Raw genomic sequence first — 56,470 nt, 5'->3', positions numbered from 1 at the left:
CTGGGGCCGCGGCTGCGGTCCCGCAACCAGTCCCGCAACCTGCCCCGCAACCGGTGCCCGCGCCAACGCGGCAGGCTCCCGTCGCGCCGCCACCGACGCAGCGGCGGCCAACACCGGCGGCACCGCCAGCCGCGCGCGGACCGCGCCCCAAGGTGCGGCGCGTGTCCAACCGATCAGGCCTGGGGGTTGTGGTGTACGTGCTGTTCGCGATTGCAGTCACCGCAGCCGTCGCCGTCGGCGGTTGGTGGTTCGGGTCGGGCCTCTACGGCGAAATCCCTCCCCTGCTCAGTTCCGCGCTGGGTGGCTGAGGAAGGGAGGGATCGCGGGGGCGTCGAGAAGCGAATGGCGCTTAGTAGCGCAACATCTCCGCGACGAGGAAGGCCAGCTCGAGGGCCTGCTCGGTGTTCAGGCGAGGGTCGCATGCCGACTCGTAGCGGCCCGGCAAGTCCACGTCGCTGATGTCCTGCGCGCCGCCGAGGCACTCGGTGACGTTCTCCCCGGTGAGCTCGATGTGCACGCCGCCCGGGTGCGTGCCCAGCTCGCGGTGGACCTCGAAGAAGCCCTGGACCTCATCAATAATCTTGTCAAAGTGGCGCGTCTTGTAGCCGTTGGACGAGGTGAACGTGTTGCCGTGCATCGGGTCCGACTGCCAGACGACCTTGTGGCCGGACGCCTCGACCGCCTTGACAATGCCGGGCAGGACCGTGCGGACGTTGTCGTGACCCATGCGGATCACCATGGTCAGGCGGCCCGGCTCGCGGTTCGGGTCGAGCTTGTCCGCGTAGGCAACAGCCTCCTCCGGGGTCACCTTCGGGCCGAGCTTGATGCCGATCGGGTTATCAATGAGCGCCGCGAAGTTGACGTGGAAGTCATCCATCCCGCGGGTGCGCTCGCCGATCCACAGCTGGTGCGCGGACAGATCGTAGAGGTGCTGCTTGCCGTCCTCGCCATCAGCCAGGCGCAACATCGCGCGCTCGTAATCAACCAGCAGCGCCTCGTGGGACGCGAAAATCTCGGAGGTGCGCAGGTTGTAGTCGTTGACACCGCAGGCGTCCATGAACGCGAGCGAGCGAGAGATCTCGCGGCCGAGCGCCTCGTAGCGCGCACCCGCCGGCGAGTTGGTCACGAACTCGCGGTTCCAGTCATTGATGTTGTGCAGGTCAGCGGTGCCCGAAGCAACCAGGGCGCGCACCAGGTTCATCGCTGCGGACGAGTTTGCGTACGCGCGGACCATGCGGGCCGGGTCGTGGCGGCGGGACTCCTCGGCCGGCTCCACGCCGTTGACAATGTCGCCACGGTAGTTCGGCAGACCGTTCGCGTCCAGATCGGACGAGCGCGGCTTGGCGTACTGCCCCGCGATGCGGCCGAGCTTGACCACCGGCATCGACGCGCCGTACGTCAGCACCGCCGCCATCTGCAGCAGCGTGCGCACGTTCGCCCGGATGTGCGGCTCCGTGTTGGACTCAAAGGTCTCGGCGCAATCGCCGCCCTGCAGCAGAAACGCCTTGCCCAGCGCGACGTTCTTGAGGTGCGACTTCAGCTGGTGCACCTCCGGCGCGAGGACCACAGGCGGAACGGACTCGAGGATCTTGCGCACGGCGCGGGCCTGATCCGGGTCCCAGCTCGGCTGCTGCTTCGCGTCGCGCGAAACCGCGTCCTGAAATTGCTCGTTCAGGTCCCCCGGCAGCGGCGGAAGATCGGGCAAAACGTCTTTAGGGATGTCAATAGTCCAACTCACGTTCTCATTCTTAGCACACCGGTGAGGGGCACAAAATGAATTTGCGGACTTTTATGCGTGCCCAAGAGAGGGGTCACGGAACGCGGTGACCCGGCCTTTTGCATCCAGCGGCAGCACTTCCGCGCAGGCGCGGTACTTCTTGACGTTATGACGGGCGTCGACAAGCGCATCGTGGCTCCCCTTCGGAACCCGCGGAAGCTTCGGCCGGCCGGCCATCTCCCAATACTGCTTCAGCTCGTGGGTGAAGTGCGGCAGCTCGCGCGGGTACGCGCTCATGTCGCCCCACATCTGCGCGAACAGCACGTGGTCATAGCCGCCAACCCACGCCCAGAGGTGCGGCGTGGAGGAGTCGGCGGTGAGGAAGGCGAAGACCTCGTCGCGGATCGTGCGCAGCGGCTTCCAGCGAGGGTCACTCTCCGGTGGCAGCTTACGCAGCACATTGCGGACGACCCAGTCGCTGGCGCGGGTGGCGTCGAAGTCGCGAGAAACCGCGTAGTACTCGCGGCCGTCCTCGGCGACGATGCCGATGGACACCAGCTCGATCGTCGAGCCGTCCTCAATGAACTCCGTATCGTAGAAGTACTTCACCTGCGCACACAGGCCTTCCTAGTTCCAGGGTGTAAACATTTGCTACTCGCTCGGGCGATCATCCAAGCGGATCGGCAGGCGCTCCTCACGCCGAGCGCGACTGCGCGGCCAGAACATCACAACCGCGACGATGACGACGGCGATCGGTGCGGCAATTGTCGTGTGAAAGCCGGTTTGCGACGCAACAATGTAGAGCGCCACCGTGACAACCACCAGCACGATGCGGGTGAGGAGATCCTTGTCCATGCTCTTCATGCTCACCTACTTTCCCTCCGACGTTGCTTCCGGCTCGGCCCCCGGCGGGTACGACCCCGTCGCGGCGAGGGATTCCTTGACCTCGCTGGCGTAGACGTCAACGTAGTCGTAGCCCGTCAGCTCGGCGAGCCGGCGCATGAGGTAGTCCGTGAACGGACGGGCTACCTCGCGCGACGCGGGGTCGAACCCGTGCTCCGCGGCCCACGCGTGCGGGTCGATCTGCTCACTGATCTCAATGTGCACCTTCGCCGGGCGCGGGAAGTTGGTGCCGATCGGGTTGGCGTTGCGGGTGCCCACCATGCCGGTCAGCACGACGGGCGCTCCCGTTTCCATCGCGATGCGCGCAACGCCCGTGCGCCCCTTGTACACCCGGCCGTCCGGCGAGCGGGTGCCCTCCGGGTAAATACCAAAGAGCTCGCCGCTGTCCAGCACTCGCGTCGCGGCGTTGAGCAGGGCATCGCCTGCATCCGCGCTCTGGCGGTCCAGCGGGACCTGCCCCACCGAGGAGAAGAACCACTTCTGCACCGCGCCTTTCACGCCGGGCGTGGTGAAGTACTCGCTCTTCGCCGGGAACGTGAGCTGCCGGCGCACCATCAGCGGCAGGTAAAACGAGTCCATGACGGCCTGGTGGTTGGACACCATGATCGCCGGGCCGCGCTCCGGGATGTTGTCCGCGCCGTTGATCGTCGGGCGATTCCACACAATGAGGAACGGGCCGAGCACGGCCTTAAACAGTGAATACCACCGGTTTGTCATTGCGTTTGCTCCCTCATCAAGATGCTGATCAAGATTTCAGTGCTCGCCGCGCAGCATCTCGCGCGCGAGGTCAGCCACTCCGATCATACCGGCCTGGGGGCCGAGTTCCGCGCACTGGATGTCTGCTACCGGGCGGTACCCGGACCCGACCATCGTGTTCGCCATCGTTTCCCGAGCAGTGTCAATGAACAGGTCGGCGTCCTCCGACACCCCGCCGCCCAACACGATGAGGGCGGGGTCGAGCACGTCAGCGACGATTGACAGTCCGCGCCCCAGCCACGTGGCAAAGCTGTCCACGGCGGCCTGCCCCAGCTCGTCGCCGGCGCGCGCCGCGGCCATCACGTCGCGCCCAGTCGCGCGCTTGTCCACCACCTTGCGGTACAGGCCACAGCGCTTGTAGGAGCCCTTCGCCGCGCTCTCTATCGCGCAGTCCACCAGCGAGGTCCCCGACGCGTAGCGCTCGAGGCACCCTTGCTTGCCGCAGGAGCAGACCCGCCCGTCCGGGACGACGGTAATGTGGCCGAACTCCGGGGCGGTGCCAAAGGACCCGCGGTAGATCTCCCCGTGGTGCATCAGTGTCGCGCCGATTCCCGTGCCCACGGCGAACAGCACCCACGTGTCGGCCGACTTCGCGGCGCCGAAGCGGTACTCGCCCCAGGCCGCCGAGTTCGCGTCGTGCTCCAAGCGCACCGGCAGGCCAAGGGCGTCACTGAGCTCGCGGCGCAGCGGGTGGTCGTCGCGCCACGGCAGGTGCGGGGCGAACCGCACGATCTCGCAGTCAGGGTCGAGGAAGCCGGCGATCGCCAGGCCGACAGCACCGATGTCGTACGTCTCGCGCAACTGGTTGACCAGCTGCACGATCCCCTGCGTCATTTCCGGGCCGGTTTGCGGCGTCTGCGTCTGCGCCGAGTCAAGAATCCGCCCCGCCGAATCCACGACGGCGGCGCGCAAGTTCGTTCCGCCGATGTCAAAACCGAGCGTGAGCGTTTCGTCCGTTGCCATAGCCCATCATCGTAGTTACTTCAGCTGTGCAGCCAACCTGCGGGTCAGCACGTCCCAGGCAAAGTGCTTCTCGACGCGCACCCGCCCCGCCTCACCCATTCGCTTGGACGCGGCGGGATCGCTGAGGAGTGTGATGGTGGCGTCGGCAAGCATGCTCACGCTCGTGCCGTCAACGACGACGCCGGTTGCCGGCGTGACGGTTTCGGGCGCGCCGCCGGAGTCGCCGGCGATGACGGGGACGCCGCAGGCTTGCGCCTCGAGGTAGACGATGCCAAGGCCCTCCACGTCGAGGCCGCCGCCGCGGGTGCGCGCGGGCATGGCAAAGACGTCGGCTGAGGCGATGGTGTCGCGCAGCGTTGCTCGGTCGACTGCGCCGGTGAAAGTGACGCCTGCGGTGCCGCGGGCGAGGGTGCGGAGTCGGCGCTCGTCTGGACCGGACCCGACGATCACAAGCTGCGTGCCAGGCACGGCTGCGCGGATCGCGGGCAGCGCGCGGATGAGCTGGTCCTGCCCTTTTCTGGGGACGAGCCGGGACGCGCACACGATGCGGGGCGCGGGCTCGGCGTGGGCGGGCTCGGCCGGCCGGAAAAAGTCCGTGTCTACCCCAGACGGCAGCGCCACGTACTCGGGGTGTGTGCCGAATGCGGGAGCGATGCGGCGGCGCGTGTAGCCGGAAATGTAGGTGAGCACGTCGGCGTTGCGGCCGATGTTGCGCAGGACCTGGCGCGCGCCCGGGAGCATCGACCAGCCGACCTCGTGCCCGTGGGTCGTGGCCACGACGCGGTGCGCACCAGCCCGCTTGGCGGCGCCGCCAAGGACGGCCAGTGGGGCGGCCGCGCCGAACCACACCGTGGTCGCGCCGTGGCGGCGGATCAGCTGCGCCATTGCCGCCCGGACGCGCGGGGTGGGCAGCATGACCCGGTGCGGCCACCGCACGATGGTGTAGGGCTGCGCGGCGTCCCACTCGCGCGCAGCCGCCGCGTCCTGCGTGGAGGCAAACACCACCACCGAGTCGGGCCCGTTCAGCGCAACGAGGTGGGAGACGAAATCCCGCAGATACGACTGAATCCCGCCGAGGGTCGGCGGGAAGTCGTTGGTGACAAGCAGCGTCGGGGCCATGGCCTGCCAGCGTACGCGGTTAGTAGCGCACTGCGCCCTGGGCCGGCATGGAGTTGACCGGCACCACCTGGACCGGGATGCCGTAGTCGGACGCGTGGACCACCATGCCGTCGCCGATGTACATGGCCACGTGGGTCACGCCCGGGTAGTAGCCGATGATGTCGCCCGGCTGCAGCTGGTCCATAGAGACGGGCGTACCGCCGGCTAGCTGGGCCTGCGACGTACGCGGGATGCCCTTACCGTTCTGGCCGTAGGCCCACACCATGAGGCCCGAGCAGTCGAATGCGTCCGGGCCGGTCGCGCCCCACCCGTAGGGCTTGCCAATCTGCGCGAGCGCTGCGGCGACCACGCCAGAATCCGCGGCCGGCACGTTGGCACCGAGGTCGATCGGTCCGTCCTTGGCAATCCAGCGCTGGCGATCTTCCTCGTTCAGACTGTCAACCTGGTCTTCGATGTCACGGATCTGGCCGTCCAGCTCGTCGCGCTCGCGGTGGAGCGCGTCCAGCTGCGCGGCGAGCTGGTTGCGGTTGTACTCCGCTTCCGCCTTCGCAATGTTCGCGCTCCGGGCGCGCGACGCTGCCTCTTCGTTGGCGGTGTTCAAGCCATCAATGGTCATCTGCGCGTTGCGGGACAGCGAGTTGAGGTATGCGGCTCGGTCGATCGCCACCTGCGGGCTGCCCGACTCGAGCGTAGTGAGCAGCACCTCCGACTCCGAATTGCGGTACTTCGACTGCGCAATGTCGTTGACGTTGCGCTGGTAGCTCGCCTTTGCGCCGTTGGCCTCCGCAGCGGCGGTGCGCGCCGCGGCAGCCTTCTCGTCCGCCTCCGCGATCTTGCGTTCGGACTCGGCGACCTGGTCCTCGAGGGCCTTGATCTCCTCCGACTTTGCCGTGGCCTGGTGCGAGACGTCCTCGAGCCTGTCGATCAACTCATCAACGTCGTCCGCACCAGCCGGCACCTGCAGCGCGGCGACCGCCGCCGAAGAGAGCGCACCGACCGCGATGACCATTGCGCCTCGACGTCCTGAACGGCGCGCACCGCGCGCGTGGAGAGAGTGTTTGCCCACGACAAATCCCCTTGAGCTTTCAAGCCGAGTACGCCACTCGGAAAACCAATATCGGCCGTGGTCCAACTGACCGCAAGCCTTTACAAAACTGTAACTACTATAGCCAGATCAGCCGTCCAACAAAAGCACACCCGGCCAATCAGCAACGATTGACACGGGTGTGAAAGTTGGTGCGCAACGAGCACGCGAATCCGGGAGTTAGAAGCGGACCACGGAGTGGACCGGCATCATGCTCAGCGGGCGCTCGCCGACCGGGACGCCGTCGTTGAGGGCGTCGATGATCATGCCATTGCCAGCGTAGATAGCAACGTGGGAGGCGCCGCTGTAGTAGACGACGATGTCGCCCGGCTGGATGTTGTCCAGGGAGACCGGAGTACCCGCGGAGGCCTGCGCCTGCGAGGTACGCGGGATGGACTTACCAGCCTGGGCGTAGACCCAGGAGGTGAAGCCGGAGCAGTCGAACGCGTTCGGGCCCGCTGCGCCGTAGACGTACGGCGAACCGATCTTGGTGCGGGCGATGTCGACGATGCGCTCGCCCTGGGTCTTCTCCTGCACCACCGGCGCCGGCGCAGACACCGGAGCGGAGTACTGCTGAGCGACGGCCGGTGCCGGGGTCTCCGGCAGGACCTGTGCTTCGACGTTGGCGATGAACTGGTTGAAGCCCGGGACGTTGGCAATCCCCGGCAGCGCCTTCACCTGAGACAGGGCCTGACGGTACTGGCCGCCATCGGCCTTGCCCGCCAGGGACGGGACCCAAGCCTCGATGCCCGGGATGTTTGCAACACCCGGAATGTTCTCAATGCCCGGGATCTGCGCAGCAACCGGGGTGTTCGGGACGCGGACCTCAGCGGCGGAAGCCTGGGTCGGGACCATCAGAGTCGCGCCTGCGACGACGGCCGTGGCAGCTGCGACGGTGCGCACTGCGGAATTGTTCTGGCGACGGTGCTTAGCCATTGTAAGTTTCTCCATATCTTCTCTTCGCCTACCGGGTTGCCTGTCGGGCTGGGCCCTGAGAATGCGCCCTGACGTACCTCTGCACGCCATCCGCCCTTGTAGGAAAGTGCGGTTTCCCGGTTCCACATCGCTCGTGCATCTCACTCGGTCCGCGGAAATCGGCTCATATGTTCTGTTTTCGTACCTTGCAAGCAACGGCTGTTGTCGCAATGTCTCGATCAGATTACGAAACGGCAACAAGTTTGTCCAATACTGAGAGTGTTACTAATCCGTTATTGAATCTTTGCAAAGACTTTGCCCGCTTATCGACGCCACCACGCCCCTCAATTCGCGCCGCCCTTGCCCCGATTTGCGCCCATTGACCTGCACTAAACCGACAATCGCGGAAATTCCACTGATTGACTACAGCTGTACGCTGCGCCACCCCATGAGATACTGTGACGTTAGACACAGGGGTATTGTTGGCGGGTGTAACGGGCGCAGAAGGGCGTCGGCAAGCATGCTCCCCGCCGTAAAATTGGGTCTATACCGATACCCCCTACTGGAAGGACCGCCCGATGAAAGCGCTGACTTATTACGGTGCGAACGACGTACGCATCGAAGACCGCCCCAAACCCACGATTCTCGAGCCAACCGACGCCATCATCCGCGTGGACACCACGACGATCTGTGGCACCGACCTCGGCATCTTCCACGGCAAGAACCCGGAGATTGAGGCCACCGAGCGCGAGCGCACAGGCGAATGGAACGGGCGCATCCTTGGACACGAAGGTATCGGCACGGTCGAGGCCGTCGGCGACTCCGTGAAGAACTTTAGGCCAGGCGACAAGGTCCTCATCTCTTGCGTGTCGCGCTGCGGCACGTGCGAGAACTGCCAGAAGCAGCTGTACAGCCACTGCCGCAATGGCGGGTCCTGGATCCTGGGCTACATGATTGACGGCACGCTCGCCGAATACGTGCGCACCCCGTTCGCGGATAACTCGCTCTACCACCTGCCGGAGACACTGGACAAGGAGGTAGCGGTCTTCCTGTCTGATGCGCTGCCCACGGGCCACGAGATCGGCGTGCAAAATGGTGCCGTCGCGCCCGGCAAGGACGTGCTCATTGTCGGTGCGGGACCGGTAGGGATGGGCGTGCTGCTCACGTCGCAGTTCTACTCCCCCGCATCAATCACTGTGGTGGATATGGACGACAATCGTTTGGCCAAGGCCAAGGAGATGGGTGCGACGTACACGGTGAACCCGGCTAAGGAGGACGTCGCGGCCCACGTCGCTTCCATCACGGACGGTTACGGCGTGGACACTGCCATCGAGGCGGTCGGGCTGCCGGCTACGTGGGCAACGTGCGCCGAAAACGTCAAGGAGGGCGGCCACATTGCCGTCGTCGGTGTGCACGGAAAGCCGGTCGACTTTGAGCTGCAGAAGATGTGGATCAAGAACCTTACCGTCACCACCGGACTCGTGAACGCGAACACAACGGGCATGCTGCTCAAGGCGGTCCAGAACTCGGACCTGCCGATCAACTCGCTGGCCACCCACCACTTCACGTTTACAGAGCTGGATGAGGCGTGGGAGACGTTCGCGCACGCCGAGGAGCACCAGGCGATGAAGGTCATCATCGACAACGCGTAGCAGCGCACGACGAAGGCCCCTTTCCCATTCTGGGAAAGGGGCCTTCCAGCGACCGCGAATTACTGTGGCGCAGCCTAGTGGCTCGGCTCGTCGGTGGCGTTGCGGTCGGAGAGGTGCTTCGTCTCTTCGAGCTTGCGCAACGTCTCGATCTCCTCGTGGTGCTTCTGCGCCTCCGCGTCGCGAACGCGCTCGGTGACACCAAGCTCGGAGGACTTGAAAGTACCAACCGTCTCGGAGTCAGCGAAGCCAAGCTGGTTGAGCTGCTTCGGAACCGGGGCACCGGCGTACTCGAGCGGGACCGGGTGGCCGTGCTCGTCCACCGGACCGAGCGGCTGGTGGATCTCCACGAACGCGCCGTTCGGCAGCTTCTTGATCACGCCGGTCTCGATGCCGTGCTCCAGGACCTCTCGGTCGGAGCGCTGCAGGCCGATGCACAGGCGGTAGGTGATGAAGTAAGCCAGCGGCGGCAGGATGATCAGACCGATGCGGCCGAACCAGGTCATCGCGTTCAGCGAGATCTGGAAGAAGTGGGCCACGTGGTCGTTACCACCGGAGATGGTCAGCAGCAGGAAGAACACGAGCGCCATGACACCGATGGAGGTGCGCACTGGAACGTCGCGCGGACGCTGCAGCAGGTTGTGGTGCGCGTCGTCGCCGGTGATCTTCTTCTCGATGAAGGGGTAGGTGATCAGCAGGACGACCATCAGACCACAGAGCAGGGCGACCCAGAAGGCACCCGGGATCGTGTAGTTACCCAGGTAAAGCTCCCATGCCGGCATGACACGGGCGGCACCATCGGTCCACAGCATGTAGACGTCAGGCTGCGAACCTGCGGAGACCTGCGACGGGTTGTAGGGGCCAAGCATCCAGATGCTGTTGATGGTGGTCAGACCGGCCATCGCTGCGAGGACGCCAAAGACGAACATCATGAAGCCGATTGCCTTGACGGCGAAGACCGGCATGATGCGGATACCAATGACGTTGTTCTCGGTACGGCCCGGGCCCGGGAACTGGGTGTGCTTCTGGAACCAGACGAGCAGCAGGTGAGCTGCGATCAGCGCCAGGATGATGCCCGGCACGATCAGCACGTGCAGAATGTAGAAGCGATCCAGCATGAGGTCCGACGGGAAGTCGCCACCGAAGATGGCCCAGTGCATCCAGGTACCGATGATCGGAATACCGACGATGATGGCGGACATAATGCGCAGACCGACGCCGGAGAGCAGGTCGTCCGGCAGGGAGTACCCCATGAAGCCCTCGATCATGCCCAGGAGCACCAGGGTGACACCGATAATCCAGTTCGCCTCACGCGGGCGACGGAACGCGCCGGTGAAGAAGATGCGCATCATGTGGGCGAACATCGACATCATGAACATCAGCGCTGCCCAGTGGTGCATCTGGCGGACGAACAGGCCGCCGCGGACCTCGAACGAGATGTTCAGTGCAGTTGCGTATGCGCGCGACATCTCCACACCGTTAAGCGGGAGGTACGCGCCGTCGTAGATGACCTTGGTAATAGACGGGTCGAAGAACAGCGCCAGGTAGACACCGGTCAACAACAGAATGATGAAGCTGTACAGGGCCATCTCGCCGAGCATGAACGACCAGTGGCTCGGGAAGACCTTGTTCAGCTGGGGGCGAAGCACCCCAGCGATTGTGTACCGCGAATCAACATTGTCCGCGACTTGTGCAGGTTTAGTACTCATTAGGACTTACGCTCCCAGAATGCCGGGCCGACGGGCTCGATGAAGTTGCCGTTGGCGATGAGGTAACCTTCTTCGTCAACAGTCACAGGAAGCTGCGGCAGCGCACGGGCGGCCGGGCCGAAGACCGGCTTGCCGTAGTGCAGTGCGTCGAACTGCGACTGGTGGCACGGACACAGGATGCGGTTCGTCTGGGCCTCGTACAGCGAGGTCGGGCAACCTATGTGCGTGCAAATCTTCGAGTATGCGTAGTAGTCGCCGTAGTGGAAGTCCTCCTGGCCTTCGCGCTCAACGGCGCGCTGTGCGTCCTGCGAACGCAGGCGAATCAGCATGACGGAGTTACGCGGACCGTGCAGCGAGTGCATGTGGTGCTCGTACACGTCGCGGTTCGGGTCGTACTCCTTGCCGTCGTTGACGTCCTCCTCGTAGAGGGGGAAGACAGTCTCCATGGACGCGGCAGCCAAGTCCTCCGGGCGCATGCGCACCAGGCGGGAGACGCCGGCGGTGCTGTAGTGCGAACCGGTTTCGCCCTCGTGCAGCTCGGCGATTGCACCGGTGTCGCGGCCGAGGTAGACCTTGACGCCCTGGTCCTGAATGGTCCAACCGTGGGTCCACAGCGTGCCGTCGCCCATGTAGCCGAGCTCGGTGCGCGGGCGCCACGGGTTCTTGATCAGACCGCCCAGCGGGGCGATGACCATGAGACCGGCCAGCACGCCAGCGCCGCCAAGGAGGCCCTGCATGGCCTTACGACGGCCAAAGGTCGAGGTCTCCCAAGCGTCGTTCAGCAGCGCCGTCGTCGTGCGGCGATCCAGCTCGCTGGAACGGCCGTCGTGGCGGCGCTGTACCGAGATCTCCTCGGGGATGAACTTCTTCACGTACTGGATGATTGCAATGCCCAGCGTGACAAAGCCAAGACCGGAGGTCAGGCCCAACAGCGGGGTGTACAGGGTGTAGACCCACAGATCCTCGTCGCCGTGGAACTTCGGCTCCCAGGGCCAGAAGAGGTAGACGCCGAGGAACGCGATGCCGCACAGGACCGAAACCAGCAGCCAGGCGTTGATACCTGCGGCTGCGGACTTCTCGCGCGGGTCGCCCTCGACCGGGAAACGCTCCTTGCGGTAGGCAACGGTGACGTCGTCAAGCTCGGTGCCCAGCGCGGCCAGCTCCGCATTGCTCATGCGGTCCAGCTCTTCGTTTGTGTAGTTCTTCTTTACATCACTCATGAACGCGATCCAATCCAGATAGCAGCGGCGGCGACCAAGGTCACGCCAATCATCCACATAGCCATACCCTCAGAAACCGGGCCGAGGCCGCCCAGGGCGTAGCCGCCGGGGCTCGGGGTCTCCTTAGCCGACTTGATGTAGGCGATGATGTCTCGCTTCTCATCAGCAGAGAGCTGACGGTCAGAGAACTTCGGCATGTTCTGCGGGCCGGTGAGCATCGCCTGGTAGATCTCCTGCTCGTTGGCGGGATCCAGGGCCGGTGCGTACTTACCGGACGACAGCGAACCGCCGCGGCCGGTGAAGTTGTGGCAAGACGCGCAGTTCAGGCGGAAGAGCTCGGAACCGCGGGCAACGTCGGCGGCCTGAATCTTGCCGTCGTAGTCCTTACCGCGCAGCGACTCCATCGCGACGCTGCCGTCCTTGTCGTACACGAGCTCGGGGCCGCCACCGTTCGCCGCGACGTACGCAGCGAGGGCGAGTGCCTGGGACTCGGTGTAGCGCGGGCGCTTGCGCTCAGCCTGCGCGTCGTTGGACATCATCGGCATGCGGCCGGAGTGCACCTGGAAGTACACGGCGCCTTCGCCGGTACCGATCAGGGACGGGCCGCGGTCCTCAACGCCCTGCAGGTTGGCGCCATGGCAGGTGATACACGCGACGTCGTAGATGTCCTTGCCTTCTTGGATCATCGCCTGCTCGTCTCGCTCGGCGTTAGCAACCTGAGCGTTCGGGGCCAGTGCGGATGCCAAGAGGCCGGCGCCGGAGAGGCCGAGCGTGAGCGCGGCAGCACCAGCGACCGTGCGCCTGGTCTTGCGACCAATGCGCTTCTTCTTTGGTGTGTTTTCCATCTTGTTTCCTTTTAGCGACTATTCAAACGGTTACTAGGCCGGTTACTGGACCAGGTAGATCGTGGTGAACACGCCGATCCACACGACGTCCACGAAGTGCCAGTAGTAGGAGGTCACCATTGCGGCCGTAGCTTGCGCCGGGGTGAACTTCGACTTGGAAACGCGGAGCAGCACCACGATGAACGCGAGGATGCCCGCGGTCACGTGCGCCATGTGGAAGCCGGTGATGATGTAGAACACCGAGCCGTAGACGCTCGCCTGCGGCGTCACGCCCTCGTGGACCATCTCAGTCCACTCAAACGCGACGAGGCCCAGGAAGACCACGCCGAGCAGAATGGTTACGGAGAACCACTTGCGAAGCCCGAATACGTCACCCCTTTCTGCAGCAAACACGCCAACCTGGGACGTCACCGAGGAAGCCAGCAGAACGATAGTAATGATGAGGCCAAAAATAACGTTCAGGTTTTCCGTCTGGTGCGCCCAGTCTCCGGCGGCCAGGCCGTTTGCGCGCGACGTGAAGTACATCGCGAACAAGCCGGCAAAGAACATCAACTCTTGGGCGAGGAACGCCATCGTGCCAACGCTGACCATGTTGGGTCGGTTCAGCACTGGGACACGATTCTGCGGTGTCGCCATACCTTGATTAGTAATTGCGGTCGTCACGCATGTGATTATGGCGCGTTTCCGCCTTAAAGTCACCTCGAATACCCCCGGACTTTCTCTGACAGGCACGCCCCAACCTGCCGTTTCAGCGCGAACGACAGTTACGGAAAAACTTTTTGGAAAACTCGGGAACTTTTTGCCCGCGCTTTACGACGCCCATCTCCCCTGGTCACACCAACGGCCCGCCAGCACGCATCGCACGACACCGATTTTCACAACGCCGCTCCCCTCCCCGAACGCACGTCCTGCCGTCGCACGGCGAGTTCCCCGAGTTCCCGATTGTGTCGCTTCTCACATTCCCTCCCAGGGGATTTGGCGCGCGGACCTACTTTCGGTTGACCCCTGGGCGGGTGGGCGTCGCTAAGCAAAAAGCCCCGGCACCGAAGTGCCGAGGCTTGCGGACCCGCGAAGGCAGCGGGGCGGAGCAGCTAGTGCTTCTCGCGCGGGATGCCGTACTGCAGGTTCAGCTGGGTGGTGGTCCAGATGAGGAACACTGCACCGAAGGCGATCAGCCACAGCTGGTAGAAGGCGATACCCAGGCCGAGGAAGAGCACGGCGCCGGACATTGCGAACGGCCAGATGGAGTGCGGGGAGAAGAAGCCGAGCACGCCCGCGCCGTCTTCGATCTCCGCCTCTTCCCAGTCCTCGGGGACGACGTCCATGCGTCGCTCGGTGAAGTCGAGGTACACACCCATCATGAAGCACAGGGCCGTTGCCAGGACGAGGGCAACACCGCCGACCCACTCGAGGCCGAACAGGTAAGCATCTTCACCAATCCAGCTCGTGGCGAAGATGTAGATCACCGCCATCAGACCCAAGAAGGTGCCGATTGCGTAGAAAACTTTTGCGCCAGGACCCATAGTTCTACACTTCCTCTTTCTTAGTTGTTGGCAGCGACAACGGCGTTATCGCCGTCGCGGGTTGCGGTGCGGTCAGTGACAAACGGGTGGGTGGTCGTTGCGAACGGCTCCTCGCCGATAGCCTTCAGCGCGTCCGAGTTCGGCGCCTCCGGGTTGGCTTCGCGGAACTCCATGTAGTCCTTGAACTTCTCCGGCGAGACGGCGCGGAGCTCGAAGTTCATCATCGAGTGGTAGGTACCGCACATCTCGGCACAGCGGCCGACGAATGCGCCTTCCTTCTCAATGCGCTCGATCTGGAAGCTGCGCTGCTGCTGGTTCGCCTCCGGGTGTGCGTAGACGTCGCGCTTGAACAGGAACTCCGGAATCCAGAACGCGTGGGAGACGTCGCCGGATGCGAGACGGAACTCGATCGGCGTGTCGGTCGGCAGCACCAGCACCGGGATTTCCTCGGTGGAACCGATGGTCTCGATTTTGTTGAAGTTCAGGTACGACTGGTCGCCCTGGGACATACCGTGAATCGGGTTCGCGTTCGGCATGTCTTCCGGATCGTGCTTGGTCTCCTCGGCGAGCGCCTGGCGCTCCTTGTCCACACCCTCGTACTTCTGGCCGTTGTTGGTGAACTCGCCGTCGAGCTCGGCGTAGCCGAACTTCCAGTTCCACTGGAACGCGGTGACGTCCACGGTCACCTTCGGATCCTTGTCCAGCGCGGTGACCTTGGTCTGCGACTGCACGGTGAAGAAGAACAGGACCATAACGATGACGATCGGCACGATGGTCAGCGCAAGCTCCAGCGGGACGTTGTACTGCAGCTGCTTCGGGAACTCGCCCTCACCCTTCTTTTCCTTGGCCTTGCGGTTCCACTTGAACACAGCGGTGAGGAACAGGCCCCACATGATGATGCCGACAATCCAGGCGGCAACCCAGACCCACACCCAGAAGTTGTACAGCTCAGTACCCTCCGGCGTAATCGGGTCCGGCCAGCCCATGTCCAGCACGTTAGCGAGGGCCTCCGGGGGAGCAACGCTGCAGCCAGCGAGCGCGAAGCCACCGAGCAGGAGCGAGCCTGCTACACCGAGCTTCCGGGCAAAGCTGCGCTTTGTTTCCTTTTCCACGTGTGTCTGCCTTCCTGTCCACACTTCAATTCGTTGAAAACGATGAACGTTCATAGAAATGCCAGAGCATTCCTACCCATTCCTACCCAGTCAGAATAGTTCATCCAGCGGGCAGGCACGGAATTGCAGATTGGAGCCGCAACGCGCCGAGCTTTCGCTTCTCGACGTACACCCGCCACCCTTGGCTTTTCCCCATCACCCACTCGGCGCGTGGTCTGCGTCACCCAAAAAACGGATTTTTCGCCAAAAAGTTCATCCGAAAGTTGGCCCCCAATCGGGGACGGGCTAAAGGTTGAACCACCGCGGCCACGTCTGGTTCGCCGTTCCAGCCCTCGGAACCTTATCCTGGAACACATCATGACGCGCCCCGGCCGATGCTTGCGGCGCACCGTATATATAAGGAGAAGGTTCAACTTACGATGTGTGGCCTGCTTGCAATGCTTACCGCCGGATCCAACGCCAGCACCTTCGTCCCAGCTGTGGACGACGCGCTGCCGTGCATGTACCACCGTGGCCCGGACGCCGCCGGCACCTGGCACGACGACGACGCAGTGTTCGGCTTCAACCGCCTGGCCATCATTGACCTCGAGCACTCCCACCAGCCGCTGCGCTGGGGCCCGGCCGAGAACCCCGAGCGCTACGCCATGACGTTCAACGGGGAGATTTACAACTACATCGAGCTGCGCGAAGAGCTCCAGGCCGCCGGCTACACGTTCAATACTTCCGGCGACGGCGAGCCGATTGTGGTGGGCTACCACCACTGGGGCAAGGATGTGGTCAAGCACCTGCGCGGCATGTTCGGCATCGTGATCTGGGATACCGAGACCAAGACGATGTTTGCCGCCCGCGACCAGTTTGGCATCAAGCCGCTGTTCTACGCCACGACCAAAGCCGGTACCGTCTTCGCCTCCGAGAAGAAGTCCATCCTGAACATGTTCGAGCAGTTGGGCCTTGCCCTCTCCGGTCAAGACAACGGCCTGGACCGTCGCGCCATCGAGCATTACGTGGACCTGCAGTACGTCCCTGAGCCAGAGACGCTGCACGCCGGAATTCGCCGCGTAGAGTCCGGCTGCACCGTCACCCTGACCCCGGGCGGCGAGGTCCACGCGGAGCGTTACTTCAAGCCCGATTTCCGCACCACCCCGGTGACCAAGGACAAGGAGCAAGACCTCTACGACCGCATCGCAGCGGCGCTTGAGGACTCGGTGGCGAAGCACATGCGTGCCGACGTTACCGTCGGCTCCTTCCTCTCCGGCGGTATCGACTCCACCGCAATCGCCGCGCTGGCAAAGCGCCACAACCCGGACCTGCTCACCTTCACCACCGGCTTTGAGCGCGAAGGCTACTCGGAGGTCGACGTGGCGGCCGAGTCCGCCGATGCGATCGGCGTAGAGCACATCGTGAAGATCGTCTCCCCTGAGGAGTACGCCGACGCCATCCCGAAGATCATGTGGTACCTCGACGACCCCGTCGCCGACCCGTCGCTCGTGCCCCTGTTCTTCGTGGCCCAGGAAGCGCGCAAGCACGTCAAGGTCGTGCTGTCCGGCGAGGGCGCCGACGAGCTGTTCGGCGGCTACACCATCTACAAGGAGCCGCTGTCGCTCGCTCCGTTTGAGAAGCTCCCCTCTCCCCTGCTGCGCGGGCTGAACAGGCTCGGACAGGTCCTACCGGAAGGCATGAAGGGCAAGAGCCTGCTCGAGCGCGGCACCACACCGATGGAAGACCGCTATTACGGCAACGCACGGTCCTTCAACTTCCAGCAGCTGGAGCGGGTGCTTCCCTGGGCGAAGCGCGAGTGGGACCACCGCGAGGTCACGGCGCCGATTTACGCGGCGTCGACAAGCATGGACCCGGTGGCACGCATGCAGAACCTTGACCTCTTTACCTGGATGCGTGGCGACATCCTGGTGAAGGCGGACAAGATGAACATGGCGAACTCGCTCGAACTGCGCGTGCCGTTCCTGGACAAGGAAGTGTTCAAGGTGGCGCAGACGATCCCGCATGAGCAGAAGATTGCGAACGGGACGACCAAGTACGCGCTCCGCCGCGCGATGGAGCAAATCGTGCCCGCGCACGTGCTCAACCGACGCAAGCTCGGCTTCCCGGTGCCGATGCGCCACTGGCTCGCCGGCGAGGAACTGTACGGCTGGGCGCAGGACACCATCAATGAGTCGCAGACCGCGCACATCTTTGACAAGAAGGCCGTGCTGGAAATGCTCAAGGAGCACCGCGACGGCATTTCGGATCACTCGCGACGCCTGTGGACCGTGCTGGCTTTTATGGTGTGGCACGGCATCTTCGTCGAGCACCGTATCGACCCGCAGATCGAGCACAAGGAGTACCCGGTCAAGCTGTAACCGGGCGGCCGCGTTTGGGGGTCCTGCGTGGGCTGGCGGCTCCGGTGCGCACGCGGGGGCTGGGTGCACAAAGGGGGCGCTGGGTGCGCAAAGGGGGCTGGGTGCACACGGGGCAAATGGAGCTAGCTCCCTTTGGGCGGCGCCGGGGCCGCGACCAGGCGTTTTACGGGCAGCGTCCGTCTGATGGAGCTAGCTCCGTTTGCACCTGGCAGCACCAGCCGACCGGGCGTTTTACGGGCCACGTGCGTCTAGATGGAGCTAGCTCCGTTTGCACCGGGCGGCCCCAGCCGACCAGGCGATTCCCCGACACACCTATCCACATGGAGCTAGCTCCGTTTGCACCTGGCAGCACCAGCCGACCGGGCGTTTCCCCGACACAGCTATCTACATGGCGTTAGCTCCATTTGCACCGGGCGACCCCAGCCGACCAGGCGTTTTGCAGGCAGCATCCGTCCAGATGGAGCTAGCTCCATTTGCGCCAGGCAGCACCAGCCGCCGGCGAAGTAGCTGCGCGAGCTCAAGGGGTAGCGCTAGCTCTACCCAAAGACTCCGGTTGCCACCATTGTCCGAGCCCCGCCGCCACGGTGGAATGGACACCATGAGTACAGCAAAGAAAATTCTTCTCGTCCTCGGCGGCGTCGTAGTCGCCATCGGCCTGGCCCTCGCGGCCGCCTGCTACGTCTGGGGGCCGACACTTTCCGCGCAGATGACCGGCCAGGCAAAGTTCCTGGGCAAAGATTCTCCGCAGCGCTACGCCCGCACGGTGCTCGACCTGTCTGAGTCCATGGGGGTTTACGGAGACTCGGAGGAGTTCGCCGCCGCTCGAACCAAGGCAGAGGAGGCTGCGAAGGACGCAGAACACCAGGCCGAGCTACAGGACGTGCTCGACCAGGCCGTCCACGCCGCCGGTGGCAAGCACTCCAGGCTCATTCCGGCGGAAACCCAGCAGCCCGACGCCGAAGAAGGCAGCCCTACTGCCCAGGTCGGAGTGACCACGGTGGGAAACGTCGCGGTCGCAACTGTGCCGGGCATCGGCCGGAACGATGAAATCCAGCAGTACGCGGACACCCTCACCAGTGGACTGCTCGAGGCCCGGGACGGCGGGGCGTGCGGCGCGGTCGTCGACCTCCGGGGCAACGACGGCGGCGACATGGGCCCCATGATCGCCGGGCTGTCCCCGCTCCTGCCCGACGGCACTGCGCTCGAGTTCGTCAACCGCGTCAACACGTCCCAGGTCACGGTCGACGGCAACGCGGTCAGCGGCGGCGGCACACCGCTGGAAACTGCAGGCGGTAAGTGGGAGGCGCCCACCGCAGTGCTTGTCGACGCCACCACCGCCTCCTCCGGCGAAGCGACCATGCTCGCTTTCCGCGGCCTGGACGACTCACGCTCGTTCGGCACTCCGACCGCCGGCTTTGCCTCGGCCAACATGGTGTATGACTTCCCCGACGGCAGCGAGCTGATGCTTACCGTCGCAAAGGACAAGGCCCGCACGGGCGAGGAGTTTTCCGAGGATCCGGTCGCGCCGGACACTCCTACGGACTCCGGTGATGCGGCGCTCGACGAGGCGAAGGCGTGGCTGCACGCCGAGCACGGTTGCGAGGCGTAGCCGGCCAGAAAAATACCCCGTCCGCTGCGGAAAGGATTCGCGCAGTGGACGGGGTATCGGAGGCGTTGCGACTTAGTTGAAGGAGTCGCCGCAAGCGCAGGAACCACCGGCGTTCGGGTTGTCGATGGTGAAGCCCTGCTGCTCGATCGTGTCGGCGAAGTCGATGGTGGCGCCCATCAGGTAGGGCACGCTCATCTTGTCCACAACGAGACGGACACCGCCGACCTCGTCGGCCTTGTCGCCGTCCAGGTCGCGGTCGTCGAAGTACAGCTGGTAGCGCAGACCAGCGCAGCCACCCGGCTGCACGGCGATGCGCAGGGACAGGTCGGTGCGGCCTTCCTGGTCCAGCAGCGCCTTGGCCTTCGCCGCGGCGGCCTCGGTCAGGTTCACACCAGTTGCAGAGGTAGGTGCAGTCATTGAAATCTCTCCTTATATATGTGGCCGGAGTTTGCCCCATCATACTGCCCGCGCAGCATCGGTGGGGTAGGTGGGGTTTCCTCACGCCTCGCAACGCGGGGCCGTGGGCGATTATTCCCGGCAGCGCATTGCTCCTTTCCGGGCGGCGCCTTGTAGCCTAGAGTGCGTGAAACTCCCATGGCAGAAATCTGAGCAACAGTCCGAGCAACGGGCCGGGGGCGGCTCGACCGCCATCTCCGCCGCGGAGATCGGTGGGGCGTCCGGTGGGGACGAGGGGGCGTCGACAAGCGATGCACACGACGAGCCCAAGTACCCGAAGGGCTACACGCCGCCGAAGGGGCGGCCGACCCCGAAGCGCCACGACCAGGAGGTCAAGCGCGGCGTCTTGCGCGACCCTGACAACATGACGCAGGCGCAGCGCGCGCAGAAGAACAAGGAGCTCAAGGCCTCCATGTCGAAGGAGGAGTGGAAGGCCTACAAGAAGGAGCAGCGCGCGGAGAACCGCCGCGCGAACAAGGAGATTCAGGCGCGCATCGACGCTGGCGACGAGCGCTACCTCATGGACCGCGACAAGGGCGAGGTGCGCCGCTACGCGCGCGACTGGGTCGACGCGCGCCGCTTCTTCAACAACTACGTGATGCCGGTCGCGCTTGTGCTCGTGGTGGTCCTGTTCATTGGCACGTGGCTGCCCGAAGTGTCCGCGGTGCTCTCCGGGCTGACCATGCTGTTTATCCTGGCCATCTTCATCGAGGCCTTCGTGATTGGCAAGCGCGTGAACAACGCGGTGCGCGCCAAGTTCCCGGGCACCACCGAGACTGGCTTCGGCCTGGGTATGTACGCGTTCTCTCGCGCGTCGCAGCCGCGCAACTGGCGCTCGCCCAAACCGCAGGTGAGCATCGGCGAGAAGGTCTAAGCCATGACCGAGCCCCATCTGGCCGGCGTCGACTTCGCGCCCGTGCAATCCCCCGATCTTGGCCGCGCGCGGAACGTGTTCCGCCTTCTCGCGCGCTCCGTGCCGGGGCGGAACCTGGGCCGGTTGGCCGACATCGGCGCGTGGGTCGCGGGGGTGCAGGGGGCGTCGACGCCCGCGCCGTTCGCCCACCCGCGCGCGGTCATCGTTGCCGCTCGCCACGGCGTAGCCCAGCGCGGCGTGTCCGCGTGGGAGCCGGACGCAGGCGCGACGCTGCTGGAACAGCTTGAGGCCGGCGCGGGTCCGGCGCACATCGCGGCGCGCGCCGCGGGGGCGTCGGTGCGCGTGGTAGACGAGTTCGACGAGGTCACCGGCGCGATCGACGTGGAGCCCGCGATGACCGCGCAGCAGTGCGTCGCCGCCATCGCGCGGGGCATAGAGGTGGCCGACCACGAAGTGGATTCCGGCACCGACCTCATCATCCCCGGCAACGTGGGCGTCGGCGATACCACGGTCGCCGCCGCAGTGTACGGCACGCTCACGCGCACGGAGCCGGTCAAGGCGATCGGCCGCGGCTCCGGGATCAACGACGAGGTGTGGAAGGTCAAGGTTGCCGCGATCCGCGACGCAATGTTCCGCGCCCGCGCCATCGCCGACGACGTCGAGCGCGTGCTCGCGGAGATCTCTGGCCCCGACATGGCCTTCCTCGTGGGCCTCGTCGCCCAGTCCGCGGCGCGCAGGACGCCAGTGCTTATCGACGCCGCGCTCCCCTCCGTCGCCGCCTACACAGCAGAGCGACTCGCCCCCGGCACGAAGCGCTGGTGCATCGCCGGCGGGGTAAGCCCAGAGCCGGCGCACATCGGCTGCCTCCAGGCGCTCGAGCTGACCCCGGTGCTTGCCCTGGACATGACCACGGGCCAGGCGGCGGGCGCGCTGGCCGCGCTGCCGCAGGTCAACATGGCCGCGGAGATGGCAGCCGAGGCGCTCACGCAGCTGCGTGCCACGAGCCGGCCGGAGCCGCGCTAGGCCGGGTGAGGCGCACTACGCCTCAACCAGCGTGACGTTCCACCCGTGGGTGTCCTCCACGCTGCCGTTCTGGATTCCCCGCAGGCGCTCGCGCAGCGACATCGTGATCGGGCCGGCCTCATTGTTGTTGATGGTGAACTCGCCGTCCGCACTACGCACGCGCCCCACCGGGGTGAGCACCGCAGCGGTGCCGCACGCCAGCGTCTCCGTGATCGTGCCGTTTTCCACCCCCTCGCGCCACTGTTCCACGGTGATCTTGCGCTCCTCAGTGCCCAAGCCGGCGTCTTCCGCGACCTGGAGCAGCGACTTGCGGGTGATGCCGGCGAGCAGCGAACCGGACAGCGCCGGGGTGACTAGTGTGGCGTCGTCCCCGGAGCCCTCGACGAACATGAGGTTCATGCCGCCCATCTCCTCGATGTACTTGCGCTCGATGGCGTCGAGCCAGACCACCTGGTCGCAGCCCTTCTCCTGGGCCTCCGCCTGCGCGAGCAGCGAGCCCGCGTAGTTGCCGGCGAACTTTGCGTCGCCAGTGCCGCCCGGCGCGGCGCGGACGTACTCCTTAGACACCCACACGGAGACCGGCTTCACGCCGCCGGAGAAGTACGCGCCCGCGGGCGAGGCAATGACGTAGAACGTGTACGAATGGGAGGGCTTGACGCCCAGGGTCTCCTCGGTGCCGATCATGAAGGGACGCAGGTACAGCGCGGCCTCGCCGCCCGCCTCGGGCACCCACGCCTTATCGATGCTCACCAGCTGGCGCAGCGACTCGATAAACAACTCCTCCGGCAGCTCCGGCATGGCCAGACGGTGGGCGGAGTGCTGCATGCGCTTCGCGTTCTGCTCCGGCCGGAAGGTGCTGATGGAGCCGTCGGCGTGGCGGTACGCCTTCAGGCCCTCAAAAATGGCCTGCCCGTAGTGGAAGACGTTGGTCGCGGGGTCCAGGGAGATGGGCCCATACGGGCGCACCTGCGCGGCGTGCCAGCCCTTGTCCTCGGTCCACTCGATGGAGACCATGTGGTCGGTGAACTCTTGCCCGAACGCCGGGTCGGCCAAAATGGCTTCGCGCTCCGCGTCGGTTGCGGGGTTCGGGTGTTGCGAAATGGAGAAGTCTAGCATTGTCATGCGCCCCACCCTACTCGGGCGGTACCCCGCCGGAGCCCGAGTACGCTGAATAGGGCTGGAATTTATTCAGCAGAGCTTATCGACGATTCCCTGATCGAAAGGTAACCCAACATGACTTTCACTTGCGCACTCCCCGCCCGCGGCACCACCGCGGCGCTGACGTTGGCGGATTCCGCCCCGTTGCAGGCCGCGCGCCTGATCCCGGTCGCTGCGGGCCAGGACGGCGTCGAGCTGCCCGTGACCGCGCTGACTGCGGACGGCGTCCTCGACGCCCTGGCGAAGGTGGGCGCAAAGGGCGCGGCCGGCGAGCTGCACCACGTCGTGGTCGACGGCACCCTGTTTATCGCTTACGGCTTGGGCCCTGCCGACGAGGTTGACGAGGAGTCCGTGCGTCGCGGCGTCGGCACGGCGGCGCGCAGCCTCTCCGGCATCGAGGAGGTCGCGGTGAGCACGGAGTTTGGCATGGGCCCGATAGTGGAAGGCCTGCTGCTGGGCTCCTACTCCTACCAGGGCTTGAAGTCCGCGGAGGAGGACGCCCCCGCCCCGGTCGCGGTGACGGTCGTCGCGGGCGACGAGGAGCGAGCTGCGTTCGACCGCGCGCGCATCATCGCGGAGTCCGTCAACCTGGCGCGCGACCTGGTCAACACGCCGGCGAACTACCTCTACCCCGAGGCGTACGCCGAGATCATGCGCGAGGTCGGCGAGCAGGTCGGGCTGAGCGTCGAGGTCTTTGACGAGCAGTACCTGGAGGACCACGGCTTCGGCGGCATCACCGCTGTGGGCAAGGGCTCGGCCCGCCCGCCGCGCCTGGTGCACCTGTCCTGGTCGCCGAAGGACGCGCAGGACGGCGAGGCAGCGAGCGCCGCGTTGGTTGGCAAGGGCATCACCTTTGATACCGGCGGTATCTCCCTGAAGCCGGGCGCGCACATGGAGGACATGATCAGCGATATGGGCGGCTCCGCGGCCCAGCTGGCCTCCATCGTCGCCGCGGCACGCCTCGAGCTGGCCATGCCTATCGACGCCTGGCTGCCCCTCGCCGAGAACATGCCATCCGGCTCGGCGACCCGCCCGGGCGACGTGATCACCCACTACGGCGGGCTGACCTCGGAGATCCTCAACACCGACGCGGAGGGCCGCCTGGTGCTCGCCGACGCGATGGCGCGCGCAGCGGAGGACAAGCCCACCTACCTCATCGAGACCGCCACGCTCACCGGCGCGCAGATGGTGGCGCTCGGTACCCGCACCGCCGGTGTGATGGGTACGGAGGAGCTGCGCGACCGCATCGCGGAGAACGGACGCACCGTCGGCGAGCCGGCCTGGTCCATGCCGCTGCTCGAGGAGCAGGAGGCGCAGCTGAAGTCCCCGATCGCGGACATCCGCAACACCCACAACGCGCGCACGGGCGGCATGCTGTTCGCCGGGCTGTACCTCTCCAAGTTCTCCGGGGAGGACAACGGCACGCAGTGGGCGCATATCGACGTCGCGGGCCCGGCCTTCAACACCGACTCGCCATTCGGCTACACCCCAAAGAGGGCAACCGGCGCGCCGGTTCGCACCATTGTGGAGACGCTCACGCAGCTTGCGGGTGAGTAGGTGTGGCCGGGGGCGGTGGCGTCGATAAGCGATGAACCCCTAACTGTAGGGGTCCTCGCCGCGCTCGAACTTGGCGCGGCGCTGCCGCTGCTCCTCGCGCTTGCGCAGAATGCGCTCCTGCTCCATCTTCTTGCGCATGCGGTCGGGGTAGCCGGTCTCTTCGACGTCGTAGAGCGAGATGCTCAGCAGTTTGGCCACCTGGTCGATGCCTTTCGGCCCGCCGATGCGGCGGCGGGTGTAGTTGCCCAGCTCATCGACGAGCACGACCGACATTTCGTTGACCATGGTCTCCGGCTCGATGTAGCCCTCGACAAACTTGCGGCCGCGCACCCACTGCTTCAGGTACTCGGCGTCGTCCGGGCGAATTGTTCCGCCTGGCGCGCGCGGGGGTTTGAAGCTGGAGGACTGTTTCCGTTTGCCGAAAAGGTTAAACACGCGCCTTATCTTACGGAACCGGCGCGCGGGCGAGGCGATGCCGCCCGGCTGAGGCCCCCACCGATGGTGCCCCCAAACGCGACGAATACGGGAGAATGCGGGTAGCCTGTTTTCTGTATAGCTTCCGTTACAACCTTGAACTACGAGGAGACTGAGAAAACATGGCGCACTCCGTAGAGATGCCCGAGCTGGGCGAGTCTGTCACCGAAGGCACGATCACCACGTGGCTGAAGGAAGTCGGCGATACCGTCGAGGTAGACGAGCCCCTGCTCGAGGTCTCAACCGATAAGGTCGACACCGAAATTCCGTCTCCAGTCGCCGGCGTCCTCATTGAGGTCAAGGCTGAGGAAGACGACACCGTCGAGGTCGGCGAGGTCATCGCCATCATCGGCGAGGAGGGCGAGGAAGCCGCTGGCTCCGCCGACTCCGCCGACAAGGCCGAGGAAAAGGACGAGGCCGCAGAGGAAAAGCCGGCCGAGAAGCAGGAAGCCAAGTCCGCACCGAAGGCATCCGGCTCCGCGACCGACGTCGAGATGCCGGAGCTTGGCGAGTCCGTCACCGAGGGCACCATCACCACCTGGCTCAAGGAGGTCGGCGACGAGGTCGAGGTCGACGAGCCGCTGCTCGAGGTCTCCACCGACAAGGTCGACACCGAAATCCCGTCCCCGGTCGCCGGCACCCTGGTTGAGGTCCTGGCCGATGAGGACGACACCGTCGAGGTCGGCGAGGTCATCGCCCGCATCGGCGACGCGGACGCCGATGCCGCTGGCGCGGACGACGCAGCCGACGAGACCGAGGCTGAGGAAGAGGCTCCGGCCAAGGCAGAGGAACCGAAGCAGGAAGCTCCGAAGCAGGAGAAGAAGTCCTCCGGCTCGGGCGCTGGCACCAAGATTGAGATGCCGGAGCTCGGCGAATCCGTCACCGAGGGCACCATCACCACCTGGCTCAAGGAGATTGGCGACGAGGTCGAGGTCGACGAGCCGCTGCTCGAGGTCTCCACCGACAAGGTCGACACCGAAATCCCGTCCCCGGTCGCCGGCACCCTGCTGGAGATCCTGGCTGAAGAGGACGACACCGTCGAGGTCGGCGGCGCCATCGCCGTTGTCGGCGACGCAGACGCCGCTGCCGCTGGCGCGGACGACGCAGCCGACGAGGCTGAGGAAGAGGCTCCGGCCAAGGCAGAGGAGCCGAAGCAGGAAGCTCCGAAGGCTGCCCCGAAGCAGGAGGCACCCAAGAAGGAGGCCCCGAAGGCGGGCGCTTCCGAGAAGCTGGCAGACCGCGGTGGCGACGTTCCGTACGTCACCCCGCTGGTGCGCAAGCTGGCCGACAAGCACGGCGTTGACCTCAGCACCGTTGAGGGCACCGGCGTTGGCGGCCGCATCCGCAAGCAGGACGTGCTGGCTGCCGCCAACGGCGAGTCCGCAGCTGACAAGGGCGCTTCCGCAACTGACAAGGGCGCGGCCGAGAAGCCGGCCGCCAAGGGTGCTCGCGCAAACTGGTCCACCAAGTCCGTGGACCCGGAGAAGCAGAAGCTCATCGGCACCACGCAGAAGGTCAACCGCATCCGCGAGATCACCGCTGCGAAGATGGTCGAGTCCCTGCAGACCACCGCCCAGCTCACCCACGTGCAGGAGGTCGACGTCACCCGCGTCGCAGAGCTGCGCAAGAAGGTCAAGCCGGCCTTCGTGGAGAAGCACGGCACGAACATCACCTACCTCGCCTTCTTCATCAAGGCGACGGCCGAGGCGCTGGTCTCCCACCCGAACGTCAACGCGTCCTACAACGCGGAGACCAAGGAGATCACCTACCACTCCGACGTCAACATCGGCATTGCTGTGGACACCCCGCAGGGCCTGCTCGTGCCGGTGATCAAGAAGGCGCAGGACATGGACCTGGCCGAGATCGCCAAGGCCATCAAGGACCTGGCCGAGCGCGCCCGCAACAAGAAGCTGCGCCCGGACGACCTGACCGGTGCCACCTTCACGGTGACCAACATCGGCTCCGAGGGCGCCATGCTGGACACCCCGATCCTCACCCCGCCGCAGGCCGGCATCCTGGGCACGGCGACGATTGAGAAGCGCCCCGTCATCGTCACCGAGGACGGCATCGACTCCATCGCGATCCGCCAGATGTGCTACCTGCCGTTCAGCTACGACCACCAGCTGGTCGACGGCGCAGACGCAGGTCGCTTCATCACCACGATCAAGGACCGCATTGAGGTCGGCGACTTCGAGGCAGACCTTGCCCTGTAATTTCGCCTACTGATCCGGCGCCGGATCAACGGCACAGCGACGCAGCGGCCCGGTCCCCCACGAACGGGGGCCGGGCCGCTGTGTGCGTTCTGGGACTCCCCCACAGTTCGAGTCACCTAAGGCCCAGACCGTATACTGACAGTGTTTGGCACCACTTTCGACCAAGGAGCACCTGTTGGATTACATCTCCCGTCATATTGGCCCCGACCAGAGCGAGCAGCGGAAAATGCTGGACGCGCTGGGTTACGAGTCGCTGGACGCCCTGATCAGCGCGGCGGTGCCGAAGGGCATCCTCGCTGACGGGCCGCTGCAGCTGCCGCAGGCGCTCACGGAGTACGAGGCGCAGGACCGCCTGCGCGAGATCGCAAGCCAGAACACCGTGCTCAAGGCGTTCTACGGCCAGGGCTACAACTCCACGCTCACCCCGCCGGTGATCCGCCGCGGCGTGATCGAGGACGCCGGCTGGTACACCGCCTACACCCCGTACCAGCCGGAAATCTCCCAGGGACGCCTGGAGGCGCTGCTCAACTTCCAGACCATGGTGCAGGACCTCACCGGCCTGGACATTGCCAACGCTTCGCTGCTGGACGAGGCCTCCGCCGCCGCCGAGGCCGTCGGCCTCATGTCGCGCGCGGTGCGCAAGGGACGCAGGGTGCTTCTCGACGCCCGCCTGCATCCCCAGGTCATCACCGTCGCCAGCGAGCGCGCCCGCGCCATCGACCTTGAGGTCGAGGTCGCGGACCTGTCGCAGGGGGTCGTCGGCGAAGACCTCGTCGGCGCCGTGCTGGCCTACCCGGGCACCGAGGGCGACATCGCGGACCCGCGCCCGGTCATCGAGGCGATCCACGAGCGCGGCGGCCTGGTCACCGTCGACGCCGACATCCTCGCCCTGACCGTCCTGGAGTCTCCGGGCGAGCTCGGCGCGGACATCGCGATCGGCTCCACCCAGCGCTTCGGCGTCCCGCTGTTCTACGGCGGCCCGCACGCCGCCTTCATGGCGGTGCCGGAGAAGCTCAAGCGCCAGCTGCCGGGCCGCCTGGTGGGTGTGTCCAAAGACGCCGAGGGCTTCCCCGCCTACCGCCTCGCACTGCAGACGCGCGAGCAGCACATCCGCCGCGAGCGCGCCACCTCCAACATTTGCACCGCCCAGGCGCTGCTCGCCGTCGCGGCCTCCATGTACGCCGTCTACCACGGGCCTAAAGGCCTGACCGAAATCGCGCGCACCGTCCACGACTTCGCCGCGCGATTCGCCGCAGGTGTGGAAGCCGCCGGCGCGCGCGTCAAGCACGCGCACTTCTTCGACACGGTGGCGGTTGAGGTTGGGGACGCGCAGGGGGTCGTCGAGAAGCTTGCGCAGGCTGGGTACCTTGTGCGCGCCATCGACGCGACCACCGTGGGCGTGTCGTTCGGCGAGGACACCTCCGAGGCCGACCTTGCGGCACTCCTCGAAGCGTTCGGCGCCACCGCGCCAAAGGACGCCGAACCGCGCCTGCCCGAGGCGCTGGAACGCCGTACCGAGTTCCTCACCCACGAGACCTTCAACGCGATCCACTCCGAGACGCAAATGATGCGCTACATCCGCACCCTCGGCGACAAGGACCTCGCGCTGGACCGCACGATGATCCCGCTCGGCTCCTGCACGATGAAGCTCAACCCCACCGCTGGCCTGGAGACCATCACCTGGCCAGAATTCGCCAACGTGCACCCCTTCACCCCGGCCGAATACACGAAGGGCTGGGCCACGCTTATCGACGACCTGCGCACCTGGCTCATCAGCATCACCGGCTACGCCGAGGTGTCCCTGCAGCCCAACTCGGGCGCGACCGGCGAGCTCGCCGGCCTGCTCGCGATCCGCCGCTACCACGTGGCAAACGGCGATACCGAGCGCGACATCTGCTTGATCCCGGCGTCGGCGCACGGGACGAACGCGGCGTCGGCAAGCTTGGCCAACCTGCGAGTCGTGGTGATCAAGACCGCCGACGACGGCTCGATCGACCTGAACGACCTCGACGCGCAGCTGGAGAAGCACGGCGAGCACGTCGCCGCCATCATGCTCACCTACCCGTCCACCCACGGTGTGTACGAGGACACCGTGCGCACCGTGGCCGACAAGGTTCACGCGGCCGGCGGCCAGGTCTACATCGACGGCGCGAACATGAACGCGCTCACCGGCATCGCGCGCCCCGGCGACTTCGGCGGCGACGTCAGCCACCTCAACCTGCACAAGACCTTCACCATCCCGCACGGTGGCGGCGGCCCGGGCGTGGGCCCCATCGGTGTGGGCGAACACCTCATCCCCTTCCTGCCCGGTGACGCGAACGTCTCGCTTGAGCAGGCCTCGGCGCCCGTGCCTGGCGACGCCGGCGTGCCCGTCTCCGCGAGCCTCTACGGCTCCGCGGGCGTGCTGCAGATTTCCTGGGCCTACATCGCCATGAGCGGCGCCGACGGACTGAAGTCCGCCACCCAGCACGCCGTGCTCGGCGCCAACTACCTCGCTCACCAGCTCAACGAGTACTTCCCGGTGCTCTACACCGGCGACAACGGCATGGTGGGCCACGAGTGCATCCTGGACCTGCGCGAGCTGACCGACAAGTCCGGAGTGACCGCAGCGGACGTGGCGAAACGCCTGGTGGACTACGGCTTCCACGCGCCGACGCTGTCCTTCCCGGTCGCTGGCACCCTCATGGTCGAGCCGACCGAATCCGAGGACCTGGCCGAGCTGGACCGCTTCGTCGAGGCGATGCGCTCCATCCACGGCGAGATCCAGGAGATCATCGACGGCCGCGTCGCCTACGAATCCTCCGTGCTGCACCACGCGCCGTTTACCGCCCACTCCGTGGTGCGCTCCGACTGGCCGTACGAATTCAGCCGCGAGCAGGCGGCCTACCCGGTCGACCGGCTCGTGCACGCGAAGTACTTCCCGCCGGTGCGCCGCATCGACGAGGCGTACGGCGACCGCAACCTCGTCTGTGCATGCCCGCCGCCGGAAGCCTTTGGCATCAACACCGGCGAATAGTCCCCTCCCACTGAAAGCGAGAACCCTCATGGCTACCTCTCCCCTGCACGCAGCCCACGAGAAGCTGGGCGCCACGTTTACCGATTTCGGCGGCTGGAACATGCCGCTGAAGTACGGCAACGAGCTCGACGAGCACCGCGCGGTGCGCAGCGCCGTCGGCATCTTCGACCTCTCCCACATGGGCGAGATCGACGTCAAGGGCCCCGACGCCGCCGCGTTTTTGGACTACGCCCTGATTTCCAACATGTCCATCCTGAAGGTGGGCAAGGCGAAGTACTCCATGATCGTCGCCGAGGACGGCGGCATCCTGGACGACCTGATCACCTACAAGATGGCCGACGACCACTTCATGGTCGTGCCCAACGCTGCCAATACCGCCACCGTGTGGGCCGCATTTGAAGCGCGCAAGGGCGACTTCGACGTTGAGCTGCGCAACGACTCCGAGGCCTTGGCACTCGTCGCGGTCCAGGGCCCGAATGCGCTCAAGGTCCTCGAGCCTTTGCTCAGCGACGACGCCGACACACTCGCCTACTACTCCGGTGCCTGGATGACCCTGCACCCGGCAGGCGGCGGGTCCGTCGAGGTGTTCGTCGCCCGCACCGGCTACACCGGCGAGGACGGCTTCGAGCTGTTCTGCGCCAACACGGACGCCCAGGCGGTGTGGGACGCCGTGATCGGTTCCGGCACCCCGTGCGGGCTCGCCTCGCGCGACTCGCTGCGCCTCGAAGCATCGATGCCGCTTTACGGCCACGAGCTCACCACCAACATCACCCCGGTCGAGGCCGGGATGGGCCGCGCCTTTGCCAAGAAGGAAGCGGACTTTGTGGGCAAGGACGCGCTGACTGGCCGCGAGCCGTCTGTAGTCATCGCCGGTCTGACCTCCGAGCAGCGCCGCGCCGCGCGCGAGGGCGCGGAGGTGTTCCTGCCGGGCGCGGAGGAACGCATCGGTGTGGTCACCTCCGGCCAGCCTTCGCCGACGCTGGGCTACCCTGTTGCTCTGGCGCACATCGCGCCCGAGCACGCAGAGGTTGGCACGGCTGTGGAAATTGACATCCGTGGACGTCGCTATCCGTTTACTATCGTAGAGACCCCGTTTTACTCCCGAAAGGACGCCTAACATGGCACTGAAGAAGGACTTCTACTACTCCGAGGACCACGAGTGGATCAACGCCACCCCGGACACCGCCGTCGGCGCCACCGTGCGCGTGGGTATTACCAACGTGGCCGCTGATCGCCTGGGCGAGATCGTCTTCGCCGAGCTGCCGCAGGTGGGCGACACCGTCACCGCCGGCGAGCACTGCGGTGAGGTCGAGTCCACCAAGTCCGTCTCCGACCTGTTTTCCCCGGTCACCGGCACCGTGACCGCCGTCAACGAGGACATCGACGGCGCGTACGAGGCCATCAACAATGACCCGTACGGCGACGGCTGGCTCTTCGAGGTCGAGGTCGAGTCCGTCGGCGAGCTTATGACCGCCGACGAGTACGCCGCAGAGAACGGCGTCGAGGGCTAAACAGGGCTAAACACCCACCACTTCACGCGGGGCTAGAATGCGAAAGCATGACTGCCCCGCGTGACCCATTTTTCCCCGCCGACAAATCCATCCGCGCCGACGCCGCCACCCCGCTCGAGGTGCGCGAGCTCGGCGTCGTGCCGTACCAGGAGGCGTGGGACCTGCAGGCGGAGCTCGCGGCGAAGCGCGCCGCGGGCGAGGTCGGCGACACCGTGCTCGTCCTCGAGCACCCCTCCACATTCACTGCGGGCAAGCGCACGCAGCCCGAGGACATGCCCGACGCCGACTACCCCGTCCCCGTGGTCAACGTGGACCGCGGCGGGCGCATCACGTGGCACGGCGAGGGCCAGCTGGTGGTCTACCCCATCATCAAACTCGCCGAGCCCGTCGACGTGGTCGACTACGTCCGCCGCCTGGAGGAGGCGCTCATTGAGACGGTCCGCGAGGCGGGCGTGACCACCGCCGGCCGCATCGACGGGCGCTCCGGCGTCTGGGTCCCCCACACCACGCGCGCCGCCGACCCGTCGGCACCGACCCGCGACCGCAAGATCGCGGCCCTAGGAATCCGCATCACCCGCGGCGTCACCATGCACGGGCTGAGCCTCAACTGCGACAACACGCTCGCCCACTACGCGCACATCGTCGCCTGCGGCATTGACGACGCCGACGTGACCACCATGAGTCTGGAGTTGGGGAGGGACACGCGGGCGTCGGCAATCGCCCCAAGGCTTCTCCACCACCTCGACCGCGCGCTGTCCGGCGAGCTCACGGTGGCAAACCACACCTTCGCCTCGGCGCCGGACCCCACGAAGGGGCTGAAGAAGCGACCGCGGTAACGCAGTGCTTGACACGTCCGTTAACGTAGGGGGCGTGACTGTAGCACCAGAAGGCCGAAAGCTCCTCCGAATCGAAAAGCGCAACGCGGAGACTCCGATCGAGTCGAAACCGCGCTGGATCCGCAACCAGGTCAAAACGGGACCTGAGTACGAGGACATGAAACAGAAGGTGAAGGGCGCAGGCCTGCACACCGTGTGCCAGGAAGCCGGCTGCCCCAACATCCACGAATGCTGGGAATCCCGCGAGGCGACCTTCCTCATCGGCGGCTCCCGCTGCTCCCGCCGCTGCGATTTCTGCGACATCGCCTCCGGCAAGCCCGACCCGCTGGACCGCGACGAGCCGCGCCGCGTAGCCGAAGAGGTCCGCGGCATGAACCTGAACTACTCCACCATCACCGGCGTGACCCGCGACGACCTTGAGGACGAGGGCGCGTGGCTCTACGCCGAGGTCGTGCGCAAGATCCACGAGCTCAACCCACACACCGGTGTGGAGAACCTCACCCCGGACTTCTCCGGCAAGCCGGACCTGCTCCAGGAGGTCTTCGAGGCCCGCCCCGAGGTTTTCGCGCACAACGTGGAGACCGTGCCGCGCATCTTCAAGCGCATCCGCCCCGCGTTCCGCTACGACCGTTCGCTGGACGTGATCCGTCAGGCGCGCGACTTCGGGCTGATTACCAAGTCCAACCTCATCCTCGGCATGGGCGAGACCCGCGAGGAAATCCTCGAGGCCTTGCAGGACCTGCACGATGCCGGCACCGACATCATCACGATCACCCAGTACCTGCGCCCCGGCCCGACCTACCACCCGATCGACCGCTGGGTGAAGCCGGAGGAGTTCATCGAATACCGCGACGCCGCCTACGACATGGGCTTCGCCGCCGTCATGTCCGGCCCGCTCGTGCGTTCCTCCTACCGCGCCGGCAAGCTCTACGTCCAGGCGATGGAGCACCACGGCCGCGAACTGCCCGAGAACCTCAAGCACCTCAAGGAGACCTCGCAGGGCGAAACGACGCAGGAGGCGTCGACCCTGCTGAAGAAGTACGGCCCGTCGAAGGACCACCCCGTGGTCACGCGCTAAGCGCTGCTTCACGCCCGCCTCACCGGCGGGCGTTTCTTTTTGCTTGCCCGGGGCGTGCCATTAACATTGGCGACATGGCGAAGCAGGATGACAAGGCCGCAGCGAAGGCCGCGAAGAAGGAAGAGCGCGCCGCGAAGCGCGCGAAGAGCAAGCAGACGCGCAGCCAGGTGTGGCAGGCGTTCAAGATGCAAAAGGAGCGCGACAAGGCGCTCATCCCCATCATGCTGGGTTCGGTGCTCGGCGTGGGCCTGCTGTTCTTCCTCATCGGCCTGCTCTGGAGCGGCCAGTGGTTCATGCTGGTCATCGGCCTGCTGCTGGGTGCTGTGCTGGCGATGTGGCTGTTCTCCCGCCGCCTGGAGAAGTCCATGTACGACGAGGTTGGCGACACCCCGGGCGCAGCGGGCTGGACCCTGGAAAACATGCGCAACACCATGGGCATCGTCTGGCTGACCAAGAACGGCGTCCAGGCCAACACCCACATGGACACCATCCACCGCGTCGTGGGCAACCCCGGCGTCGTGCTGGTTGGAGAGGGCAACCGGAACCGCCTCAAGCCGATGATGGCGAAGGAACACAAGCGCGTCGACCGCCTCCTGGCCGGCGTGCCGATCCACGAGGTCTACGCCGGCGACGGCGAGGACCAGGTTCCCGTCCGTGACCTGCAGAAGCACCTGTTGAAACTGCCGAAGAACTACAAGAAGGACGAGGTCTACTCCCTCAACGCCAAGCTCGAAGCGATGGACACCCGCAAGGGCCCTGGCCAGGTCGCCGGCATGCCGGGCGGCCCAATGCCGCGCCAGGCGCAGAACATGGCGGGCATGAACCGCCGCATGCGCCGCATGCAGCAGCGCAAGGGCAAGTAGAGCGACCGGGCGGCAACCGGATACGAACATGCGAATCGACCACACGCACCACGGCAGCGACGATCACTTCGGTATGGGCGTAGAGGCCAGCACGGCGCTGCGCTTCGGCTCAATGCTGCTGACCTCCGGCGCGCCCGCCTACCGAGTCATCCGCGCCGTGAAGCGGTGCGCCCGCGCGCTCGGCTTCGACCACGCGGACGTCATCGTCGGGCTCGACACGCTCACCTGCACGTTCCACCGCGGCGAGCGGTTCCGCACCCTCGCCGCCGTGCTCCCGGTGCCCGGCGTGAACGCCTCGCGCATCGAAGCGCTGGAGAACTTTAGCCGCCACGAACTGCACCACTACGCCACCGCCGAGGAAGTCAACGCGCTTCTCGACGACATCGAGCACATCCACACCCCTCGCTGGAGCCCCCTCGTGGCGTCGCTCGCCGCGGGCCTGGCGTGTGGCGGGTTCGCGATCCTCAACCGCTTCTCCCTGCTCACCGCAGTGCTGGTGGTGATCGCTGCGGGCGTCGGCCAGTTCGTGCGCCAGCGCCTGGCGCACAAGCGATTCCTCCAGCTCGGCGTGGTGATGATCGCCGGCGCCGTCTCCACCATCCTCTTCCTGCTGTTGTCGCTCCTCGTGCCGGGCGCGGACACGCAGCTCTCCGCCGGCTTCGTCGCCGCGATCCTCTACCTCATCCCCGGCTTCCCGCTGTTCGTGGCGCTCAATGACCTGTCGCGCTTCGACTTCAGCGCCGGCATCCCCCGGCTGTTCTACGCGCTCGAAGTGATCGTGGCCATGATGCTCACCGTCGCCGTGATCGCCATGATCACCAGCGCTCCCCCGCCGCCGCACATCGCCGCGGAGCCGGAGCTCGGGTTCTACCTCGCCGCAGCCGTCGCCAGCTTCTTCAGTATCGGCGGCTTTGCCATCATCTTCAACGCCTCACGACGCATGGCGCTCCTCGCCGCGACGCTCGGCACGGTCGCCAACATCCTGCGACTCGTCCTCCTCCACGCCGACATGCGGTACTTCCTCGCGTGCTTCCTCGGCACGCTCACCATCGGCATTCTCGGCCGCTGGCTCGGCCAGCACTTCCACGTCCCGCGCTCCACGGTCACCATCCCCGCGACCGTCGTGATGATCCCCGGCACCACGATCTACGCCGCGATGCAGGAGCTGACCAGCGGCGACGTCACCGGCGGCATCAGCGCCACCACCGAGGTCGTCCTCGCGGTGCTCTTCCTCTCCGGCGGGCTTACCGTCGCCCGCCTCATCACGGACCGCAATTGGGCGTTCCAGCACCACATCGACTTCCGCGAAAACCTCGGCGGCACGCCGGGCTAGTCGCTTATCGACGCCCCCACTTCCCCCTTCTCAGCCGCGGATCACCGTCGTGTTCGTCGCCCGGTCGTGCATACCGCGGCCGTCCGCGTCCACGATCGCGGCCGGGAATACGAACCCGGTCAGGACGGTGCGCAGCGCGGCGCGCCAGAGGCCGACGGGCTCGGTGGCGTCGACACGCGCGATGCCCATGCCCAGCATGGCCATCCCGGGCGTGCGGGCCATGAGCCATCCGGTGAGGATGCCCAGGACGATCCAGACGAGGTAGGTCAGTGTGGCGGTGTCTCCCAGCGCATCCGTGGTGGCGGTAATCAGCGTCGCGATCGCCCACGCGAGGACCCAATCGATGAGGACGCCGCCCGCGCGCCGCATTACCGACGCCTGCGAGCCCGGCCCCTCCGCCGGCAGCCCTAACGTCTGCCCTGGGTACTCCGGTGTGCCGCCGAACTGGTTCGGCATTTCCGGGCCTTCGCGCCAACTCTTCGATCCTGCCATGGTGACCAAGCCTAGCTGCGCCGCGCGAGCCACGAAAATGGGCGGGGTCCACGACCGCGGCGGGGCATTCGACTAAACTTGGTGTGGTTCACATTGTCGCCGTAAGGAGATAGCACGTGTCTTTCGAAAATATCGAGGACGTAACAAAATTCATCAAGGACGAGGAAGTCGAATTCGTCGACGTCAGGTTCACCGACGTTCCCGGCCGCGAACACCACTTCTCCATCCCGGCGTCCATGTTTGATGAGGATGTCATGGAAGAGGGCCTCGCATTCGACGGCTCCTCCATCCGCGGCTTCACCACCATTGAAGAGTCGGACATGACGCTCATGCCGGACCTGGCCACCGCGAAGCTTGACCAGTTCCGCGAGGCGAAGACGCTGAACGTGAAGTTCTTTGTCAACGACCCGTTCACCCACGAGGCCTTCTCGCGTGACCCGCGTAACGTGGCGCGCAAGGCGGAGGACTACTTGGCGTCGACAGGCATTGCGGACACCTGCAGCTTCGGTGCCGAGGCCGAGTTCTACCTCTTCGACTCCATCCGCTACGAGGCCGAGGGCCACCGCGCGTTCTACGAGATCGACGCGGAAGAGGGCTGGTGGAACCGCGGCAAGGAATCCGACGCTGACGGCAACCCGAACCTGGGCTACAAGAACCGCTACAAGGGCGGCTACTTCCCGGTCCCGCCGTACGACAAGACCGTCGACGTGCGCGACGCGATGGTCCGCAACCTCGACCAGGCCGGCTTCCACATCGAGCGTTTCCACCGCGAGGTGGGCAACGGCGGCCAGCAGGAGATCAACTACCGCTTCAACACCCTGCTGCACGCGGCCGATGACCTGCAAGACTTCAAGTACATTGTGAAGAACACGGCGACCCAGTTTGGCAAGACGGCGACGTTCATGCCGAAGCCGCTGGCCGGCGACAATGGTTCGGGCATGCACGCCCACCAGTCGCTGTGGAAGGACGGCGAACCGCTGTTCTACGACGAGTCCGGCTACGGCGGCCTGTCCGACCTTGCACGCTGGTACATCGGGGGCATCCTCGAGCACGCCGGCGCCGTGCTCGCGTTTACCAACCCGACGCTGAACTCCTACCACCGCCTGGTCCCGGGCTTCGAAGCGCCGATCAACCTGGTGTACTCGCAGCGCAATCGCTCCGCCGCGATCCGCATCCCGATCACCGGCACCAACCCGAAGGCTAAGCGCATTGAGTTCCGCGCGCCGGACCCGTCGGGCAACCCCTACTTCGGCTTCGCCGCGATGATGATGGCCGGTATCGACGGCATCAAGAACCGCATCGAGCCGCACGCCCCGGTGGACAAGGACCTCTACGAGCTCCCGCCGGAGGAGGCGAAGGAGATCCCGCAGGCACCGACCTCGCTCGAGGCCTCGCTCGCCGCCCTCGAGGCGGACCATGACTTCCTCACCGAAGGTGACGTCTTCACCGACGACCTGATCCAGACCTACCTCACGCTCAAGCGCGAGGACGAGATCGCGCCGGCCCAGCTGCGCCCGACGCCGCTGGAGTTCGAGATGTACTTCGACTGCTAGCTCGCGCGCGTAAGTCAAAACCCCGAGGGTGTTCCCTCGGGGTTTGCTTATGCTCGGATTCCTAAGTCGAAGTCATCGACTCCGGAAAGGCTCCGCGGGTCAAGGCGGGTGGTGATTCCGATCCTATTCCAGGCGTTGATCGCCACGATCGCCATGAGCAGGTTTCTCGCACCCTTCGCCCCGTGGATTCGGGACACGGCGTCGGTGAGCTCGAGCGCAGCGCATTCTTCGTCGGTGAATTGCTCCTTGAAGTCGGTCCAGCGCTCGGTGCTGCTGATCTTCTCCTCGCTCCAGCCGTCCTTCTTCGCCTCACGACGGTGCATGGCCAGGCAAAACACGCACTGGTTGAGCGCGGAAACCCGCAGCTGCATCAGGTGCTGATAGCGCTTGTCGACGCGCGCTCGGACGTACGTTTCCAGCCCGAGCATTGGCGCGTAGGCGACTTTTGGAATCGGTTTTCTGTGTGCAGTCACAGGGTAAAGCTACGCGGCCCGGACCAAAGTGGCCCGGGCCGCGAGTGCATCGTTTCTCGTGGGTCGCGTTCTTAGCCTTCCTGCGGCTCGATGATCGTGGCCTTCGCCTCCACGAATTCGATACCCTGCCCCTGGCTGCCCAGGGCAATGGTCTCTCGGTCGATGAGGTAGACCGCCGGGTTGGCCTGCAGAATCGTCTTCAGGTCCTTGGCGGCAGCCTCTGCCGCCGGGTCGCACAGCGCCTGGGTCTGTGCAAGATCGCCGACGTGCAGCTTGCCCTGCTCATCGAAGTGATAGGTCCCGTTGCCTGAGTTGCATCCGTCGCCGTAGGAGAAGGTGCCATCCGGGCTGAATTCGATGGTCACGTTCTCGTTGGCCTTCGCCTGCAGCGGGCGCTCGACGGAAGAAGCCCACAGGTGCTCGGGAGCCTGCTGCGCGTACTCGGGCAGCGCGGTGATCAGGCCGCCCTGCTCGGCCGGATCACCCGGCTGCTGAGCGCTGGAGCCCGGCAGCTGCGGTGCGCCGCCGAGCAGGGTGGAGCTCAACCCGACTGCGGTCTCGACGATCGCAGGGTCAGACGACAGGCCCTGCGGCAGCTCCTGCGCGTGGGCGGTGCCGGTGGCACCACCCATCAGGGCGACGGCAATGGTAGCGGTGGACAGTTTCTTCATGATCTTGGAAACCATGTCCCTCAACCTACCGAGCAAAACCGCCAAATCAACCACCTTGAGGGAACTAGAACGGTATCCCCAGGGCGCTCCTAACCGCGGCGGCCGAAGCTGAACATCGCATGAAAATTAACGCGAACAGTTGACAATCCGTTGTGTTTATACAACACTCTGAGTCATGTCCCCAAAGAAAAGACCTGTGGATCCGATCTTCAACCGTATCCGCGTGCTGCGCACCGAACGGGACATGTCGCGCGGGCAACTCGCGGAAGCGGTTGAAGTCAATCCACAAACCATCGGAGCGCTCGAACGCGGCGACCACTACCCCAGCCTCGACCTCGCTTTCAAAATCTGCGACGTCTTCGGGCTGCCGGTGGAAGCCGTGTTCTCCCGTACCGAGTTCACGCCAATGTCAACCGAGATCTACCGCACACCCTAAAGCCCCGAAAGGACTCCCCATGGCACCGAAAGATGTTCACGCGAGCGTCGTGAAGCGAAAGCGACTCACTCTGGCCACCGACGTCGGAATCGCGATCGTACTGCTCGCTGCGGTCCTCCAATTATTCAACCCCACCGTGTCCACTGCGCTGTGGCTCGGCGGGGGTGCGCTCGCCGCGGTCGGACTCTTGCTGCTTCGCAAGTCCATCGGCGGGGCCGACCTGCCGCGCGCCGAGCTCGACGAGTATGAAACCCAGCGGCACATCGAGGCCCGCGACGAGGGACTAAGCTGGTCCATCTTCTCCTCGACCGCCATGTTTGTCCTAGCAGGATTCTTGGCGCTCGCGACGCGCCTCGGATTCGAACCTTCAAACGTGGACGTGGCGCTGTTCTTTGCCAAACTGCTCTTCTGCCAGATGCTCTGGATCCCGTTCGTGGTGGCGCGCTCGCTGGCGGGCAAGATCAACCGCGACGCGCTCATCGCCGCCGAGTAACTACTGCGCGGCGACCTTGGTAAACTCGATCGCCTTCGCCTCACTCCCGAGCGCGACGCCACCGTTAACCTGGTACACGGCCGGGGCGGATTGCAGCACCGACTTCAGCGCGGCGGCGTTGTTCATCGTCGCGGAATCGCACATGACGCGGGTCTCCGAAAGGCCGCTGACGTGCAGCGCGCCGGCGTCGTCGATGGTGTACAGGCCGTTGCCGGAGTTGCAGCCGTCGCTGTAGGTGAGCGTGCCGTCGGCGCGCAGCTCCACGGTCATCGCCTGGCTCTGCTTCGCCTCAAGCAGCCCGGTCACCGCACGCTGCGCCTGCGACTTGGGCAGCGGCTGCGCGTCGGCGGGCAGGGTGGTCACGACGGAAGACTGCGACGCGCGCTGCTCCGCCGCCTTCCCGCTCGCGCCGCCAAGTACGGTGGCGTTGAGCTCGCCAAGGCGGTCGGTATCGACGTAGTCGGTCACGTTCAGGTTTGCGACGCTCGGCACAGACGACAGGTCCTGCGCCCCCGCCGTACCGACGCCGCTGAGCGCCAGCGCGCCGATCGCTGCCGCGGCAGCCGTCTTGGTGGTCAATTTCCGTACGATCTGGTTAGCCATGCGGACCAACGTACCGGCGCCCAGGCGCGATCTCCCGCGGAACGAACACGTCTCATGAAAGCGTTACGGTCCTGCCACCGCGCACCAAGGTCGAGTGTGGGGTGGTCTTTGCTACGCTTGAGGGACTTTTACGCTACGTCGATAAGGAGCCCCCATGCCGTTCCGTTTCCGCCGCTCCAAGAAGTTCGGGCCGTTCCGATTCACCCTGTCCGGCTCCGGCCTCTCCGCGTCCGTCGGCTCCGGGCCGTTCCGCTACACGTTCAACTCCAACGGCGGCCGCACGCGCACGATGCGCACCGGTATTCCGGGCTTGCGCTACGAGGAGCGCGACACCCCGAACCAGGTGCGCAGGAAGAAGCGCGCGAAGCAGCAGCGCAAGCAGGTTGGCAAGGAGCAGACTCGCTTCAACGAGATTTCGCAGCAGTACCGCTAGCCACCAGCCACCAAATCGCTGCGGTGGCAAGCACGGTCGCGCCTATCGACGCCACCGCATCCCCCACCGTCGCCTCAGCCAAGCCCGCAACGGGCACGTGGAAGGGATCCGGTAGGATCGCGAGCGTGTTCGCCACGGCGTGCACTGCCAACGACGCCTCTAGCCCGCCCGTTGCCCACGTGAGGAACGCGCCGCAGAGCGCGAACGTCGCGACGCTGAGCTGGCCTCGCCAGCCGTAGTCGTGGACGGAGACGAACATCAACGCGGGGACGAGGTAGGCCACCCACGGCGAGCGGGTCCACTGCCCTACTGCCTGCACCAGCGAGCCGCGAAACACCAGCTCTTCCGACAGCGCCTGCAGCGGGATGAGCGCGACGAGGATGCACAACGCACCGAAGTTCTCTGCGGTGAACGCACCGTCCGCGGGTTCGCTCCGCCACAGCGTGTACCCTAGCTCCGCACCGAACGCGACGAGCGCCGGCACCAGCGCGATGCCAAAGATGCGCCACCGGAAGCGGCGCTCCACCGACCACAGCGCGGACGGGCGCCGGCCCCGCAACCACGCGGCGATGAACGCCGCGGGGATCGTCGCGGCCTCTATTGACCCCGCCGCGAGCGCGAGCCAGGGCGTGTCCACGAACTCGAACTCGCCCATCGCTTTGACCGACGGGTTGAAGAACTGATCCGCCGCGCTGAAAAGCGCGAGCATCGCGGCGTAGATGCCGAAGAAGAGTATGAGGACGACGACGAACTCGAGAAGCGGACGCCACCAGGCAACGCGCGGCGCCCCGTCGCGGCCGAGCATATGATAGGAACCCATAACTTCATGATACGCCGCTGGGGTGGGGTAACGTGGCGTCGTGAAGCAATAGGGATTACCATAAGCCCGTGACTGACAAATTTCGCCAACTCCCGCCCCCGGGCCCCGCGTGGGGCGGCAGCCTCATGGGCACCTCAATCGTCGCGCGCCTGCTCGTCGAGGAAGACCTCCTCTTCCTCGCCGGCGTCTTCGCCGCCATCGCGTGCGTGATCCTGGTCGTGCTCACCGTAGGCTTTGCGCGCTACCGCCAGCCCAGTTTCGAGCGCACCACGATGGCCGAGTGGTCGATGTACTTTATCGGCATCCTCGCGCTCGGCGCCGCGCTGTCCGGGCTCACCGGCGACGGCGTGTACAGGCTCATCGGCTTCTGGATCGGCGGCCCAGTGACCGTCATCACCTGGGCGATCCAGCTCACGCGATTCGACGGCGAGCCCCGGTTCACCTGGGGCCTGCCGCTGGTCGGGCCGATGATTTCCGCGTCCGTCTCCGGCTGGCTCGCGCACGACTACGGCCCGCTCTACCACGTGATGGGCACCGCCCTGTTTGTCATGTCGCTGCTTACCGCGGTGCCGACATTCGCCCGCGTCTACTGGGCCGCCTGGCACGGGCGCGTTGACTTCGAGGGCGCGAAGTCCGCCACCGCGTGGGTGCCACTCGGCGTGGTCGGGCAATCCACCACCGCGATGCAGATCCTCTTCCCGGGCACGGTCTCCATCTACTACGGCCTGGTCGCGCTGATCATCGCGATCCCGCTCGCGATCTACGCCATGATCACCTTCTACCCCAACGCCGCGCGCTGGGTGCCGTACTCGCCGGCGTGGTGGTCGTGCACCTTCCCGCCGGGCACCGTCAGCATGGGCGGACACCAGATGGCGATGGTCAGCGGGTCGCAGTGGCTGGACGCGATCGCACTGAGCATCCCGGTGCTGCTCGTCGCGCACTGGGCGCTGTGCTCGAGCCGGTTCGTCAGTTGGGTGGCGGAGGGGCGCACGAGCTAGGCGCGCACCGCGAGCACCGCGTAGGTGTAATCCAGCAGCGGGGTGGGCACGCCCGCGGCGGCGGCCTGCCGGCGGATCGCGCCGACCTGCGCGTCGAGCTCGCTGGGCAGTCCGTCCGCGATGTCGCGCTGCATCGAGCTCGTCGCGCCCGCGTACTGCTGGTCCGCAAACGCGAGGGTTTGCGAGACCGCGCCCGCCGGCAGCCGCACGCCAAGCCCGCGGGCTGCGGCCTCGACTTCTTTCATCAGGGCGCGGAGTTGGGGGCGCAAAGCGTCGCGAAGCACGCCCATCGGCACGCCGGCAACCGCGCCGAGCGCGCCCGTCGTGGTGACAAACATGGCTTTTGACCACACGTCCGTAAGCACGTCGCCCGGCGCGTACAGCTCGCCGCCGATCCCCGCCTCATCCAGCGCCGCGCGGAACGCCCGGGCAGTTTCGCTTATCGACGCCCCCGCCACCGGCCCAAAGCTCAACGCCAAAGGCCCGGGATTGAGCACGATCTCTGCCGGCCCGACGCGCGTGGCGTAGCAGCGCGCCACCCCCGCAAGCACCCGGTCGGCGCCGAAAATGCGCGCGGCGGTGTCGTGGACTTCGACCGAGTTCTGGGTCGTAACGATGGGCACGCCGCCAAGCTGAGGCGCGTCCGCGAGGTCCGCGAACGTCGGGTTATCCGGCAGCGCCTTCGTGGCGACAACCACGATGTCCGCCCCACCCATCAGGTCCGCGGCCTCCCCGGCGTGCTCCGCCGCGTGGACCCGGACGGCGCGCGCCGGCTCGTCGCCGCGGCTGAGCAGGACGCCGCGCTGCCTGAGCGCCGCGAGCGTCTTCCCGCGCGCGACAAACGACACCTCGTGACCAGCCTCTGCGAGCATGCCGCCGAAGTACCCGCCGATCGCGCCCGCACCAATGCACACCACCTTCATGGTGCACAGTCTATCCGCGCGCACGCCGCCGCGTGCGCCTTTACTCCGGTGGCGACGGACCCGCGTAGGTGGGCTCACCGGCCGGCGCGCCCTGGGCCGGCCCGCCGATCACTGCGCCGGTATCGGCGTAGGCCCGGCCGGTGAAGCGCGGCGCGGCGTACTTCGGACCGACCCACGCGATGCGCCCGTTGATGCGGGTCATGCGGCCGCGCTTCGGGTCGCCATTGACGGCATTGTGGTGCGGGCACAGCCAGCACATGTTCGCCGGGGTGGTCTCTCCCCCGTGCGCGTACTCGGTGAGGTGGTGGGCCTGGCACTTGGAAATCGGCGCGTTGCAGTCGGGCCAGCAGCACGTCGGCGAGTCCACCTCCAGCGCGAGCCGCTGCACCCGGGACGCGAGGCGCATGCGGTGGGTGTTGATCGGGCCAAGGTGCTCCGCGGCGAGCGTGATGTAGCCGTCCGGCAGGATCCGGCGCTTGAGCAACTGGCTGGTGGTCATGCGGACCCCGGTGTTGGTGATCACGACCGGCTCGGTGTCGTCGCTGTCGTCGGTGCCGGCGAGCACGTGGTCGATGTCCTTGTCGGTGACAATCGCGTGCACCGCCACCGGTGCCTGCACAATTCGCCGGTTGTTGACAATCCAGTCAATCGCATCGATGGGCTTGCCCCGCTCGTCGGGTGTTTCGAACGTGGTGACCACGTCCTGCAGCCGGTTGGTAGGGCCGGTGAGCCGGATGATGAACTTGTCGTTTTTCATGTCGCGCTGGATCCGCACCCCGTCCTCGGGCACGCGCGGCGCGATGAAGTCCTTGCGCAGCCGGGCGGCTTTCTTTGCGATGGTGGCGGTATCCCCCTGCGCGGCGCACAGCTCGGCGGTGTATTCCCAACGCTTGGTCGGGTTGCTGATGCTGCGAGCGGTGCGCTCGATCAGCTCCAGCGTTTCAATGCAGTGACTGTTGGCTTCCGCCGCGGAACGTGCCTCGGCCTGGTAGCGCGAGTGGTTGGTCGGCCGAAAGAACCGCCGCGCGAGCCGCACCAGCGTATCCGCGTAGTCATCGGCCGCGCCCATCCCCACAAGCGCGGGCGCGTCGAGCCCGGCCTCGTGGACGAGCCGGAGCGCGGCAATACCCCCAGCGCGGAAGGCCAAAAAGGCCCGTAGTTGTTCCTCCCCCATAGGCCCACAACCTAGCCCACCCCCACGCACCCCGCAACCGCAAGGTTCAGATCCACCGCGATCCCACCGACGCGCCCGCGGGACGTGAACTGCCACACCTGCGGTGCCGGGAACCCGAGCGGCCGCGGCCACGGCCCGAGGCGCGCGGGGTCGGTCACCGAGTTGTCGCCCCACTGCGCCAACCACAGCGCGCCGAACTCCGCCGGGTTGGCAAGGCACATGTGCCGCCGCCAGTAGCGGGCGGTGGTGTAGATACCGGCGACGGGGACGTCGGCGGCGCGGAAGGCGGTGGCGGCGGCGCGGACGTCGGCAAGAGAAAGCCCCGCGGGTGACTCCACGTCGAGCCACATCGGCAGCCGCCTCCCACCCAACACGTCGAGGGCGGCGCCGACTTGTTCGGCGACGGTCGTGCCCTCCGACGGGCTGCGCAGGTAGTGGTAGGTGGACAGGGAGCAGTGGGACGAGTGGGCGTCGAGAAGCAATTGCTCGAAGCACGGGTCCTGGTAGGTGCCGTCGGTGGTGCGAAGGACCGCGAAGTCGAAGCCGGCGAAGTCGAGGCCGGCCTGGTATTCGGAGCAGTCGACGCCGAGCCTCACCGCTTGGACAGCCCCATCCGCGGAGTGAACGACTCGGGGTGGCGGCGCTGGGCGGCCGCGTCCGCGATGGCCAGGCGCCACTTCGGGTCCGTGACGGGCATGCGCGAGATGGGGAACCAGCCGACCTCGGTCGACTCGTCGTCGCCCACCACCGGCTCCGCGGCGGGGTCTGCCGGCTCGAGGCGCAGCTGCACCGACATGTAGCTGGCCTGATCGCCGTTCGCGTGGGTGATCGGGCCGACGGACCCCGCGCCAAGGATCGCGGCGGGCGTGGCCTCGATGCCGGTCTCCTCGCGCACCTCGCGCACCGCCGCGTCGTGCGGCTGCTCGCCCGGCTCCGCGATCCCGGTCACCGGGGTCCACTCGCCGTTGTCCGCGCGGCGCACGAGCAGCACGTCCGGCACCGCCCAGGCGGACTGGTCGGCGGAATCGCGCAGCACGATCGCGGCGACCGACGGCAGCCAGAGCGGGTCGTGGCCGATCTTCTCGCGGATCTGCACGATAAATTCCGGGATTGGCACGGCGTGTCCTTTCGTTCGTCGTTCGCGTGCCCACGAGTCTACGTCGGCTAGGATGAGCTGCGATGCACACCCTGAAGCGCCTCCCCAAAGCCGTATTTATCACCGTCTACGGCGCGGTGCTGATCGCGCTCGTGGTCATGATCGCGGCGCTGACCAGCTACCAAACCAACGCGCGCACCACGCAGACGACGCCGGCGCCGCCGGTTTCCGCCTGGAACCCCGCGCCTGCCGACGCCCCCAACGTCGCCGCCAGCGTCCGCCCCAACGTCATCGCCGACGCGCAGGTAGGCGCCACGAAGACCGGCGTGATGCTGCGCGGTGACCTCACCCCCACCGCCATGGTGAGTGCGGAGACCGCCGGCCACATCTCGCGCCTGCTCGAGCAGAACTGCCTGGACACGCTCACCCTCGAGACACCCGACAACATGCGCTTCGAGCTGCTGGGCTTTTGCTTCACGACGCTCCCACCCCAGACCATCGCCGACCTCCTCCACTTCGGCGACGAGCACGGTGCCAACTCGGTCACGGTGACCAACAACCTGGAGCGCCAGGGGGGCGGCCAACTCGCGCAGCTGTACTGGCTCGACGCGACGCACGAGCAGGTGGAGGCGCTGCAGCCGGCATGGGAGGAGTTCGGCCTGCGCCCGTACCTGGACCGCGCGACTTTCGAGGCGTTCACGGACGACGAGCTCACCATCATGGAGGCGAATCCCTCGCGGCCGCACACCTACAAGCACGAACCGACCGGCGCGGCACTGCGCGAGAAGTGGGGCATGCCGGAGCCTGGCGAATCCTGGTAGCTTCGCAGCGCAGCGCTACCAGCGCTGCGTCTCCCACTGCGCGTCCGGCACGACCTGGTCGATCACGGTCATCATCTGCTCGACGTTTGAGTAGGACATGAGCTTGGGGTTCTCCATCCCCTCCCAGCAGTCCTCGCCGCTGCGGCCGGCCTCCGTGCCGGAGACGATACCGATGATTACGGCGCGGCCGTTGACGTGGGTGAACACCGGGCCGCCCGAGTCGCCGGCGGCGGCGCAGACTGCGGCGATGTCGCCGAAGGTTTCGCGGTCTTCGTCGTCACCCGCGTTCACGATCTGCACCCGCTGCGTGTCCTCAAACTCGCCGCAGGTGTAGCCGGTCGTGGCGCCGGTTTTGCAGACGTGCCCCACTGGCGGGACTTCGTCGGCGATGCCGGTGGGGATTGGGTCACCAATCACGTCCATGTAGCGGTCCGGGTCGGTGATCTTGATAATGCCAACGTCGATGCCGTCGGAGGCGCTGGCGTCGTGAGCAAACAGCCCCGAGTAGACGAACTGGCCGACCTCGTGCGCGTAGTCGAAGGCGCGCGAGGCGTTCGTGGGCCACACGAGGTCGCCGGCGTGGCCGCAGTGCCCCGCGGTGACGGCGTAGTGCTGGCCCGACGCGTCGCTGAAGCTGAACGCGACGGTGCACGACTGCGCCGTGAAGCTCTCGCCGGGCTGCGGCTGGTGGTCCGTCGTCTGGATGCGCGTACCGGGCGCCCACAGCGCGAACGCTGGCACGCGGACCTGGTTGGCCTGGCCGTCAGACTCGGCGGCCTCCGTCTCCAGCGGGGTCTGCACCGCCTCGCGCGCCTGGCGCTCCTCGACGGAGCCGGTGGGCAGCTGCGAGGTGGTCAAGCCGAGCCACACCACGGAGGCGACGAACAGGGCGACCGCGACGATGCAGACCACCCAGCTCACGGTGCGTGCCGTGGTGCTGCGGGGGGCGGGTGCGGCGTGGTGCTGCGGCGCGGGCTCCGGGAACGTCCAGCGCTCGCCGTAGGTCGGCTGGTACTTCCTGGCGTGGTTGCCGGTCGATGAATCGTTTGGGTGGGTCACGCTACTCGGCGTCCGAGTGCTCCTCCGCGTCGTTTTCCGGCTCAGCGTCGCCGGATGCCTGGATCTTCAGGTCGCGGATGAACTTCTCCGGGTCGAACTCGGTGAAGTAGTCGGGGCCGGCGAACTGTTCCTGTGCCATGGTGTGCTCCTTTTCGTGCTGGGGCTTACTGCCCGAGGGTATCGACGATAAACTGCTTGACGCGCTCCGCGTCGTTGGGCAGGTCCGTGACGTGGCGGTCGGCGGCCAAGATGGAGGCGAAGCGCTCCGGCACCTCCGGCTCGCGGCCGGTTGCCTCGACGATTGTGTCGACGAACTTGACCGGCAGCGCGGTCTCCAGGACCACGATGCGGGTGTCGGTCTCGCCGGCAAGGCCGCGGGCGACGTGGATGCCGTCGGCGGTGTGCGGGTCCACCATCACGCCGTGCTCCTCCCACGTCTGCTTGATCGTGGCGAGTCGGTCGGCATGGGTGGACGAGCCCGAGACGAAGCCGAAGTCGTTCCGGATGCGGTCCAGGACCTCCTGGCCGCCCAGATCGTCCAGGTCGAAGCCGCCCTCCTTCACCTTGGTACCGAAGAGGCGCTTGGTGGCGGAGGCGTCGCGCTGGAGGGCGTCGAAAAGCATGCGCTCGAAATTGGAAGCCTTCGAGATGTCCATGGACGGCGAGGAGGTGGCCTGGGTTTCCGCCGAGGAGCGCGGGCGGTAGTTGCCGGTGCGGAAAAACTCGTCGAGCACGTCGTTTTCGTTCGTGGCCACGATAAGGCGGTCGATGGGCAGGCCCATGCGCTTGACGACGTAGCCCGCGCACACGTCGCCAAAGTTTCCGGTCGGGACAGCGAACGAGAGGGCTTCGTCGTTCGACTCGGCCACGCGCAGGTAGGTCGAAATGTAGTAGACGGTCTGCGCGAGCAGGCGCGCCCAGTTGATGGAGTTCACCGCACCAATGGAGTACTTGGCCTTGAAGGCGGCATCCGCGTTGACCTCCTTGACCACATCCTGGCAGTCGTCGAAGACGCCGTCGAGGGCGATGTTGTGGATGTTCGGGTCATCCAGCCCGAACATCTGCGCCTGCTGGAACGGGGTCATGCGGCCGGCCGGGGTGAGCATGAAGACGCGGATGTTGTCGCGGCCGCGCATCGCGTACTCGGCCGAGGAGCCGGTGTCGCCCGAGGTTGCGCCCAAGACGGCGAGCGCCTCGCCGCGGCGGGTCAGCTCGTACTCGAACAGCTCGCCGAGCAGCTGCATCGCCATGTCCTTGAACGCGGCGGTGGGGCCCTCGGACAGGTGGGCGATGGAGAGCGTTTCGTCCAGCTCCGTGACCGGCACGATGTCCGGGTGGGCGAACTTGGGCGTGCTGTAGGCCTTGGCGGTGAGTTCCTCGATCACCGCTGGCGGGATGTCGTCCACGAACAGCTTCACAACCTCGGCCGCGAGGGCTGCGTACCCCTCGGCGGCGAGGAGGTCACGCCAGGCGTCGAGAAGCGAAGGCTCCAGGCGCGGATACGTGGCCGGCATGAACAGGCCGCCGTCGGCGCTCAATCCCCCGAGCAGGATGTCGGTGAACTTGTGCGGTGAGGCGGTCGTATCGCGAGTTGAAATGTAATCCACGGGCGTCGAGTTTACGGGACCGGGTTGAGATTCGTAGATATTTTTGCGGCGCATCCGGCTGTGCAACGCGCACGAGTTCCCCCAAAGGTAATCTCAATTAAACATTACGGGCGTTAGGGTATTACCATTCATTGCCATGGCAAACAATCATCCACGCGAACAACTGACAACCAAAGCCCTCATCGTGTGGTTCGGCGCAGTCGCTGTGTATGCCGTAGCCATCCTCGGCCGCACCTCCTTCGGTGTGGCAAGCGTGGAAGCTATCGACAGATTCAACGTCGACGCATCACGAATCGCAGTTTTTACCGCAGTCCAGGTCGGCGTCTACGCCTTCGCGCAGATCCCCACCGGGCTGCTCATCGACAGGCTCGGCCCCCGCTTCATGCTCGTCGCCGGCGCCATCATCATGGCCGTGGGGCAGATCGTCCTCGGCCTGACCACGTCGTACGGCGTGGCCATTGTCGCCCGCGTCCTCATCGGCGCCGGCGACGCCACCGCGTTCCTGTCCGGCATGCGCATCCTGCCCTACTGGTTCCCGCCGCGGAAGACCCCGCTGTTCACCCAGCTCACCGCGGCGCTCGGCCAGCTCGGCCAGTTCCTCTCCGCGGTCCCCTTCCTCGCCCTGCTCACCGCCAAGGGCTGGACCGTCTCCTTCGTCTCCCTCGGCGCGCTCGGCCTGCTCATCGCGCTCCTCGCCGCGATCGCAGTCGCCGACACCCCGGAATGGGCCGAGATGACGCCCGGCCAGCGCCGCGAGATCAAGCAGCAGCGCCAGGACGATCGCACCCCGATGAAGGAGGTGCTCGGCGTGGTCCTTCGCTCCCCCATCGCCTGGGAGGCCTTTTTCATTCACGGCTGGGTCATCTTCTGGATGTTCAGCTTCTGCCTCCTGTGGGGCCTGCCGCTCATGACGCTCGGCATGGGCCTTACCGAAAGCCAGGCCGGCACCGTGCTCATCCTGTTCACGGTGGTCAATATCGCCTCGGCGCCGTTCGTCGGCGCGGTCTCCGCCCGCATGGGCTCGAGCCGCGACCTCGGCGCCCTCATCCTCGGCGGCGTCACCCCGCTGGCGTGGATCATCTTCTTCCTGCCCAGCGAGCCGCGCAGCTACGCGGCCATCCTCACTATGTCCATCATCATGGGCCTGTGCGTGCCCACGTCAAACTTCGGCTTCGACGCCGTGCGCGAAAACCTGCCCACCAACATGGTCGCCACCGGCACCGGCCTGGGCAACATGGGCGGGTTCGTCGCGACCATGATCGGCGCGCAGACCGTCGGCGTGCTGCTCGACCACTCCTCGCACGGGCAGGCCTACCAGTGGCACGACTTCCAGCTCGCCTGGATCGCCTTCTACGTCACGGCCGCGGTGTTGCTCATCGGCCTGCTCGTGTCGCGCCGCAAGGCACGGCGCCTCACCGCGGCACCGCACGTCAGGATCGTCAATGAGGCGCCCGCCGAGCGGCAGAAGCTGCAGCAGGCGTAGCCCCTACCGTCGGGGCGGCTCCTGGCGCCCGGTCAGGATGTCCACGACGGAGCGGATGGCGGCGTCGCCAAGCTGCGGCAGCTGCCCGCCCGTCGCCGGCGCGTGCTCGCCTCGCTCGGCCCGCACTTCGGGCTCAACCTCGAGCGACAGCGTCGTATCTTCAAGGTGCAGCGCGGCACGCTTATCGACGCCCGCCACACGCGCCCCCTCCACCAGCGCCACCAGGTCGGCGTAGGTCGCATCGGTCAGATCAATGGAAAAGTGAACAGCCATGCCCCCCACTCTACGGGCGCGAGCGGGAGGCGGCGCTAATCAAACTCGCGGGTGGGCTTTTCTCCCCAGAACACCTCTTCAATCACCTGGTGAGCCCGGCGCGTAATGCGCAGGTAGTCCTCCAAGAACTGCTGCTGGTCGTCCGGGTCGTAGCCGGCTGAGCCCGCCACCTGCGCCAGGTGCGGACCCGGCGCGGGCAGCTGGTCGGTGCGCTTGCCCGCGACCAGCACGAGCGCGCTGCGGGCGCGCGTGGCCGTGAGCCACGCGGTCCGGAGGATCTCCGCCTTCGACGCGGCCAGCACCTCCGGGTCGTCTAACTCCGCGAGGAAGTCCAGCGCGTCCAAGGTGGACGTGGTGTGGAGCCCTTGGTGCTCGTGGGCGTGCATCATGGTGAGGAGCTGGACGGTCCACTCGACGTCGGCAAGGGCCCCGCGCCCCAGCTTGGTGTGGGTGGCGCGGTCGGCACCGCGCGGGAGGCGCTCGTTGTCCACGCGAGCTTTGATGCGGCGTATCTCGCGGATGTCGGCGCTGCTCGCCCCGCCCTTGGGGTAGCGGAACTGGTCAATCATGTGCAGGAATTGCTCGCCGAGCGGCGCGTGGCCGGCCACTCCGGTGGCGCGCAGCAGCGCCTGCTTTTCCCATACCTCGCCCCACTCGCGGTAGTAGCGCTCGTAGGAGGCGATCGTGCGCGCGACGGCGCCGGAGCGCCCCTCGGGGCGCAGCCCCAGGTCCACCTCGAGCGGCGGGTCACCGGACGGCTTGGCCAGGCGTTTGCGCATCTGGTCCACGATGCGCGCCGCCCACGCGGTGGCGTCGGCCTCGGAGGTCTCCCCCACGGGCTCGGCAACCACCATGACGTCGGCGTCGGAGCCGTAGCCCAGCTCCGCGCCGCCGAGGCGGCCCATGCCGATGAAAGCGATGCGCGCCGGCTGCTCGGCCAGCTCCTGGTCCTGCAGGTCGGCGTGGATTTCAGATTCCAGCGCCGCCTGCAGCACCGCCTCCCACACGATGGTCAGCTCGGTGCACACCTGGCGCACCTCCATCAGGCCCAGCAGGTCCGCAGACGCGATGCGCGCCAGCTCCGCGCGGCGCAGGGAGCGCGCCACCGCGACGGCCTTGTCGGGGTTGCCCCGGTGCCGGTTGGCGGAATTGATGATCGCCTTGTACACCTGGTCCGGCGCGGGCTCGAGCAGGCGCGGCCCGCTGGAGCCGTCGCCGAGCAGCTTGACCACGTCGGGGGCGGAGATGATGAGGTCGGAGGTGTACGGCGAGTTGCCCAGGATGTGCATGAGGCGCATGCCGACGACGCTTTCGTCGCGAAGCATGCGCAGAAACCAGCTGCGATCCAGCGCGGCGTCCGAGAGTTTGCGGTAGTTGAGCAGGCCCGCGCCCGGGTCGGCGGTACCGGCGAGCCAGTGCATGAGCGTGGGCAGGAGGATCGCCTGCAGCTTCGCCTTGCGCGAGGTGCCCTTGACCAGCGCGTTGAGGTGGTCGTAGGCGCGGGCGGGGTGGCGGTAGCCCAGCGCGGCCAGCTGCGCCTTGACCGCGTCGGCGGAGAAGGTCGCCTCGCCGATGGACAGGTCTACGACGGCCTCCAGCAGCGGGCGGTAGAAGAGGCGCTCGTGCAGGTTGGACACCACCTGGCGCAGCTGCGACAGCGCCCGCTGCATCTCCTCGACCGCGGTGCGGCGCGCGGTGGCCTGAAACCCGGCGGCGCGGGCGAGCCAGCGCAGCCGCTTCTCGTCGTCCGCGTCGGGCAGCTGGTGGGTCCGCTTGAAGCGCTGCAGCTGCAGGCGGTGCTCCAGGAGTCGGAGGAACTCGTAGGCGCGGATGAGTTTGCTCGTGTCTTCGCGGCCGACGTAGCCGCCGTCGCGAAGCGATTCGAGCGCCGCGACCGTGTTGGGGTTGCGCAGGTCGGCGTCGATGCGCCCGTGCACAAGCTGCAGCAGCTGCACGGCGAACTCCACGTCGCGCAGGCCCCCCTCCCCCAGCTTCAGCTCGCGCTGCCGCAGCGACTCGGGCACGTTGGCCAGCACGCGCCGCCGCATCGCCTGCACGTCCTCCACGAAGGATTCGCGCTGGGAGGCCTCCCACACGAGCGGAGCAAGCTTATCCACATAGCACTGCCCCAACTCCAGCGACCCCGTCAGCGGCCGCGCCTTGAGCAGGGCCTGGAACTCCCACGTCTCGGCCCACCGCTTGTAGTACGCCACGTGGCTGTCCAGGGTGCGCACGAGCGCGCCGGCCTTGCCCTCGGGGCGCAGGTTGCCGTCCACCTCGAAGAAGCAGGCGGTGCCCAGCTGCATGAACTCGCTGGCGGTGCGGGTCGCCTTGGCGGTGGCGTCGTCGGCGACGAAGATGACGTCCACGTCGGAGATGTAGTTCAGCTCGCGGGCGCCGCACTTGCCCATGGCGACGACGGCGAGCCGTGTATCCGGTTCCTCGTCGCCGTAGACGTGGCGGACGGCGACGGCGAGGGCGGCGGTGAGGGCGGCGTCGGCAAGCGCGGTCAGCGTCTCGGTGGTGCGGGTGTAGCCGAGCGGTTCCGTCCCGCCGTGGCCTTTCACCGGGGCGAACGTGCCCGCCAGGTCCGCGGCGGCGACCCGCATCATGAGCGTGCGGTACGCGTCGCGCAGCGCCTCCTTCGCGGCGTGCTTGTCGTCGAAGCGCGCGCCGGCGCGGTACGTCGCTTCCGCGATCGGCGCGGCGTCCACGGCGGCGAGCATCGCCTCACGCATCTCCTCGGCGGTGGGCAACTCGCCCGCCAGCGCGCGCCACTGCCCCGGGTTGGCCACCAGGTGGTCCGCCAGCGCCGTCGAGCCGCCGAGCAGCGCGAAGAAGCGCGTGCAAAACGCCGGATCGGCCGCCAGCTGGTCGCGCACCTCGGCCCACTCGCCCGGCGCGTGCTCCTGCAGCGCCTCGGCGAAACGGTGCGTGTTGTTCAGGGCCAGGTCGGGGTCACCGGTGCCGGCGAGGGTCCAGAGCGAGGGGGCGTCGACAAGCGAAAGCTCCTCGATGTCCTCCGCGGCGCGCGGCGAGACGAGGCCGAGTTTTGCTGGGGTGGGAAGCGCCATATTAAAGGTCCATCCCGCTCTCCAGCTCCCACGGGGTGACCTGGCAGGTGTAGTCGTGCCACTCGTCCCACTTGGCGCGCAGGAAGTACTCGAAGACCTGCTCGCCGAGCACTTCGGCCATGAACTCGGACTGCTCGAGGTAGCGCAGCGCCTGGTCGAGCGAGTTGGGCAGGTCGCGGTAGCCCATCGCGCGGCGCTCGCGGCGGGTGAGCGAGAAGACGTCGTCGCGGGCGGGCTCGTCCAACTCGTAGCCCTGCTCGATCCCGCGCAGGCCGGCGGCCAGGACCGCCGCGTAGGCCAGGTAGGGGTTCGCGGCGGAGTCCAGCGAGCGGACCTCCACGCGGCGCGACTCCGCTTTGTGCAGTCGGTAGGTGGGCACGCGGACCATCGCGGAGCGGTTAGACACGCCCCAGGTCGCGGCGGTGGGCGCCTCGGAGCCGAACTGGAGGCGCTTGTAGGAGTTAACGTACTGGTTGGTCAGCGCGGAAATCTCGTTGGCGTGCTCGATGATGCCGGCGATGAACTGGCGGCCGGTGCGCGACAGGCTGATCTCATCGTCCGGGTCGTGGAAGGCGTTCTCGTCGCCCTCGAACAGGGAGAAGTGCGTGTGCATGGCGGAGCCGTCCATGTCCCGGAACGGCTTGGGCATAAAGGTGGCGTGCACGCCGTTGGCCTCCGCGACCGTCTTTACGATGTAGCGGAACGTCACCACGTTGTCCGCCATGGTCAGCGCGTCGGTGTGGCGCAGGTCGATCTCCTGCTGGCCGGCGCTGGCCTCGTGGTGCGAAAACTCGGTGACGATGCCCATGTACTCCAGGGCGCTGATCGCCTGCCGGCGCAGCTTCGGCGCCTCGTTGCGCTTGGCCTGGTCGAAGTAGCCGCCCTTGTCGGCCGGCCGCGGATGCTCGCCCGGTTCGAAGGGCTTGACCACGTAGAACTCGATCTCGGGGCTGGCCAGGAACTCAAAGCCCATGTCGCGGGCGTTCTGGATCTGGCGGCGCAGCACCTGCCGCGGGTCCGCGTAGAGCGGGTCGCCGTCCGGCATGGTGATGTCGCAGAACATGCGCGCGGTCTGCAGCCCGGAGTCCTCGTCGAACGGCAGCGCCTGGTACGTCGACGGGTCCGGTTTGAGCAGCGTGTCGGACTCGGAGATGCGGGTGAAGCCCTCGATGGAGGAGCCGTCAAACCCCGCGCCCTCATCAAACGCGGATTCCAGCTCCGCGGGAGACATCATGACCGTCTTCAGCGAGCCGAAGATGTCGGTGAACCAGAGCCGCAGAAACGCGATGTCCTGCTGCTCTACCTTGCGCAGGACCTCTTCCTGTTGAGTGTTCATACGGCCCACTGTAGCCGGGCTAGACTTTATGCCAGCCGAAGTGAGGAGAGAAACGCATGCCACAACCACAGGAATTTCTGGAACTCGAGGTCAAGCTCGCCGTCGACGCCGAGACTAAGCCACCCAGGCTTTCGCTTATCGACGCCACACTGTCCCCCATCTCCACCACCACCCACGAACTTTCCGCCATCTACTTCGATACCGCGGACCTGCGCCTGACGCGCTCCAAGATCACCCTGCGCCGCCGCACCGGCGGCAAGGACGCAGGCTGGCACGTCAAGCTGCCCGGCGAGTCCGGCGGGCGCCGCGAGCTGCAACACCCGCTGTCGGACGGCACCGGTACGAACAGCGACGCAGACACCGTCCCCGAGCCGCTGCTAGACGCGGTCCGCGACGTCCTCGGCCCCGTCCACCCGCCGCTGAAGCCGATCGCGCGCGTGGACAACCGACGCGTGGAAACCGTGATCGGCGTGCGCTACCCGGACCCGGCCGACTCGCTCGCGGTGGCGGAGTTCTGCGACGACCACGTCTCCGCCGAGTCCTACCTGCCCGGCGGCACTGCCTCCGAGTGGCGCGAATGGGAGCTTGAGCTCACCGACGCCATCGCCGGCACCCCCGCCGGCGAGCGCCTGCTCAGCCGCGCCACCGAGGCCATGCTGGCCGCGGGCGCCCGCCGCGCTGACTCGCCGTCCAAGCTGGCCACGGCGCTTGGCGACAGCTTCAACAACGCGCCCCTGCCGTCCGCGGGCACCGGCGACGCGGCCGCCGACGCGGTGTAC

General features: G+C 66.5%; 54 protein-coding genes, 1 pseudogene and 1 riboswitch (2 of these 56 running past the window's edge). Of the genes and pseudogenes, 23 read left to right on the top strand and 32 right to left on the bottom strand.

All coding sequences use genetic code 11. The features are described from left to right. A pseudogene (locus FPP74_RS06370) lies at positions 1–287 on the top strand (protein kinase) (its annotated part extends 1,015 nt beyond the left edge of the window); the annotation flags it as partial. Between the two features lie 62 nt (positions 288–349). Here FPP74_RS06370 and FPP74_RS06365 read toward each other — a convergent pair. From FPP74_RS06365 to FPP74_RS06330, 8 genes are all read right to left on the bottom strand, one after another. Further along, on the bottom strand, positions 350–1,738 hold the full coding sequence (locus tag FPP74_RS06365; protein WP_095547260.1) for a class II 3-deoxy-7-phosphoheptulonate synthase: 1,389 nt from the start codon (positions 1,736–1,738) through the stop codon (positions 350–352). Between the two features lie 51 nt (positions 1,739–1,789). Further along, positions 1,790–2,326 (bottom strand): polyadenylate-specific 3'-exoribonuclease AS, encoded by a 537-nt coding sequence (locus FPP74_RS06360; RefSeq protein ID WP_095538110.1) that lies wholly within the window; start codon positions 2,324–2,326, stop codon positions 1,790–1,792. A 42-nt stretch (positions 2,327–2,368) separates the two neighbouring features. After that, on the bottom strand, positions 2,369–2,587 hold the full coding sequence (locus FPP74_RS06355) for a hypothetical protein (RefSeq protein ID WP_133064696.1): 219 nt from the start codon (positions 2,585–2,587) through the stop codon (positions 2,369–2,371). Next, positions 2,588–3,337, bottom strand: coding sequence for a 1-acyl-sn-glycerol-3-phosphate acyltransferase (locus tag FPP74_RS06350; RefSeq protein ID WP_095555152.1), 750 nt, complete (start codon positions 3,335–3,337; stop codon positions 2,588–2,590). Positions 3,338–3,373: 36 nt separating this feature from the next. After that, a complete protein-coding gene (locus FPP74_RS06345; protein ID WP_095538108.1) occupies positions 3,374–4,339 on the bottom strand; it encodes an ROK family protein in 966 nt (321 codons plus the stop codon). A gap of 15 nt (positions 4,340–4,354) precedes the next feature. Then, positions 4,355–5,458: a glycosyltransferase family 4 protein gene (locus tag FPP74_RS06340; protein ID WP_095538107.1), complete on the bottom strand. Its 1,104-nt coding sequence runs from the start codon at positions 5,456–5,458 to the stop codon at positions 4,355–4,357. A 19-nt stretch (positions 5,459–5,477) separates the two neighbouring features. Then, positions 5,478–6,524 (bottom strand): C40 family peptidase, encoded by a 1,047-nt coding sequence (locus FPP74_RS06335; RefSeq protein WP_255456085.1) that lies wholly within the window; start codon positions 6,522–6,524, stop codon positions 5,478–5,480. A 198-nt stretch (positions 6,525–6,722) separates the two neighbouring features. Beyond that, positions 6,723–7,478: a C40 family peptidase gene (locus FPP74_RS06330; RefSeq protein ID WP_095538105.1), complete on the bottom strand. Its 756-nt coding sequence runs from the start codon at positions 7,476–7,478 to the stop codon at positions 6,723–6,725. A 13-nt stretch (positions 7,479–7,491) separates the two neighbouring features. After that, positions 7,492–7,652, bottom strand: a riboswitch (cyclic di-AMP (ydaO/yuaA leader). 383 nt (positions 7,653–8,035) lie between these two features. Between FPP74_RS06330 and FPP74_RS06325 the strand changes: the two genes are divergently transcribed. Beyond that, the gene (locus FPP74_RS06325; protein WP_095538104.1) at positions 8,036–9,109 is read left to right on the top strand and encodes a zinc-dependent alcohol dehydrogenase family protein; all 1,074 of its coding nucleotides are present in this window, start codon (positions 8,036–8,038) and stop codon (positions 9,107–9,109) included. Between the two features lie 74 nt (positions 9,110–9,183). Here the strand turns inward: FPP74_RS06325 and FPP74_RS06320 are convergent, their stop codons facing one another. The 6 genes from FPP74_RS06320 to FPP74_RS06295 all read right to left on the bottom strand — a co-directional run bounded on the left by FPP74_RS06320 (position 9,184) and on the right by FPP74_RS06295 (position 15,515). Further along, entirely contained in the window at positions 9,184–10,815 is a 1,632-nt protein-coding gene (locus FPP74_RS06320) for a cytochrome bc complex cytochrome b subunit (protein WP_144717514.1), read from the bottom strand. Beyond that, positions 10,815–12,035, bottom strand: coding sequence for a ubiquinol-cytochrome c reductase iron-sulfur subunit (locus FPP74_RS06315; RefSeq protein ID WP_095547266.1), 1,221 nt, complete (start codon positions 12,033–12,035; stop codon positions 10,815–10,817). Before FPP74_RS06315 ends, FPP74_RS06320 begins: the two co-directional genes overlap by 1 nt. After that, on the bottom strand, positions 12,032–12,880 hold the full coding sequence (locus tag FPP74_RS06310; protein ID WP_144717512.1) for a cytochrome c: 849 nt from the start codon (positions 12,878–12,880) through the stop codon (positions 12,032–12,034). The genes FPP74_RS06315 and FPP74_RS06310 overlap by 4 nt, the downstream gene beginning before the upstream one ends. A 42-nt stretch (positions 12,881–12,922) precedes the next feature. Then, a complete protein-coding gene (locus FPP74_RS06305; protein WP_173783230.1) occupies positions 12,923–13,543 on the bottom strand; it encodes a heme-copper oxidase subunit III in 621 nt (206 codons plus the stop codon). 428 nt (positions 13,544–13,971) lie between these two features. Next, positions 13,972–14,403: a cytochrome c oxidase subunit 4 gene (locus FPP74_RS06300; protein ID WP_095278124.1), complete on the bottom strand. Its 432-nt coding sequence runs from the start codon at positions 14,401–14,403 to the stop codon at positions 13,972–13,974. A gap of 20 nt (positions 14,404–14,423) precedes the next feature. Continuing rightward, entirely contained in the window at positions 14,424–15,515 is a 1,092-nt protein-coding gene (locus tag FPP74_RS06295) for a cytochrome c oxidase subunit II (RefSeq protein ID WP_095534902.1), read from the bottom strand. A 419-nt stretch (positions 15,516–15,934) separates the two neighbouring features. On the opposite strand from FPP74_RS06295, the gene asnB reads away from it, so the two are divergent. After that, positions 15,935–17,872: an asparagine synthase (glutamine-hydrolyzing) gene (gene asnB / locus FPP74_RS06290; RefSeq protein ID WP_144717510.1), complete on the top strand. Its 1,938-nt coding sequence runs from the start codon at positions 15,935–15,937 to the stop codon at positions 17,870–17,872. 598 nt (positions 17,873–18,470) lie between these two features. Continuing rightward, positions 18,471–19,481 (top strand): S41 family peptidase, encoded by a 1,011-nt coding sequence (locus tag FPP74_RS06285; protein WP_144717508.1) that lies wholly within the window; start codon positions 18,471–18,473, stop codon positions 19,479–19,481. 72 nt (positions 19,482–19,553) lie between these two features. On the opposite strand, the gene FPP74_RS06280 is transcribed toward FPP74_RS06285, so the two are convergent. After that, positions 19,554–19,898 carry an iron-sulfur cluster assembly accessory protein gene (locus FPP74_RS06280; protein WP_095278134.1) on the bottom strand — a complete coding sequence of 115 codons (345 nt, stop codon included), beginning with the start codon at positions 19,896–19,898 and terminating at the stop codon, positions 19,554–19,556. Positions 19,899–20,064: 166 nt separating this feature from the next. Here FPP74_RS06280 and FPP74_RS06275 point away from each other — a divergent pair, with 166 nt between their 5' ends. Together FPP74_RS06275 and FPP74_RS06270 are read left to right on the top strand one after the other, a co-directional pair. Then, positions 20,065–20,811 (top strand): DUF3043 domain-containing protein, encoded by a 747-nt coding sequence (locus FPP74_RS06275; RefSeq protein ID WP_144717506.1) that lies wholly within the window; start codon positions 20,065–20,067, stop codon positions 20,809–20,811. Between the two features lie 3 nt (positions 20,812–20,814). Beyond that, positions 20,815–21,834, top strand: a complete 1,020-nt coding sequence (locus FPP74_RS06270; RefSeq protein ID WP_144717504.1) for a nicotinate-nucleotide--dimethylbenzimidazole phosphoribosyltransferase — start codon at positions 20,815–20,817, stop codon at positions 21,832–21,834. Positions 21,835–21,849: 15 nt separating this feature from the next. Here the strand turns inward: FPP74_RS06270 and FPP74_RS06265 are convergent, their stop codons facing one another. Continuing rightward, entirely contained in the window at positions 21,850–22,956 is a 1,107-nt protein-coding gene (locus FPP74_RS06265) for a branched-chain amino acid aminotransferase (RefSeq protein ID WP_144717502.1), read from the bottom strand. A 111-nt stretch (positions 22,957–23,067) separates the two neighbouring features. On the opposite strand from FPP74_RS06265, the gene FPP74_RS06260 reads away from it, so the two are divergent. Further along, positions 23,068–24,549, top strand: coding sequence for a leucyl aminopeptidase (locus FPP74_RS06260; RefSeq protein ID WP_144717500.1), 1,482 nt, complete (start codon positions 23,068–23,070; stop codon positions 24,547–24,549). Between the two features lie 39 nt (positions 24,550–24,588). Here FPP74_RS06260 and FPP74_RS06255 read toward each other — a convergent pair whose 3' ends face one another. Then, positions 24,589–24,984 carry an oxidoreductase gene (locus FPP74_RS06255; protein WP_095278143.1) on the bottom strand — a complete coding sequence of 132 codons (396 nt, stop codon included), beginning with the start codon at positions 24,982–24,984 and terminating at the stop codon, positions 24,589–24,591. Between the two features lie 161 nt (positions 24,985–25,145). Here FPP74_RS06255 and sucB point away from each other — a divergent pair, with 161 nt between their 5' ends. The 8 genes from sucB to FPP74_RS06215 all read left to right on the top strand — a co-directional run bounded on the left by sucB (position 25,146) and on the right by FPP74_RS06215 (position 35,873). Continuing rightward, positions 25,146–27,236 carry a 2-oxoglutarate dehydrogenase, E2 component, dihydrolipoamide succinyltransferase gene (gene sucB / locus FPP74_RS06250; protein ID WP_144717498.1) on the top strand — a complete coding sequence of 697 codons (2,091 nt, stop codon included), beginning with the start codon at positions 25,146–25,148 and terminating at the stop codon, positions 27,234–27,236. 175 nt (positions 27,237–27,411) lie between these two features. Further along, positions 27,412–30,252 (top strand): aminomethyl-transferring glycine dehydrogenase, encoded by a 2,841-nt coding sequence (gene gcvP, locus FPP74_RS06245; protein WP_144717570.1) that lies wholly within the window; start codon positions 27,412–27,414, stop codon positions 30,250–30,252. Between the two features lie 28 nt (positions 30,253–30,280). Further along, positions 30,281–31,369, top strand: coding sequence for a glycine cleavage system aminomethyltransferase GcvT (gene gcvT, locus FPP74_RS06240; protein WP_095553895.1), 1,089 nt, complete (start codon positions 30,281–30,283; stop codon positions 31,367–31,369). A gap of 1 nt (position 31,370) precedes the next feature. Continuing rightward, positions 31,371–31,763: a glycine cleavage system protein GcvH gene (gene gcvH, locus FPP74_RS06235; RefSeq protein ID WP_095553894.1), complete on the top strand. Its 393-nt coding sequence runs from the start codon at positions 31,371–31,373 to the stop codon at positions 31,761–31,763. Between the two features lie 47 nt (positions 31,764–31,810). Continuing rightward, entirely contained in the window at positions 31,811–32,599 is a 789-nt protein-coding gene (lipB, locus tag FPP74_RS06230; RefSeq protein ID WP_095553893.1) for a lipoyl(octanoyl) transferase LipB, read from the top strand. Positions 32,600–32,633: 34 nt separating this feature from the next. Then, positions 32,634–33,677, top strand: coding sequence for a lipoyl synthase (lipA, locus tag FPP74_RS06225; protein ID WP_144717496.1), 1,044 nt, complete (start codon positions 32,634–32,636; stop codon positions 33,675–33,677). 74 nt (positions 33,678–33,751) lie between these two features. Next, positions 33,752–34,540, top strand: a complete 789-nt coding sequence (locus tag FPP74_RS06220; RefSeq protein WP_095278158.1) for a DUF4191 domain-containing protein — start codon at positions 33,752–33,754, stop codon at positions 34,538–34,540. Positions 34,541–34,568: 28 nt separating this feature from the next. Beyond that, entirely contained in the window at positions 34,569–35,873 is a 1,305-nt protein-coding gene (locus FPP74_RS06215) for a threonine/serine exporter ThrE family protein (protein WP_144717494.1), read from the top strand. A 30-nt stretch (positions 35,874–35,903) separates the two neighbouring features. Here the strand turns inward: FPP74_RS06215 and FPP74_RS06210 are convergent, their stop codons facing one another. Further along, complete coding sequence (locus FPP74_RS06210) at positions 35,904–36,365, bottom strand: RDD family protein (protein WP_144717493.1); 462 nt, start codon at positions 36,363–36,365, stop codon at positions 35,904–35,906. A 116-nt stretch (positions 36,366–36,481) separates the two neighbouring features. Here FPP74_RS06210 and glnA point away from each other — a divergent pair, with 116 nt between their 5' ends. Beyond that, positions 36,482–37,918, top strand: coding sequence for a type I glutamate--ammonia ligase (gene glnA, locus FPP74_RS06205; RefSeq protein ID WP_095278165.1), 1,437 nt, complete (start codon positions 36,482–36,484; stop codon positions 37,916–37,918). 47 nt (positions 37,919–37,965) lie between these two features. Here the strand turns inward: glnA and FPP74_RS06200 are convergent, their stop codons facing one another. Next, positions 37,966–38,391: a carboxymuconolactone decarboxylase family protein gene (locus FPP74_RS06200; protein ID WP_240511639.1), complete on the bottom strand. Its 426-nt coding sequence runs from the start codon at positions 38,389–38,391 to the stop codon at positions 37,966–37,968. 71 nt (positions 38,392–38,462) lie between these two features. Next, on the bottom strand, positions 38,463–39,077 hold the full coding sequence (locus FPP74_RS06195) for an META domain-containing protein (protein WP_095534920.1): 615 nt from the start codon (positions 39,075–39,077) through the stop codon (positions 38,463–38,465). A gap of 160 nt (positions 39,078–39,237) precedes the next feature. Between FPP74_RS06195 and FPP74_RS06190 the strand changes: the two genes are divergently transcribed. Both FPP74_RS06190 and FPP74_RS06185 read left to right on the top strand, forming a co-directional pair. Beyond that, positions 39,238–39,498, top strand: a complete 261-nt coding sequence (locus tag FPP74_RS06190; protein ID WP_095278171.1) for a helix-turn-helix transcriptional regulator — start codon at positions 39,238–39,240, stop codon at positions 39,496–39,498. A gap of 19 nt (positions 39,499–39,517) precedes the next feature. Beyond that, positions 39,518–39,991 (top strand): hypothetical protein, encoded by a 474-nt coding sequence (locus tag FPP74_RS06185; RefSeq protein WP_144717491.1) that lies wholly within the window; start codon positions 39,518–39,520, stop codon positions 39,989–39,991. Here FPP74_RS06185 and FPP74_RS06180 read toward each other — a convergent pair whose 3' ends face one another. Then, on the bottom strand, positions 39,992–40,594 hold the full coding sequence (locus FPP74_RS06180; protein ID WP_144717489.1) for an META domain-containing protein: 603 nt from the start codon (positions 40,592–40,594) through the stop codon (positions 39,992–39,994). Positions 40,595–40,748: 154 nt separating this feature from the next. Between FPP74_RS06180 and FPP74_RS06175 the strand changes: the two genes are divergently transcribed. Further along, positions 40,749–41,027 (top strand): DUF4236 domain-containing protein, encoded by a 279-nt coding sequence (locus tag FPP74_RS06175; RefSeq protein ID WP_095278178.1) that lies wholly within the window; start codon positions 40,749–40,751, stop codon positions 41,025–41,027. Here FPP74_RS06175 and FPP74_RS06170 read toward each other — a convergent pair. Further along, the gene (locus tag FPP74_RS06170) at positions 40,999–41,847 is read right to left on the bottom strand and encodes a CPBP family intramembrane glutamic endopeptidase (RefSeq protein WP_095553482.1); all 849 of its coding nucleotides are present in this window, start codon (positions 41,845–41,847) and stop codon (positions 40,999–41,001) included. The two genes, FPP74_RS06175 and FPP74_RS06170, sit on opposite strands and share 29 nt — an antisense overlap. Before the next feature lie 68 nt (positions 41,848–41,915). On the opposite strand from FPP74_RS06170, the gene FPP74_RS06165 reads away from it, so the two are divergent. Then, positions 41,916–42,845: a TDT family transporter gene (locus tag FPP74_RS06165; protein WP_144717487.1), complete on the top strand. Its 930-nt coding sequence runs from the start codon at positions 41,916–41,918 to the stop codon at positions 42,843–42,845. Here FPP74_RS06165 and FPP74_RS06160 read toward each other — a convergent pair. From FPP74_RS06160 to FPP74_RS06145, 4 genes are read right to left on the bottom strand one after another with little or no spacing between them, the layout of a single operon-like run. Further along, entirely contained in the window at positions 42,842–43,768 is a 927-nt protein-coding gene (locus FPP74_RS06160; protein ID WP_144717485.1) for a 2-dehydropantoate 2-reductase, read from the bottom strand. The genes FPP74_RS06165 and FPP74_RS06160 overlap by 4 nt on opposite strands. A gap of 40 nt (positions 43,769–43,808) precedes the next feature. Beyond that, on the bottom strand, positions 43,809–44,942 hold the full coding sequence (locus FPP74_RS06155) for an HNH endonuclease signature motif containing protein (RefSeq protein WP_144717483.1): 1,134 nt from the start codon (positions 44,940–44,942) through the stop codon (positions 43,809–43,811). An 11-nt stretch (positions 44,943–44,953) separates the two neighbouring features. Next, positions 44,954–45,538: a GH25 family lysozyme gene (locus FPP74_RS06150; protein ID WP_144717481.1), complete on the bottom strand. Its 585-nt coding sequence runs from the start codon at positions 45,536–45,538 to the stop codon at positions 44,954–44,956. Beyond that, the gene (locus tag FPP74_RS06145) at positions 45,535–46,059 is read right to left on the bottom strand and encodes an NUDIX domain-containing protein (protein WP_144717478.1); all 525 of its coding nucleotides are present in this window, start codon (positions 46,057–46,059) and stop codon (positions 45,535–45,537) included. The genes FPP74_RS06150 and FPP74_RS06145 overlap by 4 nt, the downstream gene beginning before the upstream one ends. Before the next feature lie 62 nt (positions 46,060–46,121). On the opposite strand from FPP74_RS06145, the gene FPP74_RS06140 reads away from it, so the two are divergent. After that, positions 46,122–46,859 carry a hypothetical protein gene (locus tag FPP74_RS06140; RefSeq protein WP_144717476.1) on the top strand — a complete coding sequence of 246 codons (738 nt, stop codon included), beginning with the start codon at positions 46,122–46,124 and terminating at the stop codon, positions 46,857–46,859. 15 nt (positions 46,860–46,874) lie between these two features. Here the strand turns inward: FPP74_RS06140 and FPP74_RS06135 are convergent, their stop codons facing one another. The 3 genes from FPP74_RS06135 to thrC are packed head-to-tail and all read right to left on the bottom strand — an operon-like array spanning position 46,875 to position 49,525. Further along, positions 46,875–47,918: a S1 family peptidase gene (locus FPP74_RS06135; RefSeq protein WP_255456084.1), complete on the bottom strand. Its 1,044-nt coding sequence runs from the start codon at positions 47,916–47,918 to the stop codon at positions 46,875–46,877. Between the two features lies 1 nt (position 47,919). After that, positions 47,920–48,057: a hypothetical protein gene (locus FPP74_RS12225; RefSeq protein WP_173783231.1), complete on the bottom strand. Its 138-nt coding sequence runs from the start codon at positions 48,055–48,057 to the stop codon at positions 47,920–47,922. A gap of 25 nt (positions 48,058–48,082) precedes the next feature. Beyond that, positions 48,083–49,525, bottom strand: a complete 1,443-nt coding sequence (gene thrC, locus FPP74_RS06130; RefSeq protein WP_144717474.1) for a threonine synthase — start codon at positions 49,523–49,525, stop codon at positions 48,083–48,085. A 136-nt stretch (positions 49,526–49,661) separates the two neighbouring features. Between thrC and FPP74_RS06125 the strand changes: the two genes are divergently transcribed. Continuing rightward, positions 49,662–51,008, top strand: a complete 1,347-nt coding sequence (locus tag FPP74_RS06125) for a nitrate/nitrite transporter (RefSeq protein WP_144717472.1) — start codon at positions 49,662–49,664, stop codon at positions 51,006–51,008. Positions 51,009–51,011: 3 nt separating this feature from the next. On the opposite strand, the gene FPP74_RS06120 is transcribed toward FPP74_RS06125, so the two are convergent. The 3 genes from FPP74_RS06120 to FPP74_RS06110 are packed head-to-tail and all read right to left on the bottom strand — an operon-like array spanning position 51,012 to position 55,691. Further along, positions 51,012–51,281 carry a hypothetical protein gene (locus FPP74_RS06120; protein ID WP_144717470.1) on the bottom strand — a complete coding sequence of 90 codons (270 nt, stop codon included), beginning with the start codon at positions 51,279–51,281 and terminating at the stop codon, positions 51,012–51,014. Positions 51,282–51,316: 35 nt separating this feature from the next. Then, a complete protein-coding gene (locus FPP74_RS06115) occupies positions 51,317–54,355 on the bottom strand; it encodes a bifunctional [glutamine synthetase] adenylyltransferase/[glutamine synthetase]-adenylyl-L-tyrosine phosphorylase (protein WP_144717468.1) in 3,039 nt (1,012 codons plus the stop codon). 1 nt (position 54,356) lies between these two features. Next, positions 54,357–55,691 (bottom strand): glutamine synthetase family protein, encoded by a 1,335-nt coding sequence (locus FPP74_RS06110; RefSeq protein WP_095534934.1) that lies wholly within the window; start codon positions 55,689–55,691, stop codon positions 54,357–54,359. 56 nt (positions 55,692–55,747) lie between these two features. On the opposite strand from FPP74_RS06110, the gene FPP74_RS06105 reads away from it, so the two are divergent. Continuing rightward, positions 55,748–56,470, top strand: the start of a protein-coding gene (locus FPP74_RS06105; RefSeq protein ID WP_144717466.1) for a CYTH and CHAD domain-containing protein. It continues 906 nt past the right edge of the window; only the first 723 of its 1,629 coding nucleotides appear in the window; the start codon lies at positions 55,748–55,750; the stop codon falls past the right edge of the window.

It is taken from the genome of Corynebacterium sp. NML180780 (genome assembly GCF_007786415.1).
Taxonomy (GTDB): Bacteria; Actinomycetota; Actinomycetes; order Mycobacteriales; family Mycobacteriaceae; genus Corynebacterium; species Corynebacterium gottingense.
Note: the sequence above shows the minus strand (reverse complement) of the source record. Positions and strands in the feature narration are given on the sequence as shown.

What these genes read in the sequence shown, in the direction of transcription:
- FPP74_RS06350 (WP_095555152.1), bottom strand. Translation starts at nt 3,337, where the DNA reads ATGACAAACCGGTGGTATTCACTGTTTAAGGCCGTGCTCGGCCCGTTC.
- FPP74_RS06345 (WP_095538108.1), bottom strand. Translation starts at nt 4,339, where the DNA reads ATGGCAACGGACGAAACGCTCACGCTCGGTTTTGACATCGGCGGAACG.
- FPP74_RS06340 (WP_095538107.1), bottom strand. Translation starts at nt 5,458, where the DNA reads ATGGCCCCGACGCTGCTTGTCACCAACGACTTCCCGCCGACCCTCGGC.
- FPP74_RS06330 (WP_095538105.1), bottom strand. Translation starts at nt 7,478, where the DNA reads ATGGCTAAGCACCGTCGCCAGAACAATTCCGCAGTGCGCACCGTCGCA.
- FPP74_RS06325 (WP_095538104.1), top strand. Translation starts at nt 8,036, where the DNA reads ATGAAAGCGCTGACTTATTACGGTGCGAACGACGTACGCATCGAAGAC.
- FPP74_RS06320 (WP_144717514.1), bottom strand. Translation starts at nt 10,815, where the DNA reads ATGAGTACTAAACCTGCACAAGTCGCGGACAATGTTGATTCGCGGTAC.
- FPP74_RS06315 (WP_095547266.1), bottom strand. Translation starts at nt 12,035, where the DNA reads ATGAGTGATGTAAAGAAGAACTACACAAACGAAGAGCTGGACCGCATG.
- FPP74_RS06310 (WP_144717512.1), bottom strand. Translation starts at nt 12,880, where the DNA reads ATGGAAAACACACCAAAGAAGAAGCGCATTGGTCGCAAGACCAGGCGC.
- FPP74_RS06300 (WP_095278124.1), bottom strand. Translation starts at nt 14,403, where the DNA reads ATGGGTCCTGGCGCAAAAGTTTTCTACGCAATCGGCACCTTCTTGGGT.
- asnB (WP_144717510.1), top strand. Translation starts at nt 15,935, where the DNA reads ATGTGTGGCCTGCTTGCAATGCTTACCGCCGGATCCAACGCCAGCACC.
- FPP74_RS06285 (WP_144717508.1), top strand. Translation starts at nt 18,471, where the DNA reads ATGAGTACAGCAAAGAAAATTCTTCTCGTCCTCGGCGGCGTCGTAGTC.
- FPP74_RS06280 (WP_095278134.1), bottom strand. Translation starts at nt 19,898, where the DNA reads ATGACTGCACCTACCTCTGCAACTGGTGTGAACCTGACCGAGGCCGCC.
- FPP74_RS06270 (WP_144717504.1), top strand. Translation starts at nt 20,815, where the DNA reads ATGACCGAGCCCCATCTGGCCGGCGTCGACTTCGCGCCCGTGCAATCC.
- FPP74_RS06265 (WP_144717502.1), bottom strand. Translation starts at nt 22,956, where the DNA reads ATGACAATGCTAGACTTCTCCATTTCGCAACACCCGAACCCCGCAACC.
- FPP74_RS06260 (WP_144717500.1), top strand. Translation starts at nt 23,068, where the DNA reads ATGACTTTCACTTGCGCACTCCCCGCCCGCGGCACCACCGCGGCGCTG.
- sucB (WP_144717498.1), top strand. Translation starts at nt 25,146, where the DNA reads ATGGCGCACTCCGTAGAGATGCCCGAGCTGGGCGAGTCTGTCACCGAA.
- gcvT (WP_095553895.1), top strand. Translation starts at nt 30,281, where the DNA reads ATGGCTACCTCTCCCCTGCACGCAGCCCACGAGAAGCTGGGCGCCACG.
- gcvH (WP_095553894.1), top strand. Translation starts at nt 31,371, where the DNA reads ATGGCACTGAAGAAGGACTTCTACTACTCCGAGGACCACGAGTGGATC.
- lipB (WP_095553893.1), top strand. Translation starts at nt 31,811, where the DNA reads ATGACTGCCCCGCGTGACCCATTTTTCCCCGCCGACAAATCCATCCGC.
- FPP74_RS06220 (WP_095278158.1), top strand. Translation starts at nt 33,752, where the DNA reads ATGGCGAAGCAGGATGACAAGGCCGCAGCGAAGGCCGCGAAGAAGGAA.
- FPP74_RS06215 (WP_144717494.1), top strand. Translation starts at nt 34,569, where the DNA reads ATGCGAATCGACCACACGCACCACGGCAGCGACGATCACTTCGGTATG.
- FPP74_RS06210 (WP_144717493.1), bottom strand. Translation starts at nt 36,365, where the DNA reads ATGGCAGGATCGAAGAGTTGGCGCGAAGGCCCGGAAATGCCGAACCAG.
- FPP74_RS06195 (WP_095534920.1), bottom strand. Translation starts at nt 39,077, where the DNA reads ATGGTTTCCAAGATCATGAAGAAACTGTCCACCGCTACCATTGCCGTC.
- FPP74_RS06190 (WP_095278171.1), top strand. Translation starts at nt 39,238, where the DNA reads ATGTCCCCAAAGAAAAGACCTGTGGATCCGATCTTCAACCGTATCCGC.
- FPP74_RS06185 (WP_144717491.1), top strand. Translation starts at nt 39,518, where the DNA reads ATGGCACCGAAAGATGTTCACGCGAGCGTCGTGAAGCGAAAGCGACTC.
- FPP74_RS06180 (WP_144717489.1), bottom strand. Translation starts at nt 40,594, where the DNA reads ATGGCTAACCAGATCGTACGGAAATTGACCACCAAGACGGCTGCCGCG.
- FPP74_RS06175 (WP_095278178.1), top strand. Translation starts at nt 40,749, where the DNA reads ATGCCGTTCCGTTTCCGCCGCTCCAAGAAGTTCGGGCCGTTCCGATTC.
- FPP74_RS06170 (WP_095553482.1), bottom strand. Translation starts at nt 41,847, where the DNA reads ATGGGTTCCTATCATATGCTCGGCCGCGACGGGGCGCCGCGCGTTGCC.
- FPP74_RS06160 (WP_144717485.1), bottom strand. Translation starts at nt 43,768, where the DNA reads ATGAAGGTGGTGTGCATTGGTGCGGGCGCGATCGGCGGGTACTTCGGC.
- FPP74_RS06155 (WP_144717483.1), bottom strand. Translation starts at nt 44,942, where the DNA reads ATGGGGGAGGAACAACTACGGGCCTTTTTGGCCTTCCGCGCTGGGGGT.
- FPP74_RS06140 (WP_144717476.1), top strand. Translation starts at nt 46,122, where the DNA reads ATGCACACCCTGAAGCGCCTCCCCAAAGCCGTATTTATCACCGTCTAC.
- FPP74_RS12225 (WP_173783231.1), bottom strand. Translation starts at nt 48,057, where the DNA reads ATGGCACAGGAACAGTTCGCCGGCCCCGACTACTTCACCGAGTTCGAC.
- FPP74_RS06125 (WP_144717472.1), top strand. Translation starts at nt 49,662, where the DNA reads ATGGCAAACAATCATCCACGCGAACAACTGACAACCAAAGCCCTCATC.
- FPP74_RS06120 (WP_144717470.1), bottom strand. Translation starts at nt 51,281, where the DNA reads ATGGCTGTTCACTTTTCCATTGATCTGACCGATGCGACCTACGCCGAC.
- FPP74_RS06115 (WP_144717468.1), bottom strand. Translation starts at nt 54,355, where the DNA reads ATGGCGCTTCCCACCCCAGCAAAACTCGGCCTCGTCTCGCCGCGCGCC.
- FPP74_RS06110 (WP_095534934.1), bottom strand. Translation starts at nt 55,691, where the DNA reads ATGAACACTCAACAGGAAGAGGTCCTGCGCAAGGTAGAGCAGCAGGAC.